This window comes from Halalkalibaculum roseum (genome assembly GCF_011059145.1).
Lineage (GTDB): Bacteria > Bacteroidota > Rhodothermia > Balneolales > Balneolaceae > Halalkalibaculum > Halalkalibaculum roseum.
This window is the reverse complement of the sequence record NZ_JAALLT010000002.1, coordinates 922,743-980,413: the sequence shown is the minus strand read 5'-3', so window position 1 is coordinate 980,413 and position 57,671 is coordinate 922,743. Positions and strand designations below refer to the sequence as shown.

Here is a 57,671-nt window from a genome sequence, read left to right as displayed (position 1 = left end):
ATTCTCCATCTGGGGCAGTGCTGCTTCGCTGGAATCGTATCCTTTCTTTGTAGCCGGCTTATTTATACTGTTGTTGGTAGGTATAAGAGATGATATACTCACCATTTCTCCTAATAAAAAGCTTTTAATTCAATTGCTAGCCGCTGCGGAAATTGTGATTGGCGGTGGAGTTGTGCTCACTGATTTTGGAGGAATACTAGGCATTTATCAGGTTCCCTGGTATCTCGGAGCTGGCATCACCATTTTAGCTTTTGTGTCTTTAATTAATGCCATAAATCTCATTGACGGTATAGATGGGCTTGCGGGGGGCATTGGTATTGTGGTTTCCAGCATTCTCGGAATTTGGTTTTGGTATACCGGATTTGTAGCCCTGTCAGTACTGGCATTCTCTCTTTCCGGGGCGTTGATCGGATTTTTGATTTATAATGTGCACCCGGCCAAAATATTTATGGGGGATACGGGTTCCATGGCGGTAGGTTTCATACTGGCTTATTTAGTAATACAATTTTTGGTAGCTAACAGTACGGTTGTCAGTTCAGGCTGGTATATTGAAAATGCTCATATCTTTGCCATTTCTCTTTTGATCATTCCAATAGTAGATACCCTAAGGGTGTTTACTCTAAGAGTAGCGTCAGGGAAAAGTCCTTTTGTGGCTGACCGTAACCACACACATCACCAACTGTTGGATGTCGGTATGTCCCCGGAGGTAGCTTCTTTTAGCCTTTGGATGGGCAACTTTGCTTTAATTGCCGCCGGGTTCTTTTTGAATGGTATAGATGCGAATATTCTATTATTCCTCATCCTGTTAGGCGGATTTGGTATTTTACCGCTCACAAAGTTTCTATTCGCATCCTACCTGAAATACAATCGCAAACTGGCTTACTATTCATACCTTCGATCACAAGCCGGTTCTCAGTCAGACTATGAATCGCTTAAAGAGGAGATGAAAAAGCTGATTTTTTTGAATAAGTCTAAAAAAGAGAACATTCAGGACAAAGTGGGAGAGGCGGAATCATCGTAAAAGTAAGCGGTTGAAACGGGTCGGATGGGTTTGAGATTAGGTACTTTGTAGTCAGCAAAAAGGGCTTAATATCGGTCCTATATTCTAAGCAAAGAGAGGATCAATATACAATCAGCTTAACAAGCCGATTACACATTCACTTCTTCTTCCTGGGGATCAAGAGTAAATACGGCTGATTTTAATCGGTGAATGAGGCTTTCCATGAGCTGCTCCTGATGATGAGACCAAAAAGTAAATAAACTCTTGGAAATAGCTGTGAAATGAATGAATATAGCTGCAGCTAATGGTATTTCAGCAAGTAATGGCCAGTCTAAAGCAACTATCAAGGTTCCGCTAGCAGCGAGAGCAAGGCATATAGCAATCAGGTAATAGATAACCGTTGTACTGATCTTGTTGTCCATGATATTTTAATTAGTTGCTGCTGCCTGATTTATGTAATTGCTTTAAATCAGGCTATGTATAGATATTAGTACTTGTATTAGAGCAAATGGTTCCGGGTCTTATCTATGCAATTCTACATGACTCAATAATTATATCTGCATAGTTACTAATATGACTACTCAGAATGCCATTTGTTACATTTTATCTAAATATTAATACAAGTATAAAAAATTCTAATGTTAGAAAAAATTAATATTTGAGTTTCTAAAAATATCCCAACAATAGAATCCCATGAAATCGAGGGCTATTACACAAAGTGACACAAAGATTAGCTTCTTGTCACTTTACTAACTTAGTGTAACTTTGTGGTAAAGCTAAAAGGGTGCATTTTCTTCGTCTTCCGGACCTGGACTATGACCCATGGGCGGGGGACCGGAATCGCCATCAGGCTGTTCATTGCTACTACCACCGGCATTTGCCTCATCAAATGGTTGTGGACTGGCCGTAGTCAGGTTTTCAAAGCGGGCATAGTCTTTAACGAAGTACAATCTCTTGGAACCAACCGGTCCGTTACGCTGCTTACCAACAATAACTTCTGCCAGTCCGGCTGTGGATTCACCTTCGGGGGTGGTGGTAATTCCGTAATACTCCGGACGATATAAAAAGCAGACTACGTCGGCATCCTGCTCAATGGAACCGGATTCACGTAAGTCACTCAACTGGGGACGTTTATCGCCGCCTCTGGTCTCAACAGCACGGCTGAGCTGCGACAAGGCTATGACGGGAACATCCAGTTCTTTGGCCAGTGCTTTAAGGCCACGGGAAATACTTGCAATTTCCTGTTCCCGGTTACCGGCATCGCGATTGTTGGATGACATCAGCTGAAGGTAGTCAACAACCACCAGACCGATATCATGCTCACTTTTTAACCTTCGGGCTTTGGTTCGGAGTTCCATGATGCTGAGTCCCGGAGTATCATCAATAAATATATCAGCGGTAAAGAGACGCCCGGCAGCATCAATAAGGCGCTTGAATTCCTCGTCTTTCAACCGCCCGGATCGAGCAGACTGCGCGTTTATGCGACCTTCCATGGTTAGAAGTCTCTGGACCAAAGATTGGTCGGACATCTCAAGGCTGAATATGGCCACCTTGGTTTTTAATTTCGGATCTTGATGCAGTGCGGCATTACGTGCTGTGGTAAGTACAAAAGCTGTTTTACCCATAGAAGGTCTGGCCGCAATTACAATCATGTCTCCATTTTGCCAACCAGCCGTCATTTCGTCAATGGCTAGGCCAGTAGGTACACCGGTGATACCGCCTTCTTTGCCGCGCATATCTTCGAGGTAGGAGAGGGTGTCTTTCAGCACATCACCGATTGGTTTGGCTTGGGATCGGTGCTTCGCATTAGCCAGGTCAAAGACTTTCTGCTCGGCGCGATCCAGCACATCGTATGGATCACTGGAGCTGTCGTATGATTCCTGAATGATTTCCGTGCAGCTAAGAATTAGGTTTCGCTTGGTTGCCTTTTCGGCAATAATCTGGGCATGGTAATCAATATTGGCAGCAGAGCTTACCGAACGGGTGAGCTCAGATAGGTAGCCCGCACCCCCGCAAGTTTCGAGAAGATCTTTGTCACGAAGTTCATTTTCTACGGTTAACAGATCAAGAGGGTTATCCCGTTCATACAAGTCATGGAGCACCTCAAAAATGTGCCGGTGTGAATTTTTATAGAAATCATCAGATGAGAGCATTTGGAGCGCTACAGTGGCTGCCTCATGTTCAATGAGCATAGCTCCAAGTACCGCTTCTTCCACTTCAATAGCCTGTGGAGGTACTCGTCCCTGCTGCTCGAGTACTTTTGATCCGTCTTTATTTTTGTCCTGGTAATTTGAGCCGTTTTGTGCTGCCATTATAACCTGAAAATCTTATTGCCCTTCACGTCTTATGTAGTATGCGGGATAACGAACAGGAACCGTTGACCAAGGGGTATTGCCTGTTTCTCCTAACATGAAATGAATTTAAAGTATAACAAAAGCTCACTTTATTACGAAGGGAAATTTGGGTGTTTTTTGTGTTTTTAGCATCACGTCCTTTTGCATACTTTTTTGAAACCTTACGTTCTCTGCTATAAAACGGAGTTACTCAGAGAAGCACGGAGAGATACAGAGTTATTTAAACCAATGAATCCAAGTTTGAGTAGTTACATAAGATTGAATCAGAGTTCAGATATGCTCATATTCTTGGCGTAATTAATTGAAACTATTTTGAGCTAATGAGTGCCGAATCTGCTGAAATTGACGTGCAGGAAAAAGTGGAGAATCTTCCTACCACGCCGGGAGTCTATATGTTTAAAGATAATGGTGGAAGACTACTCTACATCGGCAAAGCCAAACGGCTGCGGAACCGTGTGCAATCATATTTTCAGGATTCGAGGGGACATGACGGTCGCATTAAAGTAATGGTCTCTAAAATAGATGACCTTGAGGTGATCGTTACCGATTCGGAAGCCGAGGCTCTGATCCTGGAAAACAACCTTATAAAAAAGCATCATCCCCGGTACAATATCATGTACCGGGACGACAAATCCTATCCTTATATATGCGTGACTAATGATGAGCGTCCACGTGTATTTCCTACCCGTACCGTTATCAACGACGGTAGCAAGTATTATGGTCCCTATGATAGTGTCACGCATATGAAGCGGATGCTCGAAACAATTCGCAAGGCCTTTAACCTGTGTACCTGCGCTGTTTCCAGAAAGAATATTGACCGAACTAAAGGTGCACCGCAATGGCACTCATGTTTTGATGAGTACCTGGAGCAATGTTCCGGTGACTGGGAGTTGGAGGAATACCAGTCGACTGTTGAAAAAGTGGAGCGAATGTTGAACGGGCGGACCGATTCCCTCATTCGAGATCTAAAGGAGGAGATGGAGATGGCTTCGGAAGCCCTGGAGTTTGAACAGGCAGCCCGATTACGCGACAGCCTACAAGCAGTGAAGAGATACAGTCAGAAAATGAAGATGGTAGCTGACAAAAAGGTTGATCGTGACCTATTTGCCATTTCAGTAGACGAGGAAATAGGGGAGGCATGCGGTGTACTTTTCAAAATTCGTGAAGGAAAGCTGATTGGAAAATTCCACCGTTTCTTGAAAAATATTGATCACCTCGAGAAAAGTGAGATGCTGCAGTCATTCGTCGAGGATTATTACACAGGTCAGTTTGCAGGTGCCATTCCCGATGAAGTTTATGTGAGTGAAGAACTCGTGAACGATGAGCCACTGCTTCAGTACCTGTGGCAGCAGCGAGAGAAGAAAGTACCTATTCACCAGCCCAAAATAGGGGAGAAAGCGCAAATGATACGAATGGCGGAGTCGAATGCCGAACTGCAGCTGGGCGAGCGCAAACTGGAGAAGATGAAAGCCGAGCGAGAACGTATTCCACATGCGGTCAAAGAGTTGAAAGAGCATCTCAAACTGGACAGGCTGCCAAGGCGAATTGAATGTTTTGACAATTCGAACATTCAGGGTTCAGATCCGGTGGCATCGATGGTTTGTTTTGTGGATGCAAAACCCCGAAAGAGCATGTACAAGCGTTTCCATATCAAGACCGTTGAAGGTCCGGATGATTTTGCTTCCATGAAGGAGGTACTGAGCCGAAGATACAAGCGGGTACAAAAAGAAAAACAGCAGATACCGGATCTCATTGTTGTAGACGGGGGAAAGGGTCAGTTGAGCAGTGCTGTTGAGGCTCTTAAAGAGATCGAGTTTTATGGAGAGTGTGATATTGTAGGACTTGCAAAACGTCTGGAAGAGGTTTTTATCCCCGGAAAGCAGGACCCGGTAATGATTCCCAAAACCTCATCGGCGCTAAAACTGCTTCAACGGGTACGAGACGAAGCCCATCGATTTGCCATCAACTTTCACCGTGAAACGCGATCTAAGAGAACCCTGAAAACGGAGCTGACGGAAATCAGCGGAGTGGGAGAGAAGACGGCCCAGAAGCTTCTGAATCATTTTGGGTCTGTAAAAAAAGTAAAAAAAGCTGATAAAGGGGAGATTCAGGCTGAAATCGGTGAAAAAGTAGGGGAAGCGGTTTACGACTATTTTCAAAATAGTTCAAAATAATTATGACCACTAAGGTACTAAGTTGTAAAAGCTTATCAATACTGAAACAATCTGCTGCCTGATTCAGTACGTAGTATGTATTGAAGATGTCACATCGGTGTAACATGATTATGTGATATACAATGTGTCATCAAAGTTTTACAATAGTACAGGGAGTGACAAATACCCCTTTTGACGTGATGAGAACATGACACTTTGGATTGCTGGTACGCTTTTTGTTGTTATTTAAGAATAGCACGATAAAGCATCTACAACGGCAAAAAAAGTTGTCAAAAGTTGCATCGGGTTAAAAAAATTATTAAATCAGGCGTGAGGATATTATGAAACTCGAAAAATCTGAACATATCAGCTCCAAATACGAGCAACTTGAGGACAAGGATTTGGTTCGGTTCTACCGCCAGAACGGAGACCAGCAGGCTTTCCGTGAACTGATGAACCGTCACCAATCTAAGGTCTATTCCTATATCTACAGCATGATTGGCAGTGCCGGTTTAGCTGATGATATTTTCCAGGAGACCTTTACCAAGGTAATCACAAAGATGGATGATACCTATAATGAACAGGGTAAATGGATAGCCTGGGTGATGCGAATTGCACATAATGCAACAATCGATCATATTAGAAAACAAAAACGATTTGTTGACGTTAGTTCTAACTACGACAAGGAATCAAATACGGATTTCTATGATCGATTACCTGACGAGGACTTGGTCGATGCTCAGGAACAGCTTGAAAAAGATGAGGCAAAAAGCAGTTTAATGAAGCATATTGCCGAACTTCCTGAAGAACAACGACAAGTAGTGATGCTACGGCATTATTACGAGATGCCTTTTAAGGAAATCGCAGAATTAACAAATGTTTCTATAAATACGGCACTAGGACGCATGCGTTATGCGTTAATAAACCTTAGGAAACTATTTGACCAGGAAAAAGAACAAGAATCGAAGAAATATGCTGAACGATGAAAACGCCTGTATTCGCTATCTAATGAAGGAGATGGATCCTTCTGAAGAGGTGCTTATGGAGCGTGCGATGATGGAGGATGACGACCTCTTGATCGAGGTTGAAAGCTTGAGACAAACATTAAAGCGTCTCGATAAACTTCCGGAAAAGGATCCTCCTTCTTATTTAACGGAGTCTATTATACAGCAGGCTTCAGAAGAAGCCGAAAAGCGCACGTCAACCAATATATTTTCTTATCAACCGATGCGGTATGCCGCTGCGGCCGTACTGATTTTGGGAGTATCGGTAGGAAGCTTGTGGGTATATCAGCAGTCGGGATCAGATGAAGGCACACAGGATAATTTACGCACCAGTGAAATGACTGCACCTATGAATATCCTACCTGCCACTGATAACAGTGTTCAACCTTGGGTGGACCGTCAGAACGTTTTATATTTTCATGATCAGTTCAATGGAGACGCCACCGAATTTGACTCCATTCTGAAGAAAAGTACCGACAAACTTAAGCCGTTGTCTAATCCATTCTACTATAATTCCGGGTCCAGATCTATTCAAATGACAGGCTCGCAAATACAGCAGTAGTATACAAGGAGTTCATATTCTAAAAGTGCGGTCACTCAGATCGCACTTTTTTTGGTTTTGCTCATCTAAAGCTGTTATTATGCTTAATAATATGCATCATTCATACAGGCAATGATTGTCCACACTTCCGCCATTGTATTCAAAGCTATCGATTACCAGGAATCGAGCAAGATTGTTACGCTTTTTACAGAGGAACACGGAAAAATCGCTGTAATTGTTAAGGGAGCCAAAAAACCGAAAAACAAGTTTTCCGGACTGATGGAAACGGGTAGGCTGCTGGATGTTATTTACTATCACAAAAGCTCGCGATCGGTACAGATTCTGACTGAAGCAAGCCTGATGGAAAACCTGCTTAAATTACGTATGGATTTTGAAAAGATGGCCACCGCCACATCGGCCATCGAATTGTTTAATCAACTGCTTCATGAAAATGAAATCAACAAGCCATTTTTCAATTTTGCGAAGAACTTTTTGATATGGCTGGATGAAACAGATCAGCCGCCAAGAAAGATATTTCCCTATGTGCAAATTCGCTTAACCCAATTGATGGGATTAGGATTACGACTGGAACTTGCGAAAGAACAGATTGATAGACCCTATTATCTGGATATGGAATCCGGATTCATTTCTGAAAATAGCGGAACAGGTTCCAATACTTTTAAGTTGACACAAAATCAGGTTTTATACGTAAGCTTGACTTTAAAAGGAAAAGGTTCAAAAGTATTCGGTATTGAATTTAAGAAATCCGAATTGCGCGAACTGATAAGACTCTTAGATCGTTATCTCAAATATCACGTGGAAGGACTTAGAGATCGAAAGTCTGATGCGATATTTGAACAAATTTTACAGGACTGATTATGAAAAAACGTGACCGGTATTTAACAGGCATCCTGCTCATATTAATAGGTGTGTTGGTCGGTACCATATTAACTATGTACCAGCAGGGCAATTGGATAAACGATCAGGCAGAGGTAAAGTTTACCGAGGTAAAGAAGAGTGAACGGCCATTTTATACCGATGAGGAATTAAGCAATCTCGATCCAAGATTTCTTTTCAAACAGGTAGCAGAAGAAATTACACCTACTGTGGTTTATATCGAAACAGAAGTATCGGTTGGACGCAGGGATATGCCGGATGATGGCAATCACGACGGTGATTTATTCGATGACTTTATGGGGGGGAGGGCTCGAACGGTAGGTTCCGGTGTATTGATTTCAAAAGACGGATACATTCTTACCAATAATCATGTTATCGATGGTGCAGTTAATGGAGGTATACGAGTAGTCTTAAATGATAAACGTTTGTTCCGGGCAAGACAGGTCGGAAGCGATCCCACTACCGATTTGGCCGTTTTAAAAATTGATGGCGAAAATCTTCCATCGATAATTATCGGAAATTCCGATAATGTGGATGTCGGTGAATGGGTATTGGCTATTGGGAATCCATTCCGGCTGCGATCTACTGTCACTGCAGGTATTGTAAGTGCATTGAGTCGTCAGGTACAGGTTATTGATAATCAGATGCGCATAGAGAGCTTCATCCAAACAGATGCAGCCATTAATCGCGGAAACAGCGGCGGGGCTTTGGTGAATACCAGCGGGGAATTGATTGGTATCAATACAGCTATTGCTTCGCAGAGCGGAAATTACCAGGGGTATGGTTTTGCCGTTCCCTCGAACCTGGCAAGCAAAGTGGCGCGTGACCTGATTCAGTATGGAGAAGTTAGGCGTGCACTGCTTGGGGTTACTATCGAGAGTGTAGATGCCTTTAGAGCTGACCAGTTGGATATGAATAGAATACAGGGTGTAGAGATCACCAGTCTGAGAGAAGGAGCAGCTGCTTATCAAAGCGGGTTAAAGATCGAGGATGTCATTCTCAGTGTGAATGGCATTGAGGTAAATGAAGCAAACGAATTGCAAGAGAAGATAGCCGTTCTTCAGCCCGGAGAGGTTGTTGAATTGGAAATTTGGAGAGAAGGGGAAGTCGTCACGAAGTCGGTAAAGCTTCAACTTATGGAGAATGAAATAGCTCAGAATACTACAAATCAACTATCGGATCCGGAATACGAACGCTATCAGGATGACGATTCAGGATCTGGTGATCGTGAGGTACGTTTCTTCAGTTTCGATCTTGGATTCAAAGTGATGGAAATCTCTTCTTCTGATGAAAACGAACCGACTGAATTGATCATCTCCGAAGTGGAAAGAGGATCCGAAGCATTTATGAAGGGATTGAAAGAGGGTTACACCATAAAGAAAGTAGATGATGAGAAAGTTGAAGATCTGGAAAGTTTAAAAGATCTTGTCAGCCAAAGTTTGAACCGTTCCAATTCCATTGTACTACACATTGAAACTAATGACGGTGCAAAAGGCTTTTACCAACTTAACAAGAATTAAAATAAATCATTATTGATGCTTGACCATAAATCTGTCAGATTTTTAACGTTAATTTGTTTCTCAGCTCTACTTATATCCTGTTCTACTACCTCTAATACTTCAACTACTTCGGATACTTCGGCAAACGTAACGAATGCCGAAAGCAAGTACCCGTCCTGGTACAAAACCAGCAGGGCAGTTGAATCGGATGATACTTCTTACTTTGGATATGCCACAGCCATCGATTCTGACTCTTCGGCATCTGCTGAGAAAGCAAAAGCGCAGGCCCAATCTGAACTTAAATCAGCAATTTCTAACCGGCTTGAGACCATCCGCAACGATGCGGTTGTCGAGCTTGGGAGTGACTCAGGTCTTGACAGTCCAAGATTTATTATTGCACTTCGTAAAGCAGAAAATGAAGTTCCTTCGGTAACCAGTACCGAAGAGATAGAAGTTGAATGTTTAGAAGGTGAAGGCTATCGTGCTTTTTCTAAGGTAAGTGTAGAAAAGGAGTCGCTTATTGAGGAACTGGATAAAGCATTTTCAGCAAATTCTAGAGCCTGGAATGCAATGAAGGAGTCTGAGGCGTTTAGTCAGTTTTAAGTCTATTGAGGATAATCGTTCAGTTGTGCTGATTAGGTTATACCACAGAGTTGCACAAAGGATACACAGAGTTTCACAGAGAGAGGATTTGCCTAAGTAAGGTTTAGTACACTTTTGAAGTGCACTAAACCTTTGTATAGGCTAATAGTAGTCATTACATATTCTTGACGATTTCCTCGCCGAATTCTGAGCATTTCAGCAGGGTAGCGCCCTCCATTAAGCGTTCGAAGTCGTAGGTTACACGCTTCTTGCTGATGGAGGCTTCTATTCCTTTCTCAATGAGATTTGCTGCTTCATTCCAGCCCATATAACGTAGCATAATGACACCCGAAAGTATCAAAGAACCCGGATTGACTTTGTCCTGACCGGTGTACTTCGGGGCGGTACCATGGGTTGCCTCAAAAACTGCCAGTCCTGTTTCATAGTTGATGTTTGCACCCGGGGCGATTCCAATACCGCCAACACATGCTGCCAGGGCATCGGATACATAATCACCGTTTAGGTTGAGGGTAGCAATAACATCATACTCATCGGGACGGGTGAGGATTTGCTGCAGGAAGGCATCGGCAATGACGTCCTTGATGACTATGCCATTAGGCAGTTTACACCATGGGCCTTCGCCAATTACTTCAGCATCAAATTCTTCTTTGGCCAGTTCGTATCCCCAGTTTTTGAAACTGCCTTCGGTAAACTTCATGATGTTGCCTTTGTGAACCAGTGTTACGCTATCACGATCCTGCTCGATGGCATAGTTAATTGCCGAACGGATCAAACGCTTGGAGCCTTCTTCCGAGACCGGCTTAATGCCCAGTGAAGAACTTTCAGGGAAACGGATATTGGTGACTCCCATCTCATCAATCAGGAAGTCTTTCAATTTTTTGTTTTCCGGCGTACCGGTCTGATACTCAATACCGGCATAGATATCTTCAGTGTTTTCCCTGAAGATGACCATATCTGTGAGTTCGGGTTGCTTCACAGGACTGGGTGTGCCCTCGAAATAGCGAACCGGACGTACACAGGCATAGAGGTCCATTTTCTGACGAATAGCTACATTCAGTGACCGGATTCCGCCACCTACCGGTGTTGTCAGGGGTCCTTTAATGGCTACTTTATATTCTTCTATAGCCTTCAGAGTATCTTCCGGGAGCCAGTGGTCTTCACCATAAAACTTTACTGCTTTTTCACCGGCATATATTTCGAACCATTCAATCTGTTTCTTGCCGTCATATGCTTTTTCAACGGCACTATCGAGAACGTGTCGCATGGTAGGTGTAATGTCCATGCCGATGCCGTCGCCTTCAATAAATGGGATGATCGGGTTGTCGGCCACTTTCAGAGAGCCATCGGACATTTTCTCAATTTTAGTTCCGGAATCAGGAGGTGTAATTTTATCGTAGCTCATGGATTATCTTCTAATATTATCGGTTGCAATTTCGGGCTTGAAGTATAGCAAAAAAAATACCGAGGTGCATGAAGGGTCTACCACAGAGTTACACTGAGAAAACAAAGAGAACCACAGATATTGCTCTGTGAAACAGCCTGAATATTTCAAACTGCACATTTTAGGAAATTTTAGTTACATTGAAACCGTTGCAACTGTAGCTACCAATATCAGGAACAACTCAAAAAGGTGCAGCTATGATTAAACCGATGTTTGGCCACCGGCCGAAGCCAAAAAAATTTGATTACCAGTTTCGCTATCATGATCCGGAGAAAGAAGAGCGGCGAAGAAGACGGATCAAAATAAAACGACCTTATAAAAAGACTCACCAGGGAAGATCCATTCTGCTTTATGCTTTGGGACTCAGTCTTGTTGTTTACATCATTTCAGTACTCTGAACAGGCATATTCATCGCTGTTATTATTGTTGAAATAATATTTATTTAGATTCAAATTGCTCGCCTATTTATAGTATTTTTATTCCATCCTAAGCAGTAATTACAATTCAAAATACTAGTTTATCTCTTGAGTAAGGATACGGATACCAGCAACTCAATTATACGTCAGCTTCCTCCCGAAATTTCCAATAAAATTGCCGCAGGTGAGGTTATTCAGCGGCCCAGTTCTGTCGTCAAGGAGCTGATCGACAATGCTATAGATGCCGGTGCGGATCATATTAAAATTATCATCCAAAATGCCGGGCGAACTCTTATTCAGGTTATTGATAATGGCTCCGGAATGGGTGAGGAAGATATCAGGCCCTGTTTTGAACGTCATGCCACTTCAAAAATACAGGATATCGATGATCTGTTCCGGGTAAGGACGTTGGGTTTTCGAGGAGAAGCGATGGCTTCCATAGCATCGGTATCTCAGGTTACCCTGAAGACCAAACGACCGGAAGATGAAGTAGGCTATATTTATGAGATCTGGGGCGGTGAGGAGAAGAAATTTGAACCCGCCGGAGTAGATGACGGTACATCCATTGCAATTAGAAACCTCTTCTACAATGTACCTGCACGGCGGCAGTTTCTGAAGACCGATGCCACCGAATTCCGACACATTTTAAAAACCGTGCAACAGGCTGCCATTCCCAATCCGGATATCGGCTTTGAACTCATTGCCGACACAGATACGATCTATGATCTGCCCAGAGAGCAGCCTATTAAAGACCGAATAGCTGATATGTTCGGCAAGAGCTATAAGGCCAGCCTCATCAAGTTTGAGGAGCAGACCAGCTATGTAACTGTTCGGGGTATTCTTATTGATCCGAAATTGACAAAACGAAGCAGGGGCGAGCAGTTTCTCTTCGTGAATGACCGACCTTTCCAGCACCGATATCTTACGCATGTTGTTTTAAGTATTTATGATACCTGGACCGGAGAAAATGATTACCCGTTTTTTGCCATCTTTATTGATATTGATCCAATGCAAGTGGATGTCAACGTACATCCTGCCAAGGAGGAAGTGAAATTTGAGGATGAACGCAGTATCATCAAACTAACCAAATCAGTTGTCAAAAAGGCACTTAACGAACAGTTCTTGGTTCCGGAGGTCAGGCACCAGGAAGGGGAAGAGCGCTCTTCGGGATTCGGTTCTGACTTTTCATCTGATTTTAATTTCGGATCCAGCAATAAGTCATCATCGAGCTCGCCTGTAAAATTTCCATCCCGAATTAATTTCGATCGTTCACACCGCGGATCCGGAGATGATGTTGCCAGGAATTTATATCAACACGATTCTGAGTATCAGTTTAAAGGAGAAGAACGTTCTGAGAACCGTCCGGAGCGAATGACCGACCGCGGATTCTGGCAGCTTCATGACCGGTATATACTCACGCAAACCCGATCCGGTCTCTGTATGATTGACCAGCAGGCAGCTCATAAGCGCATTATTTATGAGAAGGCTCTTACCGCAACCGAATCGAGTTTACCCAGCACTCAGCAGCTGCTTTTTGCTCAAACTGTCGATTTTTCTGCTACCGAATTTTCCCTGCTTGAAGAGCTACATCCGATTATTCAGCGCATGGGTTTTAATGTACAGATGATGAGCGGTAACACGGTCATGATCAGCGGGGTGCCGGCTGACATCGATATCGGAGACGAGCAGTCGGTTCTGAAAGCCATGCTGCATCAATACCAGGAACTTGAGGGCAAGTTGGAACTGGATGCACGGCATAAACTGGCCATAGCCTTTGCATCCAAAACCGCTATTCCCAAAGGTAAAAAACTCACCGACATGGAAATGGAAAACCTGGTAGACCAGCTGTTTGCATGCAAGGAACCCTATGTTGATCCCATGAAAAAAGCCACGATTGTCTATATGCCTTTAGATGAGATACAGGCAAGGTTTAGGTGAAGGAGGGACTGAGGGATTGAGGGATTGATTTACTGAGTTATTGAAGGGCTGGAATGGTGTTTTAAAGATTATTTTTGTCTTAAAATTTATGTATTGGATTTATTACGTTAAAAACAAAAAAACAGAAAGTAGAAACAAGACAAACTCAGTAAATCAGTCCCTCAGTAAATCAAAACTTCTGCCATGAACATTCTTGCGGTTGAGCCTTATTATAGCGGTTCTCATAAGGCCTTTATAAAGGGGCTCAAGGAACATTCGCGGCATACTATCATTCCGATCAACCTGAGTTATAAGGGATGGAAATGGCGTATGCATGGGGACTCCGTAGCGTTGGCAGGCATGGCCAAGGATGTGGAAGAAGAGATTGATTTGTTGTTCGTGAGCAGCATGACGAACCTGCCGGCGTTTCTGGGACTTACCAATCCCCGGTATGCCAAGGTTCCCAAGATCATGTACATGCACGAGAACCAGTTTACGCAGCCCGTGCCGGAAGGTGAGGAGCGGGATATGACCTATTGCTATATCAACTATTTAAGTGCATTGACGGCAGATAAGCTGATTTTTTCTTCCGAGTTTCACCGGGATGACTTTTTAAAAGCACTTCCGCCATTCCTGGAGAATCATCCTGATGATAAACACTATTACACTATCGACAAGATAGCTGAGAAGAGCCTGGTGCTCTATCCCGGACTGGATCTCAAACGTTTTGATGCCCAACCCGATACCCGCGCTTCAAATGAACACCCGGTCATTGTGTGGAACCAGCGCTGGCAATTTGACCGGAACCCGGCCATGTTCTTCCGAGTGCTAAATAGGCTAAATGATATCGACCTAAAATTCGACCTGATCCTTGCGGGTGATACACAGCATGAGAAACCTGAGGAGTTTGAAAAAGCCTGGCAGCGTTACGGGAGGCATATCACCCATTTCGGATATGTCGAGAACAAAGAAAACTACAGCAAGTTGCTTCACAGCGGTGATATTGTGGTTTCTACAGCAACCTACGAATTTTTCTGCGTTGCCATTATGGAAGCTATATACTGTGGATGTCATCCTTTGGTACCTAACCGACTGCACTACCCGGAGCTCATCCCCAAAAGCCTGCATAAGCCCTTACTGCATGCCCCGGTATTGTATGATACGGAAGATGACCTGTTTCATTATCTCAAGGATTTGCTGACCGGTGAGACGAAGGCACTTCCCAAGAGTTCGCTACAAAAGATAAATAAGCACCTGGATTGGGAAAATAGAATTGAGAAGTATGATGAGATGTTTGAGGATTTTATGGGAATCGATATTAAGCCCGCACTTTAATGGAACACAGATGACGCAGATTGTTCGGATTTTCACTGTCTAATTTTAAAACTCTTTTACCCGTTTTATAGGGTGTAGGCTTCGAAGATGAGCGGAAGTTCTTTGACGAAGTTTTCCGTTGAGGTGGGTTCAAATTGCTTGCCGGTCAGTTCTTTAAAGAGTTCAGCGTACCGGTCAAACACCTCCCAGCGAAATTCATCAGGCAGATCGGGTAGCGTTTGCCCCTCAAGACCCTGAAAATCGTGATCCATGAGCCACTCACGCAGGAACTCCTTTGAAAGCTGTTTTTGCTTTTCTCCTTTTGCCAATCGCTCTTCATATCCATCCGAATAAAAATAACGGGAGGAGTCGGCGGTATGTACTTCATCAATCAGAGTGACTTCTCCATTGTAGAGACCGAACTCGTACTTAGTATCGACCAGTATCAAACCCTGTTCACTGGCCACTTTTCTACCTCGCTCAAAAACCTTGAAAGCTTTCTCCCTTATCTCGGCCCAAATTTTCTCATCTACAATTCCGCGGTCCAGAATCTCTTTCTCGGAGATATCTTCATCATGTCCCTCTTTGGCTTTTGTGGCGGGGGTCAGGATTGGCTCCTCAAAATGTTCATTTTCTACCATACCGTCCGGTAGTTTAACCCCACATAGCTCTCTTTTACCGGATTTGTAGACACGCCATGCATGTCCGGTAAGGCAAGCCCGAATTACCACTTCAACCGGTACCGGGTCACACTTTTTAGCAATGGTCACATTGGGATGGGGGACATCAATGATGTGGGTATTAACGAGATCATCAACCTTGTCAAATGAGAAAGCCGCCAGGTTGTTAAGTATTTGTCCTTTGTAGGGGATGGCCTGTTTCATAATATGATCAAATGCGGATATACGATCTGTGACAACAATCCCAAGTGTTTCCTCATCAAGTTCATACACTTCACGCACTTTGCCGCGATACGGTTCACCAAAGGCCGGTGCTGTGGTTTTTAAAATGCAGTTTCGAAGGGCGGAGTCGGTGTGTACGGTTTTTGAACTCAAAGTTTGGCGTAGATTTATGATTGTTGAATTAAAATCAGAAAACTTAAGAACTAATCAAATCTTGTTTCAGGTTTCATCACAATTCGACAAATTTATAAAAATGAGGAACTATTATACAGGATAAGTACATTCAATATGTATAATTTAAAAATATGAATGACATCCTTCGCATACCGTATGATCTGCTGCGTCCGCTGTATAAGCGGACCTCCTTCCACAAATCCGTTGTGGAAGAGGTAGGAGATGAACGCCTCAAAAAGGCTTATATGCAGTGTCGTTCTATCACAAGAGAACACGCCAAGACCTTCTATATGGCGACCCGCTTCCTGCCTAATAAAAAGCAGCGGGGCATATTTGCAATCTATTCACTGTGCCGTTATATCGATGATCTTGTTGATGAAGCTGAAGATCTTGTTTCAAAGCGAGAGTTGGACTATGACGGTATTCACCGAAAGCTGGACAGGTGGAAGAAGAAGCTGGATGATACGTACAAAGGCAAGTTACATGACAATCCCATATTAATTGCCTTCTCTGATGTGCTTCGAAGTTATAACATACCCATTCAATTGCCTTTTGAGCTTATGGAAGGTGTGTGCATGGACCTCTATAAAAATAGATATGAAACCTTTGATGAGGTCTATGATTATTCATATAAAGTTGCATCAATTGTCGGACTGATGACCAGCGAAGTGTTCGGATACCAATCTAAAGAGGCGCTAGATTATGCGGTCGATCTTGGCATTGCCATGCAACTCACAAATATTTTGCGGGATGTAGGAGAAGATCTTCAAAAGAATCGTATCTACATACCTCAAGAAGATCTTGATCGCTTCGGTATCATAGAAAATGATCTGTTTCAGCACAAACGGGATAACGCATTCCGAGATCTGATGAAGTTTCAGATCCAGCGGACCAGGGACTACTACAGGCGTTCTGACAAGGGAATACCACTATTGAGCAAAGACAGTCGATTGCCTGTGTATCTGGCGAGGCACAATTATAGTCGCATACTAAATAAAATTGAAGCCAACGACTATAATGTCTTTGAACACCGAGCCTATCTAAATTCTACGGAGAAGATTTCCATTATACCGCGCATCATGTACCACATGAAATTTGGCTCTTCTTAAGTATTGGCATTTCTTTTTTACCACTTAGTGTCACTCAGTGGTAAAACTTTCAGGTATTATTTCTAGCCTCCTTCAGTGATACTAAAAATTACCTTTTTAAAACGGATCTAATTTACACTATAGGTGCCGAACTGTTATATTCAACTCTCAAATAAAAATATATTCACATGGTTTTGGGTAATGAATAAAACAATCAAGAAATGGAGGAGTCCAAGCCTGGGTAAAGATATGAGCCTGGCTATTTACGGAGAGAGCGGGACCCCCATTCTGTCATTTCCAACAAGAGGCAAGGGCTGCGAACAGTGGGAAGAACAGAGTATGACGCAAGCCATTTCAAAACAACTGGAAAATGGGTACAATCAGCTTTTTTGCATCGATTCGGTTGACGATGAGAGCTTTTTGAATACTGATATTGATCCCGCTAAGCGAATCACCAGGCATATCCAATACGAATCATTCATCATAGATGAAGTTGTACCTTATATTAAGAGTAATAATCACATTGATTATCTCATAGTAACGGGTGTTGATCTAGGCGGATATCATGCTGTAAACCTCGCGTTGAAGTATCCCAAGCAGTTTGGGAAAGCCATTGGCATCAGCGGAGTGTATGATGTGAAACACTTCTTGGACGAATTTTATAATGAAGATATTTACTACAATAATCCGGCTGACTATCTGCCAAACCTAAACAAGCAATCCCTGTTAAGTGAAATTAGGAAGATAGATTTTAGACTTGTCAGTTTCGCCAACGACCAGCGAAGGGATCAGGCAGAACAGATGTCCAATATTCTTCGCATGAAGTTTATCGAACATGAGCTCGATATTTGGGATATTGACGAAAGTGAAGAGTGGGAACTCTGGAAACAAATGCTAAAGACTCATATAATTTAAGATCATGCCCGAAATTAAAAAGATACTGGTTGCCAATCGCGGGGAAATAGCCCTTCGTGTGATACGCAGCTGCATTGAAGCCGGCAAAGAAACCGTCGCCGTTTATTCCGAACCGGATGCGGAAGCTCCTTATGTACTGATGGCCGATGAATCGGTTGGTATCGGTCCGGCGGCATCCTCTGAGAGTTACCTAGTGTTTGACAAGATTATTGATGCGGCTAAGTCAACAGGTGCTGATGCCATCCACCCCGGTTATGGGTTTTTGAGTGAAAATGCTGACTTTGCTGAACGCTGCAAGGAAGAAGGTATTAACTTCATTGGTCCGGAACCTTATGCCATACGTAAGATGGGTGACAAGACCGAAGCCCGTGAGTTGATGAGCAAGGCGAATGTGCCTTTTCCTCCCGGTACCAAAAAGGAGCTGGAGAGTATAGAAGATGCTGAAAAGATCGCCGAAGAAATAGGTTATCCCGTACTGGTGAAAGCGGCTGCCGGTGGTGGCGGAAAGGGCATGCGGATTATTGACAATAAAGATGAATTCCGTTCCGGTATAAAAGCCGCCAAATCGGAGGCTCGTAATTCTTTCGGAGATGACAGGGTATATATCGAAAAATACCTTGTTGAACCCCGCCATGTGGAATTTCAGATCATAGCCGATACACATGGTAATGTTCTGCATCTCTTTGACAGAGAGTGCTCCATACAAAGGCGCCATCAAAAGGTAATCGAGGAGGCGCCTTGTACGATACTTACCGATGAGCTGAGAGCTGAAATGGCAGAAGCAGCTATTTCCGCAGCTAAAGCTTGTGACTACGTAGGAGCCGGTACCATTGAGTTTCTCGTTGACAGAGACAGGAATTTTTATTTCCTGGAGATGAACACCCGTCTTCAGGTTGAGCACCCGGTCACTGAGCTAATCACAGGTCAGGATCTCGTCGCCCTGCAGATTCTGGTCGCTGAAGGGGAGAAACTGCCTTTTACCCAAGATGATCTCAGCATGAATGGACACGCTATTGAATGCCGTATCTATGCGGAAGATCCCAGGGACAATTTCCTTCCCAGTACCGGAACCCTGAGTAAACACAGAATACCATCCGGAAATGGGGTAAGGGTTGATTCAGGGGTAGAAGAGGGGCAGCCTGTTACAATTAACTATGACCCGATGATTTCAAAACTATGCACCTATGGAAAGAATAGGGAGCAGGCCATACAACGTATGATAAGAGCTCTTTCGGAATACGAAATTGCCGGATGCCGAACAACTATTCCTTTTTGTGATTACGTGATGAAACATGAGGCTTTCAGAACTGGTGAATATGATACACATTTCGTAAAGGACCATTTTAAACCTGAAGACCTGGATGTCTTAGCTGATGTAGATGATGGCTACAGGCGCCTGGCCGCAGTCCTGCTTAAAGAACAAGGTGAAAAGGAGGATAACCCTCAACAAGCCGTTTCTTCAAACGGTTCTTTTCATAATTCAGACTGGTGGATGAATCGCCGGTAATCAACAACACCTGAAGATGTTTACATGGACAAGCTGATTAAACTGGAAGAAGCAGGTATGTTTGTCCTAGGTTTGTTCCTGTTTGCAACACTGGATTATTCCTGGTGGGTATTTCCTGTTCTACTGTTAGCACCCGACATATCAATGGCCGGATATCTTTTTGGAAATCGGACGGGGGCATTTGTTTATAATATCGTTCATCATAAAGGAATAGCCATCTTAATATATTGTATAGGTTTTTTATCGGTTATACCTGTTTTGATGCTTGCGGGCATTATCTTATTCTCTCATTCGTCAATGGACCGGATTCTGGGATACGGCCTTAAGTATGAAGATTCCTTTCAACATACGCACCTAGGTCAAATCGGTATAAACGTTAATAAATAACTCAGTCGTCATCTTTGGAAGATAAACAACACGAGTCCAATAACTTATTTGAGCAGCTGAAAAAGCTGGATACCGAGCAACGTAATCCCAATACGCGATCTATCGATCTGGCCGACCCTAAAGATATAGCCCGGTTGATAAATGAAGAAGATAAGCTGGTTGCTGAACAGGTTGGAAAAAGAAACGATCAAATTGCAAAAGCTATCAGTATCACTGCTGAAGCGTTGCAGGAGGGAGGACGCCTAATCTATGCGGGGGCCGGAACCAGCGGTAGGCTTGGTGTGCTGGATGCCGCAGAATGTCCGCCTACCTTCGGTACCGATCCTGATAAGATTATCGGACTAATTGCAGGGGGGAAAGAAGCAATGTTTGTAGCCCAGGAGGGAGCAGAAGATTTCGAGGAAAATGGCAGAAAAGCTATGGATGAGATTAGTCTCTCTAGCAAAGACATTGTATGTGGTCTTGCCGCCAGCGGTCGTACTCCTTACGTGCATGGAGCTCTAAGAGAGGCCAAAGAGCGCGGCAGTAAAACTTTTTTTGTGACTACGGTACCTGCTGAACAGATCACGATATCAGTAGATGTGCTTATTGATGTCCCGGTGGGACCGGAAGTCATCATGGGGAGTACACGTATGAAAAGCGCCACAGCTCAAAAGATGGTACTTAATATGATTACTACCGGTGCCATGATAAGGCAGGGTAAGATATATGAAAATGTCATGGTGGATCTAATGCTTACCAATGAAAAACTGAAAGAACGTGCCAAAAGAATTATCATGATGTTTGCAGATGTTTCTTATAATGAATCCGAAAAATTACTTGAGGAAGCCGGTGGACACGTAAAAACAGCGTTATTGATGGCTTTGGGAGAATTAAGCAAGCAAGAAGCGAAAGCGTTACTTGACCAACATGATGGTTTCATCAGAAAAGCATTTTTAAGCTTACAAGGTTAATATAGTCACTCTGCGTGCGAACCCTGTTCAGCATATTTATTTGGATTTATTGGACCATCTGTATCGTCACATTTTTTGTGATTATCAGCCTGCTCTACCTGTTCACATTCCCGTTTGACCGTTTTAATCAGATTCCCAACAAAACACTTAAAGGTCTGGCCCGGGCAATGCTATTTATTAATCCCGGGTGGAAATTTGCTATCAGCGGTGCTGATCCTGATAAAGTAAACAGACCTACCATAGTCATAGGCAATCACCAGAGTTTTCTTGATCTTCCCTTGCTCTACCTGCTTCCTTGGAATATGAAGTGGGTGGCAAAGAAAAGTCTGTTTAAAATTCCCTTATTGGGTTGGATCATTTTTATGACCGGTCAGATAGCTATTGAGCGTTACAGTCTAAAATCAGTAAAAAAACTGGATAAACTGGTGCAGCCAATTCAGAAGGGTATTCCGGGTATGATTTTTCCCGAAGGCACTCGGACTGAGAATGGAAACCTTAAATCGTTTAAAAACGGGGCATTTTTAATGGCAAAGCGGTATAATTTAAACCTATTGCCCATCGTTCATAACGGGGGCTTTGAGGCCATGCCGACCGGCTCCTGGAGGATAGCACCAATTCAAACATTTAATATAAGGGTACTGAACCCAATTGATCCCCGGGACTTTGAAACAGTTGAGGATCTCAAACAGAATGCTCATGTACTTATTGAAAAAGAACTTGAAGACCTCCGGCAGATAAAATCATAAGGCTGTTACACCAATTATCACATTTTGATACAAAAGTTAAAAAACATCATTAGTTCACAAGTATCCTATAAGAACAGGATACTTGGCAGCATTGTTGTAGCCCAGCTTATTGTGATTTCTGTTTTCACCTTTTGGCCTGTACCCGACCAAGTGAGGACTTACCAGGATATTGTATTTACCGATAGCGAAGCTATCATAGATGAAGTACAGATCACCACTCAGAAAAGCAGTCCGCCACCGCCTCCGAGACCTCAGGTGCCGGTACCCGTGCCCAATGACCAGGTCATTGAAGAGGAGATACTTACCCTTGAGGACATTGACATCTCCGAATATTCAGATTCCATGTCGGTGGTAGGTCTGGGTAAAGTAGGCGATTCCGACCGAATTGCCAGCAATCCGCAGCTTCCGCCCAGTATTATCCGTATTGTAGAGCCAACCCTGCCGGAAGAAGCCAAAGAAGCCGGTATTAAGGCAGAAATTCTGGTCAGCTTTCTGGTTGATAAAAAGGGACAGGTAGAAGAAGCCACTATTTCACAGATCAGACTTTATGATAAAGACTCTGATGATTACAGAGTGGTGGATCGTGTTGGATATGGACTAACCAACGCTACACTTGAAGCAGCACTGCAGTGGAGATTCCGTCCTGCCAAAGACCAGGGTGAAGTAGTCAAATCGTACACCAAACACTGGTTCAATTACGGCTTTTAAATTTTGATAGTGCAAGAAAATTCCTCTATCTTTGCGCTTCTAAATTGCATGGGGTAGTAGCGACGCCGTTATTGTTCATTGCACTACTGATCTTACCCCTGCATTTGCATTTATTTTATTTCCTGGAGAGGTGCCAGAGTGGTCGATCGGGCTCGCCTGGAAAGCGAGTGTGCCCTCACGGGTACCGAGGGTTCGAATCCCTCCCTCTCCGCTTCCCGAGACTTCGGGACCAAGGCTTCGTTGAGCATGCTCAGAAGAGTTTGCTTGACGAAGCCTTTTTCTTTTTGTGATAGTAGCATATGAAATTGCTTTTCTCATGCATTTCCTTAAGATTATCTCACAGAATATTTGTTGGCAGGTAACCGAAGTAAAATCATGAGCCTATTATGAGGAATAAATATATACCCCTTCTTTTTCTTCTTTCAATCCTAATCGCAGCTTGTTCGGAACCACATACGGTTTCTTCACCGGATTCAACTATAGAGGTCTCCGTTACATTGAACGAGGGGACACCCTACTACACGGTTACCCGAAATGGCGATCCTGTTTTCAATGAGTCAAAAATGGGCTTTGAACTGCAGGATGCCCCTGCAATTGGCAATAATATGTCATGGTTGGGAAGCAGCGTTGAGATGGTTGATGATATCTGGGTGCAGCCCTGGGGAGAAGAGCGAGAGATACGTAACCGGTACAATGAACTTCGGGTATCACTAGAGGAAGAGTCGGAGGCCGGAAGGCAGATGGATATCGTTTTCCGGGTCTATGACTATGGATTTGGCTTTCGCTACGAATGGCCCGAGCAAGAGAATTTACAGGATTTCGTGATTACGGATGAATGGAGTGAATTTGCTTTAGCGGAAGATGGAAGTTCCTGGTGGATACCTGCCTTTGGTCGTGATCGCTATGAGTATCTCTATGAAAACACCAATGTCAGTGAAATTGATACGGTTCACACACCTTTTACCGTAAAGACCAATAGCGGACTCTACCTCAGTTTTCACGAAGCAGCCCTGGTTGATTATGCTTCCATGACACTTGCAAGAACAGGCACCACAACGCTGGAAGCAGATCTGATGCCATGGTCGGACGGGACCAAAGTCAAAACTTCTGCACCCAGAACAACTCCATGGCGAACAGTGCAAATGGCAGAAGAGCCTGGTGATCTGTTGACAGACTATCTGATTCTAAACCTGAATGAACCCAATAAATTGGATGATGTCTCCTGGATTGATCCCGGTAAGTATGTCGGGATCTGGTGGGAAATGCATTTGGGTATTTCTACCTGGGGCTCCGGACCTAATCACGGGGCGACTACTCAAAATGCCAAGCGATATATAGATTTTGCTGCTGAACACGGTTTTGACGGGGTCCTTGTTGAAGGTTGGAACAGGGGATGGGACGGCAACTGGCTGGAAGGCGGGGAAGACTTTTCTTTTACCGAGCCATACCCCGATTTCGACATTGAGGAAGTTGCCGACTATGCTCGTGAAAAGGGTACTCGGCTAATCGGACACCATGAAACAGCCGGCACGATCTATAACTACGAAGCACAAATGGAAGATGCTTTTGATCTCTATGAGAGACTGGGTGTGCGGTCTATTAAAACCGGGTATGTGGATTTTGGTAGGGATATTGAGCGAATCACAGCAGAGGGTGATACGGTGGATGAATGGCATCACGGCCAGTTTATGGTCAATCACTACAGGCGCGTTGCAGAGACTGCTGCAGAACACAAGATTATGATCAATGCCCACGAACCGATCAAAGATACGGGACTTCGTCGGACCTATCCCAATTTTGTAACAAGGGAAGGTGCAAGAGGGCAGGAGTACAATTCACCGCAAGGTGGAGGAAATGGTCCGGAGCATACCACCATATTACCATTTACACGTATGCTATCAGGTCCGATGGACTTTACCCCCGGCACCTTTGATCTTTCGGATGAGAGTGAACCTGCCAATAAGGTGCAAACCACATTGGCAAAACAGCTGGCACTTTATGTGGTTATTTATAGTCCGCTACAAATGGCATCAGATCTTCCCCAAAATTATGAAGCACATCCAGAGGCATTTCAGTTTATCAAAGATGTATCAGCGGACTGGGATAGGACAGAGGTTTTACATGCTCAAATCGGAGATTTTATAACAGTGGCCAGAAAAGACCGGTATAGTGAAGAATGGTTCCTTGGATCCATCACCGATGAGGAGGCTAGAACACTGAATGCAGAACTTTCCTTTCTCGAGGGTGGAATAACCTATACGGCTGAAATCTATGCAGATGGCAGCGAAGCGGATTGGGATAGTAATCCAATGGATATTGCAATAAGCACCAAAGAGGTGTCTAGTGACAGTTCACTGAGTCTTGTACTGGCACCCGGAGGCGGTCAGGCGGTACGCTTTGTTCCCCAGGAATGAAATAGCCTTATATACAGAATGTAAGCTTAGGCATTGCGCAAACCATCGCAAAGGTACTGGTGCTACGTTTTTCCCAAAACACCTTGCAGGGCTGATTTGCCGATGGACCAGTACCATCCGAGTGTCAGCCCTACGATGATATGCCAGATACCCCACCAGGCTGCAACCAGTGCCATACCCCCAAGACCTTCAAAGAAGTTGAAGATCAGCAGCAAGCCGAGTCCCGAATTTTGAATACCTGTTTCGATTGCAATGGATTTACGGTCTTCAAAGGATAGATTAGCCATGCTGGCTACCCCGTATGCTCCCGCAAGGGCGAATGCGTTGTGAATAAAAACCAGCAAAAGTACCAAGTGCACATAGGTTATGAAGTTTTCATAATTCATGCCAAAAGCCACCAATACAAATCCTGCAAAGAATACCACACCAAAGCCTTTAATCCATGGTGAAATCCTGAGTGCCAGCTTTTCCCGGTAATGTCTCAGGGCCATTCCCATTAGTAAGGGAATACCGAGAATCAGGACGATGATTTTGAATACTTCAAAAAGATTCAGACTTACTTCCCGCAGTATCTCATTTGTCGGACCATACAGGCTGGCCCACAGAGTGAAGTTAAACGGAGTCATGACGATGGCCAGTAAAGTGGCAATTGCGGTAAGGCTTACAGATAGTGCAGCATTTCCTTTAGACAATACCGAAAAGAAATTGGAAATATTCCCGCCGGGACAAGCAGCTACCATGAACATTCCGAGTGCCATACTTGCATTAGGTTCGAGAAACCAGACAATAAGAAATGTAATTAGCGGCAGTAGAAGAAACTGTGAAAATAACCCTACTATCGTCGAACGCGGGTTCCGTACTACATTGCGAAAATCTTCAATAGTCAATTCAAGTGCGACGCCGAACATGATAACCGCAAGAGAGACGTTCATAATGAGCAATCCACCATCTCCCAGGTTTAGTCGCAAAGCATCTATAGATTCATTCATTCCGCACCGAAATAGAGGTTATAATACGTAGGATGTATAATTACTTATCCAGCCAATAGTAATGAGTTTGAGACATAGATTCCAAAAAATGATAAATCCCAGAATCTTTTGAGCCATTAATATTAGCACAGATTAATTGTGTGTGAATGAAGTTAAAGGTACCTTTATTATAAATGAAGAGTTATGCCAAGGAAACAGGGACGTTCACAGTTGGTGTAATGTAGTAAGATCAACGTTCTTGTATCTGAGGGGTTAGATATGAATACACGCCTAAATCATGGTAGATTTATCCATTTACTCGGATAAAGTTGAAATGCACCGATGGATGATTTGGTTGTATTTGGAAATTGAGCTTTATGCCTGAGATCAAAAATGCCATATTTGAACTGGTCGCCCTGCTTATCGTCATCCCGTTAAGTTATGTTCTAGCTTACTTTGTGAAGCGTTTCACTTCCGACACCTATGAAGATGAGGTATTGAAACTGTTCAGTTTTTATTGGAATGGTGAGCCAGAGGATGAAATATATGCCTGGATGAAGGTTCGCTATATATTGGAAAGTAGGGAAGATGCCCAGAAGAAAATTCAGTATGTAAATCGCAAGATAGAGCATCTTAACAAGCAGCCTCTTTACGGCAGCTGGGAGGTAAATAGCAGAGGGGAACTGCTATCGGATGAACACCTCAGTGAGTAGGGTAAAAGCAAGCAGCATATTACTTTGAACTCCTTTCTTATCGCACCCTGCCGTTCTTAGAAAGAATCATGTTAATTCTTTTCAAGCATACGATGAATGCTAATCTCATCGAAAAGGTCGGTTCCGTTTAGCAGGTGATCTACATAGTGTTCGGCCAAAAATTTTCCATAGAGTAGTCCTTTTGAGCCTAATCCTGCAAATAAATGCAGATTCTGTATTTCAGGATGCCGTCCCAACACCGGTTTGCGGTTAGGAGTAGAGAGGCGAACCCCGGACCACTGATCGATAATTTCTGAATGTTCCTCGAGCCCCGGCAGGATACGACGGAGCCGTTTTCTCAGGTAATCTTTGCCATAGGTGCTGGGAGCAGTGTCTTCAAAATCATGCTCATAAGTGCTTCCCTGAATGAAAGTATTATCCTCTGCTCCTCCCAAATTCGCGATATATCCTAAGCTGGAAAGGGAGTGATCAAAACCTAGTGGGTCAGAATTTGATTGAAAGGTGGCAACCTGACCTTTGATAGGATGGAAATCGATGTTTTTCCAATACTCTACAGAAAGCGTACCGTAGCCGGTGGCATACACCAGGTTTTCAGCATCAACATGATGTCCATTGTGACGTATTTCCCACCCAGTCGAGGAATTATTGGGTTTCGGCTCGAAACCGGTAATAATATGAACTCCCTTTTCTTGCAGGTAGGATCCGTAAGCCTGTAAGTAGCGACCCACATCAACCGTAATGCCTACAGGTAACCATAGCCCGCCTTCAATGCAGGTTATTCCGGGATGTTTTTCTTTAATCTCAACTTCGGGGAGCCAATGGCACCACCCCTCACTCCAGGTGGTCTCCCGGAAGCGTTCTCGCATTTTACCAGCCATTTTCTTTGTTAATGCCGGCCTAAGCACCCCGTTATTACGATAAAAGGGAGTCTTGGAGTAGTGAGAAACCATTTCAAGGTTCTCAGCGATTGCCTCGTAGCAAGCTTCGGCCTTCCAGCTCTTGGTAGCACGTCTGCCGGTTGCGGGATTTACCAGTCCACCGGGTGTTCCGGATGCCCCGGAACCGATATCATCTTTTTCAATGACACATACCTCCAAATCATGTTCCTGCAGGGAATCAGCCAGTGATAAACCAGCCAGTCCAGCTCCAAGAATACAATAGTCAAAGCTGCTGTTCATATGTGAATGAATTGTTAGTCGGAATTATTGAAAAAATAAAATCAGCGAGTTATGATTACGGTAATGCGATTTCGGTTTTGAAGATAGAGTACAACATCGCTAAAGGCATTTAATCTGTTGGAGATATCCCCCAACTCACCGGTAGACGGGATGAATATACCCTAACTAAAGCAGTGGAGATCCGGTTACCTTTAAGAACCGTTCAAAATGTGATCGGAGGTTGTTCTTTGAGCACCGGCCTGTTTCATTTCATCCCAGGCTGCGGCAACCGATCCATCCATATCAATACCTTTTACGGCATCTTCAATCACCGTAACTTGAAAACCTTCATTGAGCCCATCTATGACCGACCATTTTACGCAGAAGTCTGTAGCAAGTCCGCAAGCATAGATATGGTCAATCCCTCTTTCCCGGAGATAACCGGCGAGTCCGGTCGAGGTTTTATTATCATTTTCGTAGAAGGCAGAATAGGAATCAATATCTTTACGAAAACCCTTACGAATGATCAGTTGGGTAGGCTTGGTTTCCAAATCGGGGTGAAAATCTGATCCTTTTTCATTCTGCACGCAGTGATCGGGCCAGAGCACCTGCTCGCCGTAAGAGACTTCAATGGTTTCGTAGGGTTCTTTACCCTGATGAGAAGAAGCAAAAGAAGAATGTCCTTCCGGATGCCAGTCCTGCGTTTGAATTACCCGTTCAAAATGCCGGTTTAGTTGATTTATCACCGGAACTACTTGGTCGCCATTTGGGACTTCCAGGGCTCCGCCGGGACAAAAATCATTCTGAACGTCAATGATTATAAGTGCATCCATGATAATGAATCAGTTATTTTTCTTTAGTGATTGTGCCAGTTCATCGCGCAGATCCATCAGCTTTTTACTTATGCCGATCTTGTAAATGTGAGGATTGTCAAAACGTTTGTGTTCAGCGTTTAATTTCTCAAGTCGTTGTTTGGCATATTTTGCACTATCTCCGGGAGTTGGTACCCCATCTGTGAGTTCTCCGTTTCTCATTACTTCATAAAGAAGCATTTCAGATTCGAAATCCGTGACTTTAGTATGTTTCGCAGGGTAATAGGGATGATAAATTGTATCTACGGTGCCTTCTTCTTTAAGCATAATGCCGTCACCATAGAACCGACCCCGGTCATCGTAGTAGCGTATCAGCTTTTTGTTGCCCGGTAGGGTTATCTTTTCAACATTTTCGGAAATCTTGAGCTTGGGCTCATTATTGACCGAAGTGAGTTTGTAGACTCCATCAAGGGCAGGAGTTTCGTGTCCGGTAACCAATCGTGTCCCAACGCCAAACAGGTCTATAGGAGCTTCCTGGCCAAGGAGGCTTTTTATCAGGCGTTCATCCAACTGGTTGGATACGGCAATTTTAACATAATCCAGACCGGCGCGGTCAAGCTGATTTCTTGCCTTTCTGGAAAAATAAGCCAGGTCACCGCTGTCAAGCCGGATACCTTGTAATTTATGGCCTTTCTCTTCCAACTCTTTAGCAACTGTTATGGCGTTTGGAACCCCACTTGCAAGGGTGTCATAGGTGTCCACGAGCAGTATACAGTTGTCTGGATAATACTCAGCATATTTTCGAAAAGCGGTGATCTCATCATCAAAAGACTGAATCCAGGAATGAGCCATGGTCCCGCTGGCCGGGATGCCGTGAACAAATGAGGAGTAAACATTGGATGTAGCTTCAACCCCGCCAATTATGGCTGCCTTGCTGGCCTGAATGCCTCCAAAACCCTGAGCACGGCGCAGGCCAAAGTCAAGTACTTTCCGTTCTCCCGCAGCATATTTCAGACGGGCTGCCTTGGTTGCGATCAGGGATTCAAAGTTGAGGATGTTGAGCAGTAAGGTCTCCAATAGCTGGGTCTGAATGATATTCCCCCTGACCTGTACCACCGGTTCCAGGGGAAACACAATTTCCCCTTCTTTAACCGAATCAATACTAACTTCTAATTCAAAATCCTTAAGGTATTCCAGAAATTCAGGACGAAAGCCTTGCTCTTTCAGATATTCCAACTCATCGTCATGGAATCGGAAATTCTCAAGGATTTCGAGGAAATCTCCCAGGCCGGCAAATACTACATAACCGCCATCGAAGGGTAGGTCCCGGAAAAAGTAATTGAAGCAGGCCTGTTCATCTTTGCGACCGGAAAGGAAATAACCCTGGGCCATGGTCAGTTCATAAAAATCGGTGTAAAGAGCCGGTCGGTTTAGGGTGTTAAATATCGGCTTACTGGCTACTTCCATTTAATCGGTTTCTTTTGATTGTTTTAGGAAGCGGAATATAAAGGTTTTTGGATAGAAGGTATAGGAGGGAGGAGGTATAGGGTATAAGGTATAAGGTATAGTTTAATTCCTCTGTGCAACTCTGTGGTACCTCCGTGCAACTCTGTGAAACAGCCCTTCACTTTTTCGAACACAATCATATTATAGTGATAAGAAAGCCATTATCCCTTATACCTTATGCCCTATACCCAAAAACTAGCCTCTGAAATTTCTTCGTTCGATGATTTTTTTGATTTTTTTGTTACCGATCCAAACTTTCTGGTTGGTTTCGACATTTACGAGCTCCAGATTAACGGTATAAAAGACAGCTGCTTCTTTGCCGCTTACCGATTCTTCCACTATGGAGTTGATATTGCCAATGAGCATGAAATCAGCGCCCAGCTCCATGGCCATCTTTTTGGTGGTTTCGTAGGAAGCATATTGCTGTTGATCGGCGCGCTCATCGCGTATTTGTTCGCGCTCACGGCTGTCTGCTACCATCGTTACTTTGCCGGTGTTAACAAATACCCGTTCCATCTCTTTGGTGAAAACCTCGGTATCGATATGCTCCATGGTTTCATTGCGAACTCTCCCCACAATAAGTACAGGGGGTTTACCTTCAGAACGGTTGAACTGATCGAGCCAGGGCTTGGAAACAACGTCGGAGATCATCTCTTCGGCTACCAGTCGGGCATCCGTATCATTCCACCCTCCCGATAAATCGGTTTGTGTGCCGGGATCGACGCGGCTTATCTTTTGAGAAGGTGTACAGGCTACAGCCAAAAGAATTGTAAGTGAAAACAGCAGTAGATTTTTCATAATTCTGGTGTATTAAGTTTTAGTTTAATGTAAGGTTCCTGCATAACTTTTTTAATTCCAATAAAGGGTTTCTACAAGCTCTAGTGTTTCCCCGGACCTAAGCCGTATCTGTTTCTCTGAGGTATACAATATTCGGCCGCGTTCATCTAAATACTCCATCCTGACAGTATGTTCACCGAGATTCAGTTTAATCACATTGGCAAATGCCTTGCCCGGCATGGTCTGCCAGCTCCGCAAATCAGCCTTTTCAGTTATTTCCTGGCCGATTTTCCCGAATATATTTGCGAGCACACCCAGATCGTCATTTTTCTTTTCGATTGCACGGCTTATGGTGTTGGTACCTATAGCTTTAACCAGGGATCGTGCAAAAGCCCTCGAATAAATGATCGGTTCTTTTACTTTGTATACTTCTTTGGCCACGATATCCATCTCTTCCATCAGATAGACAGGTATGCGGAGGGTATCATTAATGACAGCTTCTACACTATTGACCTGTGAACGATACAAATGCAGGCTTGGCAGGGAGAACTTTAAGTAAATATCTTCCTGAGGCAGGTAGGTTCGAACGTCATTCTGCCTTTTTATAGGTGCTCTACCCGCAAACCCTGTAAGTAACAGATTAAAGGAGTCCGGATCTTTGATCCTCATCATAGCTTCTTTATCAGGTCTCTGAAACCGATAGATACCAGGTTGATCAGTGAAAGCTTCTAGCATCTTCTCGTATTCAATGCGGGCATCATCAGGTTTCCCGTTTTTAGCATACAAAAGTCCGGACAGATAATGTCCCAGCACACTATTTTGCACATTGGCTTCACCGGCTTTCCATTCTGTGCGACCAAGGGTATCAGATTGAGCCAGTGCTTTGGCTATTCCTTTGTATTTCATTTCCAGTTGTGAAAGCTTAAACGCAATGCGACGAGCTTCCACCAATGCAGCTTCTATATTATTCTGATGTATGAAATTAAGGCTTTTGAATACATTCAGGTAGATATCTTCATAATCTTCTCCATTGTATTCCAATGAGTTATCATTGGTTAACAAGAAAGATTGTAAGCCCCTGCTTATGCTTTTGGTGTATAATTGCTCTATCTGTTCTTCTGCTTCTGAAAGGTGGGAAGAGCTGCTGTCAAACTGGTTGTTAAAATGTTGCGCCATGCCCATCTCTAGGTTGAACAGTACATGGTCTTTGTCTTTATAGATGCCTTTATTTTCGTAGTTTTCGAGTAGCTGTACGGTCCTGTCGAAATCGCGGGCTGCGAACGTTGACCGTAGACTGTGCTGTGCTTCATCCAATTGATAGCTGGCACACCCGTTGACAGAGGTCAAGAATAGCAGTCCAATAAAAGAGTATGTAGCCGATTTTAAGCCCATAGAAGAATTCCAGGAAATTCAATTTGAAGCAGAATGAAATAATACACTATTTTTACCGATTCGATAACGTATGTGATAAACAAGTCTTATACTCTCATAACTGATTTTGACCGTTATACCGGGTTCTTTTCAAATATATACCAACAGGCGCCAATTTGTTGACTCATTTTTTTAGAATTTCGATCCTTTTTTGCATTGTTGCTATCGCATATTCATGCGCTACGCCTACAAGTCCCACCGGGGGCCCACCTGATAGGCAAGGCCCGGAAGTTGTAGCTACCGAGCCTGAATCAGGTGCCACCAATTTCACCAAGCGTAAAGTAACCTTCCATTTTTCTGAGTTCGTAAACAGAAGCTCCCTCAGCGGGGAAGTTACGGTTGAACCCGATATAGGTATACCTTACTCCATTGACTGGGGAAGGAAGTCCGTATCCATAGTATTTGAAAGCTCGCTGCCTGACCTTACCACTCTTATTGTAACTATCGGGACAGGTTTGTCTGATACCAATGGCAATAAGCTGGCTGCTCCGCAAAAATTGGCGTTTTCAACCGGACCTGAAATAGACCAGGGGGAGTTGAGAGGCAAAGTTCTGGATGCGCAAACAGGCGAAGGTAATGAAGGCCATAAAATTCTGCTATATCGAACTCCTCTTAATTTGGATCAAAAGGCCAATTATATAGCTGAGACTGACACCGGCGGCGTCTTTCAGTTTTCTTACCTAAGGCAGGGAACCTATAAGGCGTTCTGGGTTGATGACCGTAACAGGAACAAAGTATGGGATACGGAACGGGAGAGAGCGCAACCATTCAGTAGGGAATTAATTGAGTTGGAAAAGGCGGGGTCAGATACCCTGAGTACGCTCTATATTGCCAATTCGGATACCACAAAGGCTATACTTCAGGGAATAGGACTCTTTTCAAGCCGACGTTTAAGGATGCGTTTCAGTGAAAATGTTGAGATTCTTGATAGTACTAGCATCACTATAACCGATTCACTGGGTAATTCTTTTACCGAGGCATACCCCTTGTATCGCCAGCCTGAAGAGCCCTATGTGCTATTTGCTCAGGCCGGTGAAGCCCTCCTTGAGCAGGAGTCCTATAATGTGAGGGTAAAAGATATCAGCGATGCGGCGGGAAACCTTACTGATTCCACATCATTTGATATTACGGGATCAGCCCAGGAAGACACTACCGCCCAGCGAATTATTAGGCGGAAACGTACTACAGGAATCTATCCGGCAGAATCTATTGAAATTATTTATGCTAATCCTATAAGTGATAATGTGATACGCGATTCACTTAAAGTAGTTGAAGGAAACCAACTTATTGAAAGCTGGCCACAGGCCCGAAGCGTAAATAACAGCTTTTTAATTGATCCGGAGGATAGGTGGAAAGACGGGTTGGATTATGAATTTCGCATATGGGATCCAATTTCAAATGATCATATCAGTCTTAGTCCCGAAATCTGGCACTCATCAAAGCTGGGGCAGCTTGATATACGGCTGGCAGATACCACTCGTTCCAATACCTACAATCTCTTGATACGGTCAAAGGAACGCGGCATTATGACCGACACTACGTTTTCGAAGCAGATTATCATAAGAGAACTGCCACCATTACAATACCAGGTAACATTATTTGAAGACTTGAATAACAACGGGAAATGGGATCATGGTAGTGTACAGCCCTATAGAGCTCCAGAGCCTTACTTTATCAGGAATAATATTCCGGTTAAACAAGGTTTTACCTCCGATCTCACCGTCTCGCCGGATGTTTATCCCATAAGACCTCAAAATTAGCCCGTTTTGAAAACAGCGTTCAAGAAGATAACACCCTTCATCAGTATTGTTTTCTTTGTGCTGGCTATATGGTTTTTGGATCAGGAGTTAAGGCAGTATAACCTGGGTCAGATTATCGAACAGCTGTCCGAAATTCCCAACTCCTACATCGCTCTTTCCGTATTTTTCTCATTTCTAAGTTATGTTATACTCACCGGATACGACGGATTGGGTGTCAGATATATCGGTGAAGATCTATCCACGGGACGAATTGTTCGGGCAGGATTTATAGGATATGCTTTCAGCCATAATATCGGTATGGCACTTGTTACGGGCGGATCTATCAGGTATCGTATTTACTCTTCATGGGGCTTTTCAGGCATCAAGGTTACCCAGATTGTCGGGTTCAGTGCACTTACTTTATGGCTGGGTTTCTGTACGGTTGCAGGCCTATCCCTTGTTTTTGCAACCCCCGAACTGCCCGAAAATGTTGCAATACCTTTTGACTCCCTCAGAATTGTAGGATTATTGTTATTAGTGATGGTTGCAGGTTACCTGGTGGCCAGCACCTTGCTTAAGGAGGAGTTAACGATTAAAAACTGGAGTTTCTCGTTCCCGGATTTGAGTTTGGCCTTAAAACAGGTGGTTTTGGCATCCATTGACTGGATAATAGCCGCCATGGTACTCTATGTACTGCTTCCCGAAACGGAGATTAATTTCTACAGTTTTATAGGGGTGTTTCTGCTTGCCCAAATCATAGGACTTTTTAGCCAGGTTCCGGGCGGGCTGGGAGTCTTTGAATCAGTGATGCTGCTCTATTTGTCAAATTTTATGCAGGGACCGGCAATTCTGGGGACCTTACTGGTTTACCGCATTATCTATTACATACTGCCATTGCTGGTCGCTGTAGTGGTTCTTGCCTATCAAGAGTATCTGACCAATAAGCGTAAAGTCAGAGTCATCAGCCAGAAAGCAGTGAACTGGATTCCGCGTGTTGTACCCCACGTTTTAAGTGTTTCTGTATTTATCGGGGGATCGATTTTACTGTTTTCCGGATCCATGCCATCCGAAGTGCCTCGTATGGAGTGGTTGCAGGTAATTTTACCTCTTCCAGTTATTGAAATGTCACACTTCTTTGCAAGCCTGGTAGGTGTTGGACTGATGGTGCTAGCCCGAAGCCTGCAGCGACGTATAGAAGGGGCTTATCATTTTACCGTAGGTCTGCTCATTTTCGGAATTATTTTCACTTTGATGCGGGGAGCCGATTATGAAGAAGCCAGTATTTTAGCATTTATGTTGCTTGTACTTGTACCATGCAGGGGAGAATTTCATCGAAAGACCTCAGTGATGACCAAGGGGTTTTCTCCGGGGTGGGTCATGATGATATCGCTGGTATTTATCAGTGCTATCTGGTTGGGAATTTTTTCCTACCGAAATGTCGCCTATCAGGAAGATCTTTGGTGGCAATTTACGCTCTTGGGAGATGCACCTCGCTATCTCAGGGCCATGGTTGGAGTACTCTCTTTTACGCTTATCATCAGTTTAATGAAGTTGTTGAAACCCAAAAAGAAGCTGGTACGAGAGCCTAAAGAATATGAACTTGAAAAGGCCAAAGATATATTGAAACAGGAACCCAGGGCAAAACCCAATATTGTCCAGCTTGGCGATAAAGAATTGATGTTCAGTACTGACAACAATGGCTTTATTATGTACGCACCTGAAAGCAGAAGCATGGTTGCAATGGGAGATCCGGTAGGGCCGGAAAGCGAAGTTGAAGATCTGATTTGGAATTTCCAAGATTACTGTGAAGAGCAGGATCTTTGGCCGGTATTTTACCAGGTTCGCGAAGATTACCTGGAGTGGTATGTTGACCTGGGCCTGACCCTTATGAAAATCGGGGAGGAAGCCCGTGTAAGTCTGACTGATTTTGAGATTGAGGAAAACGGCAGACGCTATGGTGATTTGTATGACCATCATAAAAAATACCGGGGCAGCGACTACTCATTTCGAGTTATTCCACCAGAGGAAACGAGAGCTCATATGGCTAACTTCCATGCAATTTCCAACCGGTGGATTGAAGCCAAAGGAGCCGATGAGCTCGGCTTCTCCCAAGGGATATTTAATGAAGAGTACCTCAGCAATTTCCCGATAGCTGCCATTTTCAAAGACGGAGAAGCTGTTGCTTTTTCAAATATCTGGGAAGGCGCGAATTACTATGAGCTATCATTTGATCTGTTGCGCAATAATCCTGAGACTCCTGATGAAATTATTGATTACCTGCTTATTGAAATGATACTTTGGGGAAAAGCAGAAGGTTATGAATGGTTCAGTTTGGGAATGGCACCGCTTTCAGGCATGAAAGATCATCAGCACTCCAAACGATGGAGCAAAGTAGCTGACTGGGTTTATACCTATGGAGAGAACTTCTACAACTTCAGAGAGGTGCGGACTTATAGAGAGAAATTTAATCCGGAGTGGGAACCAAGGTATTTGGCGGTGCCGGGAGGTTGGGCACTGCCCGGGGTGCTAAAGGATATTACGAATCTTATATCAGGGGGCATCAAGGGATTCTTGTGATATTTTGCTGCAGATTTGCACGGATGGAATGACGGGGGTTGATTCGTTTAATTAGTCCTATTTTCTTTCCTTTGATTACCGCTAGGAGGGAGTGCATGATGCTTCGGAGATGAGCGCCGGAAGCAGAGAAGGGTCAAAGATTTGCACCGACCGGAAGAGTAGAGCTTTAAATTACTAGTTAGCTCCCTTCTCCCTTCTCCCTTCTCCCTTCTCCCTTCTCCCTATTGCCTTCTGCTTCTCCATTATAAACTTCTAAACTACCTTAGCGTAATTTAAGCTACTTTCCGATTTGCCTTTTCTATATTGGAATAAACATCATTTGCAGACCGCCTAAAATCGAGACGGTTTTACAATATAAAAGCCTTAAATAGGCAAAATATCATCAGGATGGTTTACGCACTGGACTTTATCTCATTTTTTAATCTCGTTATGGAATACGAGTCGGTTGACATGACTTCACTTGCTCTGCTATGGAGTGACTATTCGGATCTGGCAGCAATTATGACGATAGCGTTGATGTCGACAGTGAGTCTCGACCAGTTCTCTTTAATGCGAGGCAAATTACATCCAAATCAAAAGGTCGCTAAGAATGGCAGGGATTTGATTCATCAACCTCTTGTCCAGCTCCTGAAATACCAATTTTTCGGAGGTACCGGGAATGAGCGATTCTTTCTGATCGGTGCGGGAAAAATTAGTCCTGTTCGATTTTTTGTGTATAACATCTGTTCGTCGGTAATCTGGCTATCAGTAGTATTTTTGGCCGGAGTCATTCTAAGAATTGCTGTTATACAATTTACAGGAAGGTTCGGTCCGGTTGAGTTTGAAATCATAATGGCTATACTTGCCGTCTATATCATCGGTCTCATGGGAACTGGAATTCTAAAAAGATTACATCCGGGAAGGAACTAAAAACGTACATAGTGGCTCTTGAGCAACATCACAAAATATCATCTACCTGCTCAAGCAACTGAAATAGGAGGGATTATGACTTATTCAAACAGCAAGGCTATTATTTTTTATTCCATTGCCATATTAGTCTCTTTAGTGCTATCTGCACTAATTATGACGGAACTGAACTGGCCGGCATCCGCCAAAATACCGATATGTCTTACAATTTTGATTCAGCTTAATGCAGTGGCCAAATATGTATTGAACGTGCTAGAAGAGATCAATACGGATTCTATTCTGGATGCAATTGCCATGCTAAAAGCGGGTTTTTCGGAATCAGAATCAGGCAGTTGATCTTGGAGTTTATACTGTAATCTATCTGTTTTACAAGCTTTAACCATCTCATCATATCCTCAGCTACCTATAGCTTGGGTTTTGAGAGGGTCTCTCTTCAATAAAGTGCGGTTTTTTTCTTACCTTTATTATCTAATTGGCTTTTCACCAAAACCGAATAAATCCAAGCTATGTCTGACGATACAGAATCTACGGTAAAGACCCCACAAAGCGACCGGGATACAGACGCAAGTGCCTCAAAAAGCCCTTCGCAGGAGGCGTATGAAAGTACCCACAAAATACGTTTTGTTACAGCCGCAAGCCTTTTTGACGGACATGACGCCAGTATTAATATCATGAGGCGCATTCTACAAAGCAGTGGTGCAGAGGTAATTCACCTTGGACACAATCGCTCGGTTCAGGAGATTGTTGATTGTGCGGTACAGGAAGATGCGCAGGGTATAGCCATAAGTTCTTACCAGGGTGGACATATGGAGTATTTCAAGTATATGGTTGACTTGTTGGAAGAGAAAGGAGCTTCACATATCAACGTATTTGGCGGAGGCGGAGGTGTTATTGTAGATGATGAGATTGAAGAGCTGCACGATTACGGGGTAACCCGTATTTTTTCTGTGGAAGACGGCAGTAAGATGGGGCTTCAGGGCATGATCAATTATATGCTGGAGCATTGTGACTTTGATACCGCCGAAATTGAGGAGGTAGATGCAAAAAAGATTCTTGGGCGAGATACAAAGACACTTGCTCGCTGCATTTCTGCTCTGGAGAATGACCATGACGAAATTGTACGATATGAGGATGAAAAGCTCTATGATGGAAATGGTAATCTGATTACTTCCGCTAAAAACGGTCATCCCATTCCACTGATAGGCATTACGGGTACCGGAGGTGCCGGGAAAAGCTCACTTACAGATGAGCTGATACGTCGATTTCTAACAGAATTCAGCAATATAAACATTGCCGTAATATCCATTGATCCATCCAAAGTACGCACCGGGGGTGCACTGCTGGGAGACCGTATCCGTATGAACAGCCTGGATCCGGAAAGAGTCTATATGAGAAGCCTTGCAACCCGTGCCAGCAACAGGGCTACCAGTCTTTCGGTAAAAGGAGCAATAGCGATCTGTAAAACAGCCGGTTTCGATCTGGTTATTGTTGAAACCAGCGGGATTGGCCAGAGTGATACCGAGATTGTTAATATATCTGACATCCCGTTGTATGTGATGACCTGCGAATATGGTGCAGCAACCCAGCTGGAGAAGATCAATATGCTGGATCTGGCTGATATGGTAGTACTGAACAAATTTGAAAAGAAAGGTTCACTGGATGCACTTCGGGATGTTCGCAAACAGATTAAGCGAAATCGCGGAGAGTGGGACCGCAAGCCGGAACAGATGCCGGTCTTCCCGACCATTGCTGCTCAATTTAATGACGAAGGGGTAAATCGCCTGTTTAAGGCTATGGTTGACCGGATTAACGACTATTACAGCCTAAACTGGGAAACTGAAATATATAACAATCCAGAACCTGCTGAAGATATTCAATCCCAAGCCATTATTCCCGGTAAGCGCCAGCGCTATCTTTCTGAGATATCCGAATCCATACGTGACTATCATGAGTGGGCTGAAGAACAGTCGGAGTATGCTTCCAAACTGGAACAGGTTGAAGGAACTCTTGAACAAATTGATCGCTGGGACCCGGAAGGAAAGGCATCCTTCGATAAGAAACTCAAAAAGATGCGGGAGCACTGGCTCAGCAAGTTGGATTCACGATGTAAAAAAATTCTGGAAGGATGGGAGAAGCTATACGAAGAGTATCGTCAGGATCATGTAGAAGTACAGGTACGAGACAAAACCTTTAAGAATGAAATGTTTCGTGAATCCCTTAGCGGGTTGAAAATTCCCCGGGTTGCGCTACCGAAAACCAAGCACAAAGGAGAGCAACTCAAATTTGCCCTTAAGGAGAATTTGCCCGGATACTACCCGTTTACCGCAGGTGTATTTCCGTTCAAAAGGGAGGGAGAAGATCCCACCCGCATGTTTGCCGGAGAGGGGACACCGGAGCGTACCAACAAACGTTTTCACTATGTGAGTGAAGGCATGCCGGCGGCACGCCTTTCAACTGCTTTTGACTCTGTTACCCTATATGGCGAAGATCCGGATCACCGTCCCGATATTTACGGAAAGGTGGGAAACTCGGGCGTCAGCATCTGTACGCTGGATGATATGAAGAAACTTTATTCGGGTTTTGAACTGACCTCACCGAAAACCTCGGTATCCATGACTATCAACGGTCCGGCGCCGATGATTTTGGCTATGTTCATGAACACTGCCATTGACCAGGAAGTGGAGCGGTATCTGAAGGAAAATGGCAAATGGGATGCGGCGAAGAAGAAAATTAAGAAACACTTCAAGCAGAAAAATGTCCCCCAACCGGAATATAACGGAGAGCTTCCTGCTACGAATGATGGCTTTGGCCTGGGGTTGCTGGGTATCACCGGCGACCAACTGGTGGATGAGAAAACCTATAACAAGATCAAGGAAAAGGCATTAAATGTTGTTCGCGGTACTGTACAGGCGGATATTCTGAAGGAGGACCAGGCACAAAATACCTGTATATTCTCTACTGAGTTTGCCCTGAAAATGATGGGAGACATACAGCAGTATTTCACCGATCATAATGTGCGTAACTACTACTCGGTTTCCATTTCCGGTTACCATATTGCCGAGGCAGGAGCAAATCCCATTACGCAGGCCGCATTCACACTCGCAAATGGATTTACATACGTAGAATATTACCTGTCAAGGGGTATGGATGTGGATGAGTTTGCCCATAATCTGTCCTTCTTTTTCAGCAACGGGTTGGATCCGGAATATGCCGTCATCGGCCGAGTAGCCCGCCGGATTTGGGCTGTGGCAATGAACGAAAAATACGGTGCAAATGAGCGCTCACAAAAGCTTAAGTACCACATTCAAACCAGCGGTCGTTCACTGCATGCCCAGGAAATCCAGTTTAATGATATCAGAACTACACTGCAGGCGTTGCTGGCTATATATGACAACTGTAATTCCCTGCACACCAATGCCTATGATGAAGCCATAACCACGCCAACAGAAGAGTCCGTTCGACGTGCACTTGCCATTCAGCTTATCATAAATAAAGAAATGGGAACTGCAAAGAATGAAAATATCAACCAGGGTTCCTACTTCATTGAAGAGATGACGGATCTGGTTGAGGAAGCCATACTATCTGAATTCGACCGACTGACCGAACGCGGTGGCGTTCTGGGAGCAATGGAGAATATGTATCAGCGTGGCAAGATTCAGGATGAGAGTCTTTATTACGAATCGCAAAAGCACAGCGGAGAGCTGCCGATTATCGGGGTTAATACCTTTAAAAATGATGAGGCAGAAAGTAGTGAAGAGGATCATAAGATTGATCTGATACGTTCAACAAAAGAAGAAAAGGAACAGCAGATAGACAACCTCAATGCCTTCTGGAAACGCAACGAGGAGGAAGCCGGTAAAGCTATCGCTCGTCTTAAAAAAGTTGCCAGAAACGATGGTAATATCTTTGAAGAGTTGATGGAGACAGTTAAAGTGGCTTCCCTGGGACAGATATCCAATGCACTCTATGAAGTTGGCGGGCAATATCGACGCAACATGTAAGTTGTGCCACAGATCTATAAGGATTTGGTTTAGCCTCAGATTTGCACAGATTTTTATTGTTTAATAACTGCACGGTTATTTGTGAAAATCCTGCACAAAAGTTAATCCGCGACAATTCGTAGCTACTTAAACCTCACATCTGTAATCACAGGGAGATGATCGGAGGGATAACGGCCGTCCCGAAAGTCAGAAATTGCCGCATGGCGCATTACAGTAACCTTGTCGTTAACGAAAATGTAATCGATGCGGTGACGCTCGTTTTCACCCAATACCTTAAAATCGTCATAGGTAAATAAGGGACCAACGTGGGGAAGTTCGGTTTCGTAATAGGCATCTTTAAGTCCTTTTGTCGGAGCGGTCAGATTTTCATATGGGATGCTTCCCTCGATAGCATTAAAATCACCTGTAAGCACTACCGGTTTATCCTCACTTTGTGAGTTGACTGTTTCTACAATAAGCTTTGCACTTTTGGCGCGAGCTGTATCCCCGATATGGTCAAAATGTGTGTTGTACACCATGATCTCTTTCCCGGATTCAACTTCCTGAAATGTTCCCCAGGTTAAAATCCTGGGCAATGCGGCATCCCAGCTTTTGCTCGGAGTAGAAGGGCTCTCCGAAAGCCAGATGGTGCTGTCGCTATTTTGGACGAGTCGGAACCTCTCTGTATTATAATAAATTGCAGAAAACTCACCCTCGGATCTGCCATCAGCACGCCCAACGCCAATCCATTCATACTTATTCAACCCCTTTTTCATATCCTGCAGCTGATGGAGCTGTGCTTCCTGTGTTCCGATGAAATCAGGTTCATAAAATGCAATCAGGTTGATAACTCGTTCTTTGCGGTTATCCCAATTGTTGACGGTGTCGGATGTGTCGTCGAATTTTATGTTATAAGACATGAAGCGTATCAACGGTTCACCGGAGGTAGAGCCTGAACATGCAGATAGCACCATCGTTATAGTAAGAGTAATAAGGAACGATGTAAGTGTGGAATTCAAGTTGCGTGGCCACATTAGCATAGTGTGAAAATCAGGAAGATCCGCGTACCCTGAGTTCAGTCGGTACCATACTCAACACCGAGGAAGGCCGGTTGGGATTGGCCATCAGCTCTTTAAGGCGCTGGATGGAAACAGCCCCAAGTTCTTCATAGTTGGTATGCACCGAAGAAAGTTGAGGACGGTGACGTTTACAAATCGGTAAATCGTCAAAACCTACGGCTGCAATATCATCGGGGAATTGATACCCTTTGATCATGGCTTCCTGAACGAACCCGTGATTCATATTGTCGTTGCAGGCAAAAATAGCACGAGGCTTGGTTCCAGACTGATCAAAATTCTTGAAAGCTTTGATACCGGATTCAAAACTAAAGTCGCCTTCATACTCCCAAACCACTTCCATATCTGAGTAATAAGTTATGTAATCCAGGAAACCGTGAGCTCTCTGTCTGGAGACGTTTTTGTCAGATGGACCATAAATAATACCACAGGTCTGATAACCCTTATCATCGAAGTGTTTGGCGACAAGATAGCCTCCGCCGTAATTGTCAAAACCAACAGTGGCAAACACCTGGCTATTCAATATTTCATTCGAGACAACAGGAAAATGATCGGGAAGTGCTTTTTTAAGTTGTTCGTAATGAGTTCTTTGAATCCGAGGAAGGTTTATAATGATGCCGTCGATCTCCTCATCCTCAATTTTTGCCCTAATATCGCTAATTTTTGGAATATCATCCTTCAGACTGGAAACTATGAGCCGAACCTTTTCACGAGAGGCTGCATTATTTAACCCGTCAAAAAATGAAGCGTAAAACTCACCGATTTCGATACCGCAGATTAGTAATACGTTCAACATCTTATCGGTTTCAACGTCGGCTACAATATTTTGAACCGGATAGTTTAGTTTACGAGCACTTTTTAAAATCTTGGTTTTGGTTTGATGATTGGCATCCAACCCATTCAACACCCTTGAGACGGTGGAAATGGAATAACCGGTATCATCCGCAATATCTTTTAATGTTACTTTCAAGCAGGTAGAGTTTTATTGTCGATTTTTTGAAAACGTAAACACCAATCTAAGTTATAAATGGTAAAATTGGCAATAATTTTCGGTTTTTAGAAAATTTTTCAAAAAATTTTCATTCCCATAATCTCATTCCATCAGTCTTAAACCTCACTATTTTGAAATTTTCAGGATTTTTACTGCAAGAGGGCATATAGAATTTTGCAAGATTGATAAATACGGCAAATTAGTATAAATACTATTTCTACTGTCAACCGGGAATTGAAATAACATAGAAATTCGATAAAGGGAAGTGTACGTATGCAGTTACTTGGCTATGACATCGGTAGTTCCAGTATAAAGGCAAGCATAGTGGATGCTGAGTCCGGACTTCAAATTGCTTTTGCCCAATCACCTGAAAAGGAATTAACCATTCAGTCACCCAGGAAAGGGTGGGCGGAACAGGATCCCAATGTATGGTGGAAGCATGTAAAAGCCACAACAGCTCGTCTGCTGGATTCGGATAACGTTCAAAAAGAGGCTATCGCTGCTATTGGGATTTCTTACCAAATGCACGGACTGGTGATTGTGGATGAAAATAAAGAGGTGTTGCGTCCCTCCATCATCTGGTGTGATGGAAGAGCTGTTGATAGCGGAAGCGAAATAACCGAAGAACTGGGAGAAGCCTATAGCCTAAGTCACCTGTTAAATAAACCGGGTAATTTTACGGCATCCAAGCTGAAGTGGGTGAAAGAGCATGAACCCGATTTATTTCAAAAGATTTTTAAGTTTATGCTGCCCGGTGATTTCATCGCCATGAAAATGACTGGTCAAATAAATACATCTGTCTCTGGGTTATCGGAGGCCATACTCTGGGATTACAAAAAACATGGATTGGCAACGGAAGTTATGCATGCCGCAGGAATTCCCGAAAATGTTGTACCTGAAATATTTACCAATTTTGGCCAACACGGAAAGCTAAGTGAAAGAGCTGCTGATGAGCTGGGACTACCCTCGGGAATCCTGTTATCCTATCGGGCCGGGGATCAACCTAATAATGCCCTCTCTTTGAATGCAATGGATCCGGGTGAAATAGCATCTACAGCAGGTACTTCGGGAGTCATATACGGGGTAACCGATAAACCGCTTTACGATAAACAATCCAGGGTAAACACTTTTGTGCATGTAAACCATAATGAAGACTTGCAGCGCTATGGAGTGTTATTATGTATCAACGGCACCGGAATACAGAACAGCTGGCTAAAAAATGAGGTGTTTAATAGTGAGTTGGATTACCGGGCTATGAATGAAAGGGCCGAAAGTGTTGCAGTGGGTTCAGACGGACTAAGCATAATACCGTTTGGCAATGGTCCTGAGAGAATCTTGCAAGACACTGATACCGGCGCGTATATCGGTAAGATTAACTTCAATCGTCATAGAAGAGCGCATATCACCCGTGCGGCTCACGAAGGTATAGCTTTCTCTTTATGTCACGGATTGGATATTATGCAGGAGATGGGAATATCCATTGAGAGTATTCGAGCTGCTTCTTCCAACATGTTTCAAAGTCGGGTATTCAGGGAAACGTTATGCAATTGTGCTAACGTACCTCTAGATCTTTATGAAACGAACGGTGCGCTGGGTGCAGCCATCGGAGCGGGAATTGGGGCAGGGATATTCAGCGACAGGGAAGAGGCGTTCAAAGGTTTGCAAAAAAAGGGATCAGTAGACCCTGATCCGAAGCAGCGGGATGAGTACCTGCGTGCTTTTGACGAGTGGCAATTGACTTTGAAAAAGATATTAGAGACTGAGGCGTAAGTTCATTCTGTTACTTACTTGATTTCAAAAAGCACTGCCCGATTTTCTACGTTTACACTTACTATTTCATTAATTAATAAGCATAGATCATGAATGTTATAATCGGACCAAAAGAGTACTTCCCGAATATTGATCGTATTGAATATGAAGGCAGAGAAACGGATAATCCACTGGCTTTCAGCTATTATGACGAGGATAAAAAGATTGGGGATCGTACCATGAAAGAGTTCTTTCGTTTTGCGGTTGCATACTGGCACAGCTTCTGTAATACAGGCGGAGATCCTTTTGGGGCGGGAACACGTGCCTTTCCCTGGATGGAGTACAAAGAACCCATGGATCGTGCCCGAGCCAAAATGGATGCAGCTTTTGAGTTTATTACCAAGATGGGTATTCCGTTCTATTGTTTCCACGACTACGATCTGGTTGAAGAGGCTGACACCCTGGCTGAATCAGAAAAACGACTGCAAAAAATTGTTGAATATGCCGGTCAGAAGCAGGAGGAGTCAGGGGTCCGGCTTTTATGGGGAACTGCCAATCTATTTATGCATCCCCGTTATATGAACGGAGCGGCCACCAATCCGGAATTCGGAATCCTGGCACGTGCCGGCGCCCAGGTCAAGCAAGCCCTCGATGCCACCATTGAACTGGGAGGCGCCAACTATGTATTCTGGGGTGGAAGAGAAGGTTATATGTCTCTGCTGAACACCGATTACAAGCGGGAGCAGGAGCATCTGGCTCGATTCCTGCACATGGCTAAAGAGTACGGGCGAAAGAATGGGTTTGAAGGTACCTTTCTGATTGAACCGAAACCAATGGAGCCCATGAAGCACCAGTATGACTTTGACACGGCTACTGTGATTGGATTCCTTCGTGAGTACGGTTTGGACGATGACTTTAAAGTCAACATTGAGGTAAATCATGCCATACTGGCCAAGCATACCTTTGAACATGAACTTGAAGTTGCCGCTTCCGCAGGCATGCTGGGTAGTATTGATGCCAACCGCGGTGACTATCAAAACGGATGGGATACCGACCAGTTCCCGGCAGATATATTCGAGGTAACGCAGGCAATGATGGTTTTGCTGCGCCATGGTGGTTTTGAAACGGGCGGTGTTAACTTTGATGCCAAACTACGACGGAATTCTACCGACTTGGAGGATCTGTTTTATGCACATATTGGCGGAATGGATACCTTCGCTAGGGCCCTGATCACTGCTGAGGAGATACTCAGTGACTCTGACTATCTCAAATTTATAGATGATCGCTACGCCTCCTTTGATACCGGTAAAGGAGCTGCTTTTGAAGAGGGTAAGCTAACTCTCGAAGAGCTGGAAAAGTATGCCCATAAGCAGGGGGAATTTGAACCCAGCAGTGGTAAACAGGAATACCTTGAAAACCTGATCAATAGGTACATTTAATCTGTTTAACACACAATGCTGATCAGCGGTTAACACTAACAAATGCTGCTAATAAACTTGCCATGGCCCGACACCTAAAAGTTGCTGATTTCCAAGCCGAAATTGACGGCAGGGAAACAGATTTATTTTTTCTCGAAAACCGTAACGGGGTCAGAGCAGCCATAACCAATTACGGAGCCAGGGTGGTGGCACTTTGGTTACCGGATGCAGACGGCGTCATCGAGAATATTGTAGCCGGTTATGAATCCATCGATGCATATCTAAATCATGATGAGGCTTATCTCGGTGCCATGGTCGGCAGGTATGCTAATCGTATTGCAAAAGCCTCCTTTATTTTAAATGGTGAAAAATATAGGCTTACTGCAAATGAAGGGAGACATCACCTGCACGGGGGGAAGAAAGGTTTTCACAATTCGGTTTGGAGTGCCGCACAGACTAGGGCAAATACCCTGAATCTTAAACTGGAATTGCCGGACGGCAATGAAGGATTTCCCAGCAATATGAAGGTTGACCTGCAGTATACTTTTACGGGGGAGGACGAATTAGTTATAGAACTGAAGGCTACCACTGACAAGCCGACGGTATTGAATATCACTCATCACAGCTATTTTAATCTTGGTGGAGAAAGCAATGGTTCTACAGCCCGTAATCACCGTTTGAAGATCAACGCCGATCACTATTTGCCTGTCTCGGAAGAAAAAATACCGCTAGGCCCTTTACAGCATGTCAAAGATACTCCATTTGATTTCAGAACCGACACTGAAATAACAGAACATATAAAACCCGGGAATGTACAACTGGAGATTGCGGAGGGTTTTGACCATAATTTTGTATTGAACAAAATCCAGGGAAATGAGCTGAGCTTTGCTGCCAGGGTACAGGATCCTATTAGCGGTCAGGTGATGGAATTACATACCACCGAACCGGGCCTGCAGTTTTTCGAGTGTGAGTTTCCGCCGGAGATGGAACTTAACCTGAAAACCGCTTTTTGTCTTGAACCGCAGCATTTCCCGGATTCGCCTAACCGTTCCCACTTCTCCTCAACGATACTTAGGCCGGGGGAACAGTTTCATAGTAAAAGCATATATCGTTTTAAAAATAAAAACTAAACAGGCTCTCTCGCAGAGATACGCATAGTAGTAGATCTGCTGCGAAACGTTGCGCTTATCTTAGCAGAACTCAGCGAGCGTGTATTGCTGTGGTTTTATGACCAGAGAAATCTCAAACAGTTCTGTTTAAATTCTTCAGGAAGATTCTCTTTGACTCAGAGTAACCGGAACCAAACTTAGTACACCTTTTTCCTGCTTGGGGTTGGATAGAAGTTCCTTGAGTTTCTCCATGGTCACTTCACCGAGCTTCTGATAATCGGTATGAATGGAGGTGATGGTGGGTCGATGGCGTTCGCAGATTGGGAGGTCGTCGTAACCTATCATGGCTATATCTCCCGGCACATCATAACCGTGCATGAGCGCTTCTTCCATAAAGGCATGACACATGGCATCATTGGAGGCAAAGACGGCACGGGGTTTGACTTCCTGTTTTTGGAAATCCCTAAAAGCTTGTTTACCGGATTCGAAACTGAAGTCACCGTGAAAATCCCAGCTGAGCTCCATTTCCGGAGCCTGGAAAATATAATCACGGAAACCATTGGAACGATATCGTGCCTCTACAGCATCAAAATCGCCCCGTATTATACCGCAGGTACGGTAACCCTGATTTTTAAAGTGCTCAGCTGCCAGATATCCCCCGCTGTAACCGTCGAATGTTACAGTTGAAAAGATGGGGTTTTCTATTAGTCCATTTGAAACGATCGGAAAATTATCGGGTAGTACATTGCTGACTTTTCGATATTCCGAATTTTTAAATTCCGGAGCAAAAATAATCAGTCCGTCGTTTTTGCTTTCACCCAATTTTTTAATTCTTTTAAGGGCCTTATCAAAAGGGCACCTCAAACTTGTCATGGAAAGCTGTATATTATTATTAGATGCGGCAGAATTGAATCCCTCGAAGAAGGAGGCATAAAATTCTCCGACATGAAACCGAGTCAACACCAGGTTTACGGTAAGCGTATCAATTATGGTATCTCCGTTAATTGATCGATATACCGGGTATTTCAATTTCTTGGCACTTTGATATATTTCTCTGCGTGTTTTGGTGCTTATCTTATTGGAACCGTTAAGTACACGAGATACCGTAGAAATTGAATAGCCTGTGTCTTCGGCTATATCTTTAAGAGTTACCTTCAAGATCAATAGGTTTGATTATTTATAAAGTGGCCTATGAGCGTATTAAGGCCTTTACATCCCGTTCAATATTACTGTAATAAGCACCTGATTTGGGAAAATTTCAAATTAATTTCATTCATAGGTAAAAATTTTGCAATAATTTGCGCATATTTCGTACCCCGAAAATGTCATAAATCAGGTTTCAAATAATTCCCTCATTTGTTTTAAAGCTCAATTTTGACTGCATAATGCATTTTAAGAATCATCTGAAAAACTACAATTCCATTCCATTCGGGTCACTGTTTTTTGCCATTTTGTTTGCAATGACCTTCATTTCTTGCAGCGGAAGTCAGGATACACGTTTTAGTTTACTGGAATCTGAGGAGACAGGCGTCAGCTTTGCCAATAACCTGGAGAATACGCCCGAATTTAACATTCTCAACTATCTCTATTTTTATGACGGTGGGGGAGTTTCTATAGGAGATATCAATAATGACGGGCTTCCGGACATCTATTTCACTGCCAATATGCAGGAGAACAGGTTATACCTTAACAAAGGTGATTTCAATTTTGAGGATATTACGGACAAAGCTCAGGTTGCAGGATCTGCTGACTGGACTACCGGCACCACCATGGCGGATGTAAACGGTGACGGATTGCTGGATATCTATGTCAGCTCTGTGAATTTTTTGAATAAAAGCGGGCGCAATCAGCTTTTCATTAACAATGGGGACAGTACTTTCAGCGATAAGGCAGCTGAATACGGGCTCGATTTCCAGGGATTTGCCAAACAGGCTTCCTTTTTTGATTACGATAATGACGGTGATCTCGATATGTATTTGCTGAATCACTCTGTTCATTCCGAAGGTTCATTCACAAAAGCCGAGAAGAGGACTACCTATAGTGAGGAGTCAGGAGATAAGCTTTATCAAAATAATGAGGGAATATTTACCGATGTTACCAAGCAGGCAGGTATTTACAGCAGTATGATCGGTTACGGTCTTGCTGCCACTGTCAGTGATGTTAATAACGATGGCTGTCAGGATATTTATGTATCCAATGACTTTCACGAAAACGATTACCTCTATCTTAATAATTGTGACGGTACTTTTCGTGAGGTAATCGATAAAACTACGGGTCACAACAGTCGGGCATCTATGGGCGCTGACATAGCTGATTTCAATAATGACGGGTTGGCGGATATTTTTGTGTTGGATATGCTCCCTTATGATGAAACTACGCGAAAATCTGCCGTCAGTTCCGAGCCGTACAATGCTTATAAGATACAACGACAATTCGGTTACCATCCCCAACTTATCAGGAATACGCTGCAATTAAACCGGGGCATCGATGATGAGGGGAATCCGTTATTTTCTGAAATTGCTCAGCTAGCAGGGGTAAATGCTACCGACTGGAGCTGGGCCTCCCTGTTTTTTGATATGGATAACGACGGCAATAAAGATCTGTTTGTCAGCAACGGTATTTACCGTCGCCCAAATGATCTGGATTACCTGGCTGTGGCCCGTTCAGAACAGGCACAGCAGGTGATGAGCAGGGGAATGAGTGATACTACGATGTCACTCATTCAGCGAATGCCGAAGGTTGAAATTCCCAACTTTGCATTCATTAATGAAGGGGATTATAGATTTACCAATCGCAGCGAAACCGGATTTAATCGACCCAGCTTTTCCAATGGTGCTGCATACGGTGATCTGGATAATGACGGAGATCTTGACTTGGTTGTGAATAATGTCAACTCGGAAGCCTTTATTTATAAGAATGAGACCAGAGAACAAGAAGATCGCAGCTATCTGAAGATAAAACTTGCAGGTAATACGGAGAACAGCTTCGGCATTGGTGCCAGAGTCAACCTATTTACTGATGACAGCCGTCAGCTTTATGAAATGATGCCGACACGTGGGTTTCTTTCTTCCGTTGAGCCTGTACTTACAATCGGACTGGATACCCTACAAACTATAGATTCCCTGACGGTTCAGTGGCCTGATGGTGAAAAGCAGACCGTCAATGAGGTATCTGTTAACCAAACACTTACACTCAAGCAGGAGGATGCTGAAAACTGGGAGGAGCCTGCTCTCGGGAAAGTTTTAGACACACCATTCCGGGATGTTAGCGATGATTATGCCCCTTTGTTCAGTCACCGGGAGAACACATACAGTGATTATGATCTTCAGCAAATGGTTCCTCATATGCTTTCAACCCAGGGACCGGCGATGGCGTCGGGCGATGTCAACGGCGACGGGCTGGATGATTTTTATGTGGGCGGCGCAAAGAACCAAAGCGGCACCCTATATATTCAAAGTGAAAATGGGGAGTTTGAGTCTGCAAGTACATCTGCTTTTAACTCAGACAGGATATATGAAGATACGGATGCCGCATTTTTTGATGCCAATGGCGACGGAGCACCGGACCTTTATGTAGTGAGTGGTGGAAACGAGTTTATGGCTCAATCGAATAGCTACCAGGATCGCTTGTACTTAAATGACGGAAATGGCGAGTTCATCAAAATTGAGGGTGCCTTGCCACCCATCAGGGAAAACGGGGCTGTGATAGCACCGGCTGATTTTGATGCTGACGGTGATATAGATTTGTTCCTGGGAAATCGGTCCGTACCCGGAAGTTATGGGACTATTCCCAGAAGTTATCTTTTCCAAAATGACGGCAACGGCAGGTTTCGCGACGTCACGGATGTGCTTTCCGAAGGCCTGGTTGATGCCGGTATGATCACCGATGCATCCTGGCAGGATGTGAATGGGGATGCAATACCTGACTTGGTACTCAGCGGCACTTGGATGCCTATTTCCATCTTTATAAATAGTGATGGTATTATTAAAAACCGGACTGCTGATTATGGACTTGCCGAGAGTAACGGCTGGTGGAACACCCTGGAGCCGGGTGATTTTGACGGCGACGGAGATATCGATTTTCTGGCCGGCAACCTTGGATTGAACTCCTATCTGAAAGCATCCAGGGAGGAGCCACTAAAACTGTATGTAAAAGATTTCAATGAAGACGGGCAATTAGATCCGGTCCTTGCCTATACAGAGTCAGGAAAAGAATACCCGGCTCACCCGAGGGATGAGCTGCTTACCAATTTTAAATATTTGCGATCAGAATTTCGCACTTACGGTGATTTTGCAGGCAAAAGCATGCAACAGATTTTCGGGGAACAGCTCGAGGATAGTATCAGCATAAAATATATTAATCAGCTCAGCTCTTCTTATCTTGAAAATGATGGAACCGGTGGCTTTACGCTGCATGAACTTCCTGTGGAAGCTCAGTTCACACCGATATTTGCGATAAAGTCTGCAGACTTTAATGATGACGGAATACCGGATGCACTGATCGGCGGTAACTTTTTTGATGTAAAACCATCATTGGGCGGCAGATACGATGCAGGATACGGTCTTTACCTGCGAGGCAGCGGTGAAGGACATTTTGAAGCAGTCGATCTTTTGAAAAGCGGCTTTGTTTTGAAAGGGGAGGTTCGTGAAATAGATCTGCTGAGAATAGCGGGAGGCCGCCGGCTAATTCCGGTTGCAAGGAATAATGATTCTTTACTTCTTTTTGAACAGAGGCATGATGAATAATTTAATAGACTCTCTATGAATTCCGGTTTTAATAATACGACCTTAAAAGTACTCGCACTCCTTATATTCGCGGGACTCATCTATTCTTGCGGTACAGAAATTGAGAAGCCTGCTCAAGATTCGGAGGCATACAGGCAGGCAGTCTCCGATTTTTATGTTTCTCTTTCAGCAGTTCAGGCGGATCAATTGCTTTTTGCGGCTGAAAAGATGGAAACAATAACAGAAAAATATCCCGATGAAGCGGCCGCCTGGGCAAATCTGGCTGTATTCGCCATGCGGCAGGCCAATTTCAATCTTGCCGAAGAGCGCATTAGTGAAGCGCTCGATAGATCACCGGATAATGCAGATATCACATTTCTGGCAGGTATAATTGAGAGCAGGAGAGGTAATGTAAATGCCTCTGTGGATTACCTTAGAAGTGCCGCTGATTTAAAACCCGATGATCTTCAGATAGCATATGCTTTGGTTGAAGAGCTTGAGCGTCAGGATGACATTGCCAATGCGGATGAGGTGTTCTCTATTCTGAATTCCATTCTTGAGCAGGAGCCCGATAACCTGGCGATATTGCTTGAAATGGTCAGGTTTTCGGTAAAGCGTGAAGAGATGAAGACCCTGGAAGAGGCGATGAGTACCTTATCGGATTATGCCGGGAATTGGCCTGAAGATATTCAGAGGCAGTTCAACCAAATCAGTCAAACCATCCTCGAGGATGAAAGTGCGAACCTGACATTTCAACTGGCTTTTCTGAGAAATAATTTAAACCAGCTGCCCAAATTTCAAAGTGATCTTCGGGCTGTGCAGATTCCTCCAAACCAGGTAGGATTTCTGATAACAGAATTTACCTGGCTTCCACAGCCTGAAAATGCGGCAGCTCAAAAAGATGATCAACTGGCTTTTACTTTTGAACTGATGTCGGAGGAAAGCGGTGTCGAGATGGCTAAACCGATTTCGTTGTCAGATCTCGCTGAGTCAGACTGGGTATCGGTGAAGGGAGGTACCGCGGTAATAAACGGGAAGAAAAACCTGCCTTTTCCAGGTGAAGCACGCACCAAGGAGGCGATTACGACCATTGATTTTAATTACGATTTCATGAATGACCTGGCATTCGCAGGTTCTCAAGGTTTCAGGCTCTATCGCCAGGAAGAAGATTCATCATTTACCGATGTCACCGGGAGCCTTGGATTGTCAAGAGAATACCTGGATAAATCCTACAAGAGAAGCTGGTCAGCAGATATAGATCTCGATGGCGATCTGGACCTCGTGATGAACCCGACAGAGCAGCCGGTGGTGGTGCTGCGGAATAATGGCGATGATACCTTTGAAGTCATTGATTTGTTCAGTCAATTTACAGATCCGGTGGCCTTTCTTTGGGCTGATTTTGACGGAGATACCGATCCCGACGCCGCTTTTCTAAATGCTGACGGGTCAATTACAGTGCTCATTAATGAGCGCTCAGGCCGTTTTACGGAAGTAGCCGACTTGCCTGTAGGTGAGGAAGTAATTGATATTGAAGTCTCTGATATAGACAGTGATACCCAACTGGACCTATTGGCTTGGGATAATGAGGGCATTCAAAAAATTTATTATAACAGTAGAGATGGCAGCTGGAACCGTGAAAATTTGGTTGAATTTACCAATAGCCCAAGTGGGGAAGAAGCCGGTGCCGGACATCTTATTGCGGCCGATCTGGATAACAGCGGGAGCAACGATATCTTGGCCGTTACCGATGAGAAATCATACTATTGGCTGTCTGATGAAAATTTGAATATAGATTCTGCAGCAAGTGAAACCGATGGTGGGGTTTTGGGTTTAGCTGATTTCAATGGGGATACACGCCTCGATATGATAGCTCTTAATTCTGAAGGGCAAACGGTACTGGGGGTCAACAGCGGTGGGAAAGATTATCTGGCGCGCATCATACGGCCCAGGGCATCGGGATCTTTGGGTGATCGCCGGATTAACTCCTTTGGAATAGGAGGGGAGATTGAAATTCGATCGGGTCTGCTTTATCAAAAGCAACCCATTGAACAGCCGTGGGTGCACCTTGGTTTAGGAACCTATGATGAGGCCGAAGTGCTTCGTATCATCTGGCCGAACGGTTCTTCCCAATCAGAATTTGCGGAGTTGGGTTATGATTCAAAAATATTCAATGAACAGGTATTGAAAGGTTCTTGTCCGTGGGTCTTTACCTATAATGGTAATGAGATGGAATTTGTAACCGATTTTCTGTGGCGAACTGGTCTTGGAATCAGAATCAATGCCCAGGGAAGTGCCGATGTTATTCACAGTGTGGACTGGATCAAGGTTGACGGTGACCAACTGAAACCTAAGAACGGTTTTTATGATGTTCGTATTACCGCAGATCTTTGGGAAACCCACTTCTTTGATCATGTATCACTCAAAGCGGTTGATCACCCCGTAGGAACCGAAGTTTTTGTTGATGAGCGGTTCTCTTTCCCTCCGGCTCAACCCTCTATTCACTTACTCAAAAATCTGAAACCTGTAGCCGGTGCTATTAACCAGGATGGGAGAAATGTGACGGATAAGATTAGTGATCTTGACCAAAAATATGTTGATGGATTTAAACTGACCAAATATCAAGGCATTGCAGAAGAGCACTTCCTGGAAGTGGACCTTGGAAACGAGGTTTCTGGGAATGATAAATTAAAACTGGTAGCATCCGGGTGGATATATCCAACAGATACCTCAGTAAATATTGCTATCAGTCAGGGCAGTCAACAGGCACCAAGTCCCCTGAGTCTTCATGTGCCTGACGGTCAAGGAGGATGGAAAGTGGCAAAAGAAAACATCGGATTTCCTGCCGGTAAAAGTAAAACCATGGTGATCGATCTTGAAGGTATTTTTGAAGAGGGAACCGAACGAAGGGTGAGACTGGTTACTAATATGGAAATTTACTGGAATAGAGTACTCTGGGGAGTGGAAGCCGATAGCAGTGAAATAATCAGAAAAGATTTGAAGTATGCAGAAGCTGATTTACGCTACCGTGGATTCTCGAGAGTTGAGCGACCAAGTCGTTTTGTTCCGGAAATTCCTGACTATCAAACCCTTCAAGGAACAACTCCTATGTGGAGCGATTTGGAAGGACATTATACCAGGTTTGGTCCGGTAGGTGAGCTGATAGAAGAAATTGATGACAGGTACGTTATCATGAATGCGGGGGACGAAATGGTTTTTAAATTCCCGGCACTTTCCGAACCGGAACCCGGAATGGATCGTGATTTTGTTCTGGTGGGTGACGGCTGGGTCAAAGACGGAGACTACAATACCGGATATTCCACAACGGTTCTCCCGCTTCCCTATCATGGAATGGAAGATTACAGTGAAGCTCCAGGCAGGTTGGAAGATGATCCGGTTTTTCAGAAGTTTCCTGCAGATTGGGTACATTACCACACGCGATATGTTACTCCCAGGGACTTCCGAACTGCACTAAAATTTGACAAAGAATAGATTTGGTTATGAACTCCAAGACTATTGGGAAAATAGCTTTAGCAATATTCTTCATTGCATTGCTTGCAACGCCTTATATTATCGACCGCATGGGGAATGCAGATGCTGAGGTATCCGCCAACAAGGAAGAAGCCCTGCAGAGACACGGTTTTTACCTCGAAGAAGTATCGGAGCAAGCGGGTGTGGATTTCACACACGAGGCTCCGCAGCTGGATAGCAAGATTGAGCATATCATGCCCCAAGTGGCTTCCGTCGGTGCTTCAGTCAGCGTAGTAGACTTTAATAATGACGGTCATCAGGATTTTTACCTCACCAACAGCCGGACCGGCAGTACCAATGCACTATATAAGAATAATGGCGACGGCACTTTTACTGATGTTGCTGAAGAGATGGGTGTGGCATCACTGAACAACGAGCGAACAGGTGCTTCCATGGGCTCGATATGGGGTGATTACGATAATGACGGATTTGAAGATCTGTTTGTATACAAGTGGGGCAAATCAGCGCTGTTTCACAACGATAGAGGAGAGGGTTTCACTGAAGTTTCTGAAAAAATAGATCTGCCCGAATGGGCCAATACCAACTCCGCAATTTGGTTTGACTATGACCGGGATGGCAATCTCGATCTGTTTCTTGCCGGTTATTTTAATGAAAGCATTGACTTGTGGAATCTGGAAACAACCAGAATTATGCCCGAAAGTTTTGAGTATGCCAATAACGGGGGGCGAAAATACCTATTCCATAACCGAGGTGATGGGACTTTCGAAGAGGTCAGTAAAGAGATGGGTATTGAAACCAACCGTTGGGCGCTTTCAGCTTCTTCCGCTGATCTGAACAGTGATGGCTATCCCGACCTGGTGATTGCTAACGACTACGGTGTGGACGAGCTCTATATGAATGACCAGGGTAATGGTTTTTATGAAGCCGGTCAGGATGCAGGTATGGGATTCGCCCCTAAAAGCGGAATGAATGTCTCATTCGGTGACATATTAAATCAGGGTAAATTTGTAGTATATATCACCAATATTTCTGAACCGGGTGTGCTCATACAGGGTAATAATATGTGGGTACCCGATCTTGGGGTAACCGGAAAGCCTGCATTCAAGAACCTGGCCGGTAACCTTGGAGTTGAAGTCGGAGGTTGGAGCTACGGTGCCCAGTTCGGAGACTTGAATAACGACGGCTTCCTGGATCTATATGTGGCAAACGGTTATGTATCGGCTGAGCAAGGTACGGATTACTGGTACGATTTCTCCAAAGTAGCCGGAGGTAACCGGGCCATCATTGCAGATGCTGAAAACTGGCCTGCCATGGAAGGCAGAAGTCTTTCGGGTTACCAGGAGAATAAAATCTGGCTGAATGACGGAGCCGGCAAATTCCAGGAGGTGGCCGGAGTAGTAGGAGGTTCACTTAAACTGGACAGCCGTGCGGTTGCATTTGCCGACTTCTGGAATAACGGTACGCTTGATATTATAGTGGCAAGCCAAAATGGTCCGGTTAAACTGTATAAGAATGTGACTAGAAGCGGCAAGAATTGGATTGCTTTCCACCTTGAGGGAAGTAAAAGCAACAGAAGTGCCATCGGCGCCGAAGCCGAGATCTTCTGGAATGGAAAG

Annotated in this window: 43 protein-coding genes and 1 tRNA gene (2 of these 44 cut by a window edge); 31 read left to right on the top strand and 13 right to left on the bottom strand. The window is 44.1% G+C overall.

Going from position 1 to position 57,671, the window contains the following annotated elements; genetic code table 11:
* On the top strand, positions 1 to 1,021 hold the 3' portion of the coding sequence (locus G3570_RS08495) for an MraY family glycosyltransferase (protein ID WP_165141195.1). The gene continues 197 nt to the left of window position 1, outside the view; the window shows 1,021 of its 1,218 coding nt (coding positions 198-1,218); its start codon lies off the left edge, out of view; the stop codon is at positions 1,019 to 1,021.
* A 128-nt stretch (positions 1,022 to 1,149) separates the two neighbouring features.
* On the opposite strand, the gene G3570_RS08490 is transcribed toward G3570_RS08495, so the two are convergent.
* Together G3570_RS08490 and dnaB are read right to left on the bottom strand one after the other, a co-directional pair.
* The gene (locus tag G3570_RS08490; protein ID WP_165141193.1) at positions 1,150 to 1,422 is read right to left on the bottom strand and encodes a hypothetical protein; all 273 of its coding nucleotides are present in this window, start codon (positions 1,420 to 1,422) and stop codon (positions 1,150 to 1,152) included.
* A gap of 354 nt (positions 1,423 to 1,776) precedes the next feature.
* Positions 1,777 to 3,312, bottom strand: a complete 1,536-nt coding sequence (gene dnaB, locus G3570_RS08485) for a replicative DNA helicase (RefSeq protein ID WP_165141191.1) — start codon at positions 3,310 to 3,312, stop codon at positions 1,777 to 1,779.
* A 362-nt stretch (positions 3,313 to 3,674) separates the two neighbouring features.
* Between dnaB and uvrC the strand changes: the two genes are divergently transcribed.
* The 6 genes from uvrC to G3570_RS08455 all read left to right on the top strand — a co-directional run bounded on the left by uvrC (position 3,675) and on the right by G3570_RS08455 (position 10,051).
* Positions 3,675 to 5,528, top strand: coding sequence for an excinuclease ABC subunit UvrC (gene uvrC, locus G3570_RS08480; RefSeq protein ID WP_165141189.1), 1,854 nt, complete (start codon positions 3,675 to 3,677; stop codon positions 5,526 to 5,528).
* Positions 5,529 to 5,848: 320 nt separating this feature from the next.
* On the top strand, positions 5,849 to 6,493 hold the full coding sequence (locus G3570_RS08475) for an RNA polymerase sigma factor (RefSeq protein WP_165141187.1): 645 nt from the start codon (positions 5,849 to 5,851) through the stop codon (positions 6,491 to 6,493).
* On the top strand, positions 6,480 to 7,073 hold the full coding sequence (locus tag G3570_RS08470; RefSeq protein ID WP_165141185.1) for a hypothetical protein: 594 nt from the start codon (positions 6,480 to 6,482) through the stop codon (positions 7,071 to 7,073). The genes G3570_RS08475 and G3570_RS08470 overlap by 14 nt, the downstream gene beginning before the upstream one ends.
* Before the next feature lie 111 nt (positions 7,074 to 7,184).
* On the top strand, positions 7,185 to 7,928 hold the full coding sequence (recO, locus tag G3570_RS08465; RefSeq protein WP_165141183.1) for a DNA repair protein RecO: 744 nt from the start codon (positions 7,185 to 7,187) through the stop codon (positions 7,926 to 7,928).
* Between the two features lie 2 nt (positions 7,929 to 7,930).
* Complete coding sequence (locus tag G3570_RS08460) at positions 7,931 to 9,469, top strand: trypsin-like peptidase domain-containing protein (RefSeq protein WP_165141181.1); 1,539 nt, start codon at positions 7,931 to 7,933, stop codon at positions 9,467 to 9,469.
* Between the two features lie 15 nt (positions 9,470 to 9,484).
* Positions 9,485 to 10,051, top strand: a complete 567-nt coding sequence (locus G3570_RS08455; RefSeq protein WP_165141179.1) for a hypothetical protein — start codon at positions 9,485 to 9,487, stop codon at positions 10,049 to 10,051.
* Positions 10,052 to 10,205: 154 nt separating this feature from the next.
* Here G3570_RS08455 and icd read toward each other — a convergent pair whose 3' ends face one another.
* Positions 10,206 to 11,453 carry an NADP-dependent isocitrate dehydrogenase gene (gene icd, locus G3570_RS08450; protein WP_165141177.1) on the bottom strand — a complete coding sequence of 416 codons (1,248 nt, stop codon included), beginning with the start codon at positions 11,451 to 11,453 and terminating at the stop codon, positions 10,206 to 10,208.
* Between the two features lie 236 nt (positions 11,454 to 11,689).
* Here icd and G3570_RS08445 point away from each other — a divergent pair, with 236 nt between their 5' ends.
* From G3570_RS08445 to G3570_RS08435, 3 genes are all read left to right on the top strand, one after another.
* Positions 11,690 to 11,890 carry a hypothetical protein gene (locus G3570_RS08445; protein ID WP_249066835.1) on the top strand — a complete coding sequence of 67 codons (201 nt, stop codon included), beginning with the start codon at positions 11,690 to 11,692 and terminating at the stop codon, positions 11,888 to 11,890.
* Between the two features lie 126 nt (positions 11,891 to 12,016).
* A complete protein-coding gene (gene mutL, locus G3570_RS08440) occupies positions 12,017 to 13,846 on the top strand; it encodes a DNA mismatch repair endonuclease MutL (RefSeq protein ID WP_165141175.1) in 1,830 nt (609 codons plus the stop codon).
* A 183-nt stretch (positions 13,847 to 14,029) separates the two neighbouring features.
* Positions 14,030 to 15,160, top strand: coding sequence for a tRNA-queuosine alpha-mannosyltransferase domain-containing protein (locus tag G3570_RS08435; RefSeq protein WP_165141173.1), 1,131 nt, complete (start codon positions 14,030 to 14,032; stop codon positions 15,158 to 15,160).
* A gap of 65 nt (positions 15,161 to 15,225) precedes the next feature.
* Here the strand turns inward: G3570_RS08435 and G3570_RS08430 are convergent, their stop codons facing one another.
* Positions 15,226 to 16,194, bottom strand: a complete 969-nt coding sequence (locus G3570_RS08430) for a phosphoribosylaminoimidazolesuccinocarboxamide synthase (protein WP_249066822.1) — start codon at positions 16,192 to 16,194, stop codon at positions 15,226 to 15,228.
* 152 nt (positions 16,195 to 16,346) lie between these two features.
* On the opposite strand from G3570_RS08430, the gene G3570_RS08425 reads away from it, so the two are divergent.
* The 9 genes from G3570_RS08425 (at position 16,347) to G3570_RS08385 (ending at position 24,933) form a co-directional block, all read left to right on the top strand.
* Entirely contained in the window at positions 16,347 to 17,324 is a 978-nt protein-coding gene (locus G3570_RS08425; RefSeq protein WP_165141171.1) for a phytoene/squalene synthase family protein, read from the top strand.
* A 180-nt stretch (positions 17,325 to 17,504) separates the two neighbouring features.
* Entirely contained in the window at positions 17,505 to 18,218 is a 714-nt protein-coding gene (locus G3570_RS08420) for an esterase family protein (RefSeq protein WP_165141169.1), read from the top strand.
* Between the two features lie 4 nt (positions 18,219 to 18,222).
* Complete coding sequence (accC, locus tag G3570_RS08415) at positions 18,223 to 19,725, top strand: acetyl-CoA carboxylase biotin carboxylase subunit (RefSeq protein ID WP_165141167.1); 1,503 nt, start codon at positions 18,223 to 18,225, stop codon at positions 19,723 to 19,725.
* Between the two features lie 24 nt (positions 19,726 to 19,749).
* On the top strand, positions 19,750 to 20,112 hold the full coding sequence (locus G3570_RS08410; protein WP_165141165.1) for a DUF4260 domain-containing protein: 363 nt from the start codon (positions 19,750 to 19,752) through the stop codon (positions 20,110 to 20,112).
* A gap of 14 nt (positions 20,113 to 20,126) precedes the next feature.
* Positions 20,127 to 21,065 (top strand): N-acetylmuramic acid 6-phosphate etherase, encoded by a 939-nt coding sequence (gene murQ / locus G3570_RS08405; protein WP_165141163.1) that lies wholly within the window; start codon positions 20,127 to 20,129, stop codon positions 21,063 to 21,065.
* A 77-nt stretch (positions 21,066 to 21,142) separates the two neighbouring features.
* The gene (locus tag G3570_RS08400; RefSeq protein WP_346267243.1) at positions 21,143 to 21,811 is read left to right on the top strand and encodes a lysophospholipid acyltransferase family protein; all 669 of its coding nucleotides are present in this window, start codon (positions 21,143 to 21,145) and stop codon (positions 21,809 to 21,811) included.
* 24 nt (positions 21,812 to 21,835) lie between these two features.
* Positions 21,836 to 22,519 carry an energy transducer TonB gene (locus G3570_RS08395; protein ID WP_165141159.1) on the top strand — a complete coding sequence of 228 codons (684 nt, stop codon included), beginning with the start codon at positions 21,836 to 21,838 and terminating at the stop codon, positions 22,517 to 22,519.
* A 124-nt stretch (positions 22,520 to 22,643) separates the two neighbouring features.
* Positions 22,644 to 22,730, top strand: a tRNA-Ser gene (locus G3570_RS08390).
* Between the two features lie 175 nt (positions 22,731 to 22,905).
* The gene (locus G3570_RS08385) at positions 22,906 to 24,933 is read left to right on the top strand and encodes a glycoside hydrolase family 97 protein (protein ID WP_165141157.1); all 2,028 of its coding nucleotides are present in this window, start codon (positions 22,906 to 22,908) and stop codon (positions 24,931 to 24,933) included.
* Positions 24,934 to 24,995: 62 nt separating this feature from the next.
* Here the strand turns inward: G3570_RS08385 and G3570_RS08380 are convergent, their stop codons facing one another.
* The gene (locus G3570_RS08380) at positions 24,996 to 25,922 is read right to left on the bottom strand and encodes a bile acid:sodium symporter family protein (protein WP_165141155.1); all 927 of its coding nucleotides are present in this window, start codon (positions 25,920 to 25,922) and stop codon (positions 24,996 to 24,998) included.
* A 356-nt stretch (positions 25,923 to 26,278) separates the two neighbouring features.
* Between G3570_RS08380 and G3570_RS08375 the strand changes: the two genes are divergently transcribed.
* Entirely contained in the window at positions 26,279 to 26,614 is a 336-nt protein-coding gene (locus G3570_RS08375) for a hypothetical protein (protein ID WP_165141153.1), read from the top strand.
* A gap of 71 nt (positions 26,615 to 26,685) precedes the next feature.
* Here the strand turns inward: G3570_RS08375 and G3570_RS08370 are convergent, their stop codons facing one another.
* From G3570_RS08370 to G3570_RS08350, 5 genes are all read right to left on the bottom strand, one after another.
* On the bottom strand, positions 26,686 to 27,792 hold the full coding sequence (locus G3570_RS08370; protein WP_165141151.1) for an NAD(P)/FAD-dependent oxidoreductase: 1,107 nt from the start codon (positions 27,790 to 27,792) through the stop codon (positions 26,686 to 26,688).
* Positions 27,793 to 27,983: 191 nt separating this feature from the next.
* Positions 27,984 to 28,604 (bottom strand): bifunctional nicotinamidase/pyrazinamidase, encoded by a 621-nt coding sequence (gene pncA / locus G3570_RS08365; protein ID WP_165141149.1) that lies wholly within the window; start codon positions 28,602 to 28,604, stop codon positions 27,984 to 27,986.
* A gap of 9 nt (positions 28,605 to 28,613) precedes the next feature.
* Positions 28,614 to 30,050: a nicotinate phosphoribosyltransferase gene (locus tag G3570_RS08360; protein ID WP_165141147.1), complete on the bottom strand. Its 1,437-nt coding sequence runs from the start codon at positions 30,048 to 30,050 to the stop codon at positions 28,614 to 28,616.
* Between the two features lie 234 nt (positions 30,051 to 30,284).
* Entirely contained in the window at positions 30,285 to 30,887 is a 603-nt protein-coding gene (locus G3570_RS08355; RefSeq protein WP_165141145.1) for a penicillin-binding protein activator LpoB, read from the bottom strand.
* Positions 30,888 to 30,938: 51 nt separating this feature from the next.
* Positions 30,939 to 32,258, bottom strand: coding sequence for a COG3014 family protein (locus G3570_RS08350; RefSeq protein WP_165141143.1), 1,320 nt, complete (start codon positions 32,256 to 32,258; stop codon positions 30,939 to 30,941).
* Positions 32,259 to 32,416: 158 nt separating this feature from the next.
* Between G3570_RS08350 and G3570_RS08345 the strand changes: the two genes are divergently transcribed.
* From G3570_RS08345 to G3570_RS08325, 5 genes are all read left to right on the top strand, one after another.
* On the top strand, positions 32,417 to 34,057 hold the full coding sequence (locus tag G3570_RS08345; RefSeq protein WP_165141141.1) for an Ig-like domain-containing domain: 1,641 nt from the start codon (positions 32,417 to 32,419) through the stop codon (positions 34,055 to 34,057).
* 6 nt (positions 34,058 to 34,063) lie between these two features.
* Positions 34,064 to 36,613, top strand: a complete 2,550-nt coding sequence (gene mprF, locus G3570_RS08340) for a bifunctional lysylphosphatidylglycerol flippase/synthetase MprF (RefSeq protein WP_165141139.1) — start codon at positions 34,064 to 34,066, stop codon at positions 36,611 to 36,613.
* A gap of 387 nt (positions 36,614 to 37,000) precedes the next feature.
* The gene (locus G3570_RS08335) at positions 37,001 to 37,522 is read left to right on the top strand and encodes an SNARE-associated domain-containing protein (protein ID WP_249066820.1); all 522 of its coding nucleotides are present in this window, start codon (positions 37,001 to 37,003) and stop codon (positions 37,520 to 37,522) included.
* Positions 37,523 to 37,597: 75 nt separating this feature from the next.
* A complete protein-coding gene (locus G3570_RS08330; RefSeq protein ID WP_165141135.1) occupies positions 37,598 to 37,855 on the top strand; it encodes a hypothetical protein in 258 nt (85 codons plus the stop codon).
* Between the two features lie 170 nt (positions 37,856 to 38,025).
* Positions 38,026 to 41,520 carry a methylmalonyl-CoA mutase family protein gene (locus G3570_RS08325; protein ID WP_165141133.1) on the top strand — a complete coding sequence of 1,165 codons (3,495 nt, stop codon included), beginning with the start codon at positions 38,026 to 38,028 and terminating at the stop codon, positions 41,518 to 41,520.
* Between the two features lie 122 nt (positions 41,521 to 41,642).
* Here the strand turns inward: G3570_RS08325 and G3570_RS08320 are convergent, their stop codons facing one another.
* Positions 41,643 to 42,419 carry an endonuclease/exonuclease/phosphatase family protein gene (locus tag G3570_RS08320; RefSeq protein WP_249066817.1) on the bottom strand — a complete coding sequence of 259 codons (777 nt, stop codon included), beginning with the start codon at positions 42,417 to 42,419 and terminating at the stop codon, positions 41,643 to 41,645.
* Positions 42,420 to 42,549: 130 nt separating this feature from the next.
* Positions 42,550 to 43,545, bottom strand: coding sequence for a LacI family DNA-binding transcriptional regulator (locus tag G3570_RS08315; RefSeq protein WP_165141129.1), 996 nt, complete (start codon positions 43,543 to 43,545; stop codon positions 42,550 to 42,552).
* Between the two features lie 294 nt (positions 43,546 to 43,839).
* On the opposite strand from G3570_RS08315, the gene G3570_RS08310 reads away from it, so the two are divergent.
* The 3 genes from G3570_RS08310 to G3570_RS08300 all read left to right on the top strand — a co-directional run bounded on the left by G3570_RS08310 (position 43,840) and on the right by G3570_RS08300 (position 47,863).
* Positions 43,840 to 45,336, top strand: coding sequence for a xylulokinase (locus tag G3570_RS08310; protein WP_165141127.1), 1,497 nt, complete (start codon positions 43,840 to 43,842; stop codon positions 45,334 to 45,336).
* An 89-nt stretch (positions 45,337 to 45,425) separates the two neighbouring features.
* Positions 45,426 to 46,754: a xylose isomerase gene (gene xylA, locus G3570_RS08305; RefSeq protein ID WP_165141125.1), complete on the top strand. Its 1,329-nt coding sequence runs from the start codon at positions 45,426 to 45,428 to the stop codon at positions 46,752 to 46,754.
* 62 nt (positions 46,755 to 46,816) lie between these two features.
* The gene (locus G3570_RS08300; RefSeq protein WP_165141123.1) at positions 46,817 to 47,863 is read left to right on the top strand and encodes an aldose epimerase family protein; all 1,047 of its coding nucleotides are present in this window, start codon (positions 46,817 to 46,819) and stop codon (positions 47,861 to 47,863) included.
* Positions 47,864 to 47,998: 135 nt separating this feature from the next.
* Here the strand turns inward: G3570_RS08300 and G3570_RS08295 are convergent, their stop codons facing one another.
* Positions 47,999 to 49,000, bottom strand: a complete 1,002-nt coding sequence (locus G3570_RS08295; RefSeq protein ID WP_165141121.1) for a LacI family DNA-binding transcriptional regulator — start codon at positions 48,998 to 49,000, stop codon at positions 47,999 to 48,001.
* Between the two features lie 227 nt (positions 49,001 to 49,227).
* Between G3570_RS08295 and G3570_RS08290 the strand changes: the two genes are divergently transcribed.
* The 3 genes in view from G3570_RS08290 to G3570_RS08280 are tightly spaced (at most 15 nt apart) and all read left to right on the top strand, a layout consistent with a single transcriptional unit that may run on beyond the window.
* Positions 49,228 to 52,587, top strand: coding sequence for a VCBS repeat-containing protein (locus G3570_RS08290; RefSeq protein ID WP_165141119.1), 3,360 nt, complete (start codon positions 49,228 to 49,230; stop codon positions 52,585 to 52,587).
* Between the two features lie 15 nt (positions 52,588 to 52,602).
* The gene (locus G3570_RS08285; RefSeq protein WP_165141117.1) at positions 52,603 to 56,055 is read left to right on the top strand and encodes a CRTAC1 family protein; all 3,453 of its coding nucleotides are present in this window, start codon (positions 52,603 to 52,605) and stop codon (positions 56,053 to 56,055) included.
* An 8-nt stretch (positions 56,056 to 56,063) separates the two neighbouring features.
* On the top strand, positions 56,064 to 57,671 hold the 5' portion of the coding sequence (locus G3570_RS08280) for a CRTAC1 family protein (protein WP_165141115.1). 207 nt of this gene lie beyond the right edge of the window; the window shows 1,608 of its 1,815 coding nt (coding positions 1-1,608); it begins with the start codon at positions 56,064 to 56,066; the stop codon falls past the right edge of the window.

Bases quoted from the DNA above. Each gene is read 5' to 3' on its own strand.
- G3570_RS08375 (WP_165141153.1), top strand. From the start codon at position 26,279: ATGCCTGAGATCAAAAATGCCATATTTGAACTGGTCGCCCTGCTTATC.
- G3570_RS08300 (WP_165141123.1), top strand. From the start codon at position 46,817: ATGGCCCGACACCTAAAAGTTGCTGATTTCCAAGCCGAAATTGACGGC.
- G3570_RS08325 (WP_165141133.1), top strand. From the start codon at position 38,026: ATGTCTGACGATACAGAATCTACGGTAAAGACCCCACAAAGCGACCGG.
- G3570_RS08330 (WP_165141135.1), top strand. From the start codon at position 37,598: ATGACTTATTCAAACAGCAAGGCTATTATTTTTTATTCCATTGCCATA.
- G3570_RS08460 (WP_165141181.1), top strand. From the start codon at position 7,931: ATGAAAAAACGTGACCGGTATTTAACAGGCATCCTGCTCATATTAATA.
- G3570_RS08475 (WP_165141187.1), top strand. From the start codon at position 5,849: ATGAAACTCGAAAAATCTGAACATATCAGCTCCAAATACGAGCAACTT.
- G3570_RS08360 (WP_165141147.1), bottom strand. From the start codon at position 30,050: ATGGAAGTAGCCAGTAAGCCGATATTTAACACCCTAAACCGACCGGCT.
- uvrC (WP_165141189.1), top strand. From the start codon at position 3,675: ATGAGTGCCGAATCTGCTGAAATTGACGTGCAGGAAAAAGTGGAGAAT.
- xylA (WP_165141125.1), top strand. From the start codon at position 45,426: ATGAATGTTATAATCGGACCAAAAGAGTACTTCCCGAATATTGATCGT.
- G3570_RS08380 (WP_165141155.1), bottom strand. From the start codon at position 25,922: ATGAATGAATCTATAGATGCTTTGCGACTAAACCTGGGAGATGGTGGA.
- G3570_RS08385 (WP_165141157.1), top strand. From the start codon at position 22,906: ATGAGGAATAAATATATACCCCTTCTTTTTCTTCTTTCAATCCTAATC.
- recO (WP_165141183.1), top strand. From the start codon at position 7,185: ATGATTGTCCACACTTCCGCCATTGTATTCAAAGCTATCGATTACCAG.
- G3570_RS08435 (WP_165141173.1), top strand. From the start codon at position 14,030: ATGAACATTCTTGCGGTTGAGCCTTATTATAGCGGTTCTCATAAGGCC.
- G3570_RS08320 (WP_249066817.1), bottom strand. From the start codon at position 42,419: ATGTCTTATAACATAAAATTCGACGACACATCCGACACCGTCAACAAT.
- G3570_RS08455 (WP_165141179.1), top strand. From the start codon at position 9,485: ATGCTTGACCATAAATCTGTCAGATTTTTAACGTTAATTTGTTTCTCA.
- G3570_RS08370 (WP_165141151.1), bottom strand. From the start codon at position 27,792: ATGAACAGCAGCTTTGACTATTGTATTCTTGGAGCTGGACTGGCTGGT.
- G3570_RS08350 (WP_165141143.1), bottom strand. From the start codon at position 32,258: ATGGGCTTAAAATCGGCTACATACTCTTTTATTGGACTGCTATTCTTG.
- G3570_RS08355 (WP_165141145.1), bottom strand. From the start codon at position 30,887: ATGAAAAATCTACTGCTGTTTTCACTTACAATTCTTTTGGCTGTAGCC.
- G3570_RS08470 (WP_165141185.1), top strand. From the start codon at position 6,480: ATGCTGAACGATGAAAACGCCTGTATTCGCTATCTAATGAAGGAGATG.
- G3570_RS08410 (WP_165141165.1), top strand. From the start codon at position 19,750: ATGGACAAGCTGATTAAACTGGAAGAAGCAGGTATGTTTGTCCTAGGT.
- G3570_RS08285 (WP_165141117.1), top strand. From the start codon at position 52,603: ATGAATTCCGGTTTTAATAATACGACCTTAAAAGTACTCGCACTCCTT.
- G3570_RS08445 (WP_249066835.1), top strand. From the start codon at position 11,690: ATGATTAAACCGATGTTTGGCCACCGGCCGAAGCCAAAAAAATTTGAT.
- G3570_RS08290 (WP_165141119.1), top strand. From the start codon at position 49,228: ATGCATTTTAAGAATCATCTGAAAAACTACAATTCCATTCCATTCGGG.
- pncA (WP_165141149.1), bottom strand. From the start codon at position 28,604: ATGGATGCACTTATAATCATTGACGTTCAGAATGATTTTTGTCCCGGC.
- G3570_RS08490 (WP_165141193.1), bottom strand. From the start codon at position 1,422: ATGGACAACAAGATCAGTACAACGGTTATCTATTACCTGATTGCTATA.
- G3570_RS08310 (WP_165141127.1), top strand. From the start codon at position 43,840: ATGCAGTTACTTGGCTATGACATCGGTAGTTCCAGTATAAAGGCAAGC.
- G3570_RS08335 (WP_249066820.1), top strand. From the start codon at position 37,001: ATGGTTTACGCACTGGACTTTATCTCATTTTTTAATCTCGTTATGGAA.
- icd (WP_165141177.1), bottom strand. From the start codon at position 11,453: ATGAGCTACGATAAAATTACACCTCCTGATTCCGGAACTAAAATTGAG.
- G3570_RS08425 (WP_165141171.1), top strand. From the start codon at position 16,347: ATGAATGACATCCTTCGCATACCGTATGATCTGCTGCGTCCGCTGTAT.
- dnaB (WP_165141191.1), bottom strand. From the start codon at position 3,312: ATGGCAGCACAAAACGGCTCAAATTACCAGGACAAAAATAAAGACGGA.
- accC (WP_165141167.1), top strand. From the start codon at position 18,223: ATGCCCGAAATTAAAAAGATACTGGTTGCCAATCGCGGGGAAATAGCC.
- G3570_RS08420 (WP_165141169.1), top strand. From the start codon at position 17,505: ATGAATAAAACAATCAAGAAATGGAGGAGTCCAAGCCTGGGTAAAGAT.